This is a genomic window from Aeromonas sp. S8(2024) (assembly GCF_041403085.1).
Classification (GTDB): domain Bacteria; phylum Pseudomonadota; class Gammaproteobacteria; order Enterobacterales; family Aeromonadaceae; genus Aeromonas; species Aeromonas dhakensis.
Window position 1 is genome coordinate 55664 of sequence record NZ_JBGLRF010000012.1, and the last position, 54893, is coordinate 110556.

The window sequence follows — 54893 nt, forward strand, 5'->3', positions numbered from 1 at the left end:
ATCGAGGTGCTGGGCTCGGTGGGTTTTCTGCTCTGGACCGGCATCGCCGCGCTGGAGGTGGGCCTGCTGCTGCTGGTCTGGCCCTTCGGCTGGCAGGCCCAGCTGCTGCTGTTCGCCCTGCAATCCCTGCTCACCACCTGGGCCTGGTGGCGCTGGCAGCACCGCCGGGATCGCTCCGATCAAGATGCCGCCGCCCCCATCAACGAGCGGATGCAGGGGTATCTGGGGCGCGAGCTGGTGCTGCTGGATGACGTGACTCAGGGGATGAGCCGGGTACACCTGGACGACACCGCCTGGACGGTGCGCTGCAGCCAGCCACTGCTCGCCGGCAGCAAGGTGCGGGTGATGGGGCATGACTCCCATATCCTGCTGGTAGAGCCGCTGTCCTGACACGAGGGCAGGCGCCAGTGTCCAACAACAAAGGGCTCCGCGGAGCCCTTTTTCATTCTCTTGCAAGCCGTGCCGGCGGACTAGAAGGCGTCGCTGTCGAGGGCGGCGCGCAGCAGATCCTTCCAGCTGATGATGCCGACCAGGGCGCCGTTTTCCAGCACCGGCAGGCAGGAGACGTTCTTCTCCAGCATCAGCTTGACCCCTTCCCGCACCGTAAGCTGGGGGGCGATGGTGATGGGGTGGCGGCTCATGATCTGGTGGGCGCGCCGGTTGAGGGTCTCGGTGTCGCGGCTCATCTCGGCCTCGGAGTCGAGATAGGGGCTGATGGCACGAAAAAGGTCCCGATCGGAGATGACTCCTACCAGCTCCTCCTCTTCCAGCACCAGCAGGTGGCGAAAGTGGGCCTGCTCGAAGATCTCCTTGATGACGCTCAACCTGTCGTCCATGGATACGGTGGCGACCCGGGTCGTCATGATGTCCCTGATATGCAGCATGCTAGCCTCCACCGTCATACTGATTGATAGTTCTGTTATGACATGTTTTTGTGGTGCCAGCCAGTAGCAGGCCCGTACCTAAAGTGCAAACCGGCGCCATTTCACGTAAGATCCGCGCCAGTTTTTCTCCTTCATTTGAGCCAAGCAGACCAATCCATGATAGTTGCCAGTCAAATCGAACTGATCCGCGGCGGCCGCAAGCTGCTGGACAACGCATCCGCCACCATTCACCCCGGCCACAAAGTGGGTCTGGTGGGCAAGAACGGCTGTGGCAAGTCCACCTTTTTTGCACTGGTACGGGGCGAGCTGGCCATCGACAGCGGCAGCTTCAGCCTGCCCGCCGGCTGGCAGATTGCCGGAGTGGCACAGGAGACCCCGGCGCTGGACTGCTCCGCCCTCGACTACGTGATCGACGGCGACAAGGAGTTCCGCGCGCTGGAGGCCGAGCTCGCCCAGGCCGAGCGGGATGACAACGGTCTGCTGGTGGCCGAGCTGCACGGCAAGCTCGACACCATAGGCGCCTACAGCATCCGCGCCCGCGCAGCCGAGCTGTTGCACGGCCTCGGCTTTGGCGACGAGCAGCTCGGCTCGCCGGTACGCAGCTTCTCCGGTGGCTGGCGCATGCGCCTGAACCTGGCCCAGGCGCTGCTCTGCCGCTCCGATCTGCTGCTGCTCGATGAACCGACCAACCACCTGGATCTCGACGCCGTCATCTGGCTGGAGAAGTGGCTCAAGGGCTATCAGGGCACGCTGGTGCTCATCTCTCACGACCGCGACTTCCTCGACTCTGTGGTGACTCGCATCATCCATATCGAGAACGGCAAGCTCAACGAATACAGCGGCGGCTACTCCGACTTCGAACTGCAGCGCGCCGAACACCTGGCCCAGCAGCAGTCCATGTACGAGAAGCAGCAGCGGGAGATGGCCCACATGCAATCCTATGTGGATCGCTTCCGCTACAAGGCCTCCAAGGCCCGTCAGGCCCAGAGCCGATTGAAGGCCATGGAGCGGATGGAGAAGATCCTGCCCGCCCATGCCGACTCCGAGTTCAGCTTCGAGTTTCGCGAGCCGTCGGCCCTGCCGACCCCGCTGATTGCCATGGAGAACCTCAGCGCCGGTTACGGCGACAAGGTGATCCTGGAGAAGATCAAACTCAACCTGGTACCGGGCTCGCGCATCGGCCTGCTCGGTCGCAACGGCGCCGGCAAATCCACCTTCATCAAGATGCTGGCGGGCTCCAACCCGCCGCTCTCCGGCAAGCTGGAAGTGAGCGCCGGGGTGAGCATCGGCTACTTCGCCCAGCATCAGCTGGAAACCCTGCGCCTGGATGACTCACCCCTCGATCATCTGGTACGCCTCGCGCCGGACAAGACCGAGCAGGAGCTGCGCAACTATCTGGGCAGCTTTGGCTTTCACGGTGACAAGGCGCTCGACAAGGTGGCCCCCTTCTCCGGCGGCGAGAAGGCGCGGCTGGTGCTGGCCCTCATCACCTGGCAAAAGCCCAACCTGCTGCTGCTGGATGAACCGACCAACCACCTGGATCTGGAGATGCGCCACGCCCTGACCATGGCGCTGCAAGGGTTCGAGGGCGCCATGGTGGTGGTCTCCCACGACCGTCACCTGCTGCGTACCACCACAGATGACTTCTATCTGGTGCACGGTGGCCGGGTCGAGGCCTTCGACGGCGATCTGGACGACTACCACAAGTGGCTCGGCGAGCAGGAGAAAGAGGCCAACGCCAAGCAGGAGGACGGCGTCGTCTCCGCCAACTCGGCGGTGGCGCGCAAGGATCAGAAGCGGCGCGAGGCGGAGTTCCGGCAAGCGACCCGACCGCTGCGCCAGAAGCTGGAGAAGCTCGAAACCAGCATGGAGAAGCTGCAGGCCAAGCTGGCCGCGGTGGAAGAGCAGCTGGCCGACCCCGCCATCTATGAAGAGAGCGCCAAGCAGAAGCTCTCCGAACTGCTCAAGTCCCAGGGCCCCATCAAGGAGGAGCTGGAAGGGGTCGAGCTGGAGTGGATGAGCCTCAGTGAGGAGCTGGAAACCATGGAGCAGGCCTTCCTTGCGTGACGAACAGCTGATGACGAGCGAGCGGATCGACGCCCACGAACTGCCGGGCCCGCTCGACTTCTGGCACTGGAGCGGCGAAACCTACGGTGCGCGCAGCCAGGATTGGCTCAGCGTGCAGGCGCTGGGGGGCAACGTCAACCTGGCCCTGTTGCTGCACCGGCTGGATCAGAGCAGCATCCCGGTGGATCTCACCGACCTGCAACCGGCGCTGGTGCAGACCGAGGCGGTGCTCGGCCCCTGGCGCACCCTGCGTTCGAGCGCCAAGGCGCGGCTCGGCGAGCAGGAGTATCAGGCCATGCTGGCCCACGAGCTGGAGCTGGAGCGACTGCAACAAGGGGTGCTGCTGCAGACCCTGCGCAGCCTCACCCTGTTTCGCGGCGACAGCCGCAACCTGTTGAACTATCTATCGTTACTGGGGGCCCAGCAGGGCCCCCTCAGAGACCTAATATGCTGAGTTATCGCCACGCCTTTCACGCCGGCAACCACGCCGACGTGCTGAAACACGCCGTTCAGGCCCTGATCATCGAGTCCCTCAAGAAGAAGGAGAAACCCTTCATCGTGCTGGACACCCATGCCGGTGGCGGTCTCTACGACCTGCGCGGCGACTGGTCGCAGAAGAAGGCGGAATATGCCGACGGCATCGGCCGGCTGTGGAACGAGCGGGCCCAGTGGTCTGCCATGGCCCCCTATCTGGGCGTTATCGAGGAGATGAACAGCGATGGTCAGTTGCGCTACTACCCCGGCTCGCCGGAGCTGTCGCGCCGCCTCGCCCGCGAGCAGGACAAGCTGGCGCTGATGGAGCTGCACAACAACGAGGTGGAGGACCTGCGCGCCAACATGGGTTACGACCCCCGTGTCGCCGTCCACCATCGCGATGGCTTCGAGGGGCTGGTGGCCCTGCTGCCGCCCACTCCGCGCCGCGGCCTGGTGCTGATAGACCCGCCCTATGAGCTCAAAGAAGACTACTTCGCAGTGGTCGATACCCTGAAAAAGGCGCAAAAACGCTGGGCCACCGGCATCTACGCCCTCTGGTATCCCATTCTGGGGGAAGAGGCGGACAAGTCCCGCGACATGCTGCGCGCCATCAAGCGCGAGAACTTCGGCAACGTGCTGGTGGCTGAGCTGGAAGTGGCCGGCCAGACCGCCGACTGGGGAATGAATGGCTCAGGCATGCTGATAGTGAGCCCCCCCTGGATGCTGGACGAACAGATCGACGCCTTCTTGAAACCCCTGTGCGCCAAGCTGGCCCAGGGCGCCGGCGCCCAGTACAAGGTGGAGTGGCTCAACAAGGTTGAAGCGTAACGCCTTGCATCACTCGCACACAGCCAAGGGCCTGCCACTGCAGGCCCTTTTTATTGGCAGGATCGGCGGGCAGCTCGAGTACCCTGGCTGGCAATCAGGGGCCGGAGGATCTGTCCAGGTGCAAGACCAGCAACAGCAGGGCCAACAGACCCAAGGGTGGAAACAGGGAGAGCAAAGCGCAAAGGGTGGCGATCAGGGCGGGGCGCTCGCTTCTGCGACGAGCCAGCCAATAGGCCAGTACCCCTACGATGATCATCAGCAACAGGATGAACTGCCCCATCAGGGTGGCGTTGATATTCATATGCATGAAAGCTCCTTTTTCATGGCAAAGGCTCACTCTAGCGCCGCTGTGGCCCCTGGCAACTCCCAATCCGGTGAGGGCATTCTCACTTGATAGGCCCTCCCTATCCAACCATCAGATGAGAATAGTTTTCATTTAGTGGGGTTTCGGGGGATACTCTGCTCATCACCAGAGGGAGCCGCCATCATGAAAAAGACCATCAGCTTTGCCGTTTTGCACTTCACCGTGGCCTTCACCGTGGCTTACCTGCTGACCGGTGAACTGCTCACCGCCAGCCTGATCGCCCTGATCGAACCCGCCGTCAACACGGTTGCCTTCTACTTCCACGATCTTGGCTGGCACAAGCTCAAGCCCCACCACAGCCTGCAGGCCAAGACCAGCAGCTTCGCCCTGGTGCACTTCTCGGTAGCCTTCGGCGTCGCCTACCTGCTGAGCGGCGAGCTGCTCACCGGCGGCGTGATGGCGATGATCGAGCCTGCCATCAACACAGTGGTGTTCTTCTTCCACGAGCGACTGTGGCGCGCCCGCCAGTCCCTGGCGCTCGCCTGATCTCCCTCCCCTTGTCTGGGGCCGCCCGGCGCAAAAAATGCTCGGCGGCCCAGCGCCATTGTGCTTTAGTAGCCGGGTCCCCCTTGCTGGAGCCCCCTCGATGAACAAGACCTTGCTTGCCACTCTGCTGTTTGCCCCTTTATTGGCCACCGCTGCCACCCCCTCTTTCGATTGCGCCAAGGCGAAAGGCGCCGCCGAAACCCTGATCTGCAAGGATGCCGCGCTGGCGGCGCTGGATAACGAGCTGGCGGCCCTCTACCCCAAGGCAATTGCCGCATTCTCACCCGAGCAGCAGAAAACCGAGCGCGCCATCCAGCGCGGCTGGATCAAGGGGCGCAACGACTGCTGGAAGGCGGGCGATCTGCGCCAGTGCGTGGAAGATAGCTACCAGCTGCGGATCACCGAGTTGCAGATAAAAGGGGGCCAGCTGATGGTGCCAGCACCGGTGAACTACCTGTGTGGCAAGAACATCACTCTTTCCACCTACTTCTACAACGAGGCCAAGCGGCCCGCCGCGGTGATCAACCTGGACGAGGGTACTGACCCGCTGCAGGTGCTCGCCTATGAAACCCCCAGCGCCAGCGGTGCCCGTTATGAAGGGCAAAACCTTACCCTGTTTACCAAGGGGGGCGAAGCCAGGCTAGAGCGTGTCGGCCAGCCAACTCTCACCTGCACGCAGCGCTAATCCAGAAACCGATCACTTGGGGGCGGCGGCATCCACGCCGCCTTCTCCTGCCCACCCCCTCTGCTCTCGCCATATCTATCAATTTATTGATCTTGCTCAGAAATAACTCGCTGCCCCCTTTTCCCCCATCCAAGGGGCGTTACTATGGCCAAATGGCAACATTCGCCTCGTCGGAGTCTCCCCATGAGCCATGCCAACCCTCTCACAGGTAACAAGCAGCACACTGGAAGCTGAAATTCAGGGGCGGTAGCCATGCCATCGGCTTGCCAACCCTGCCGCTCACAGCAAGGGGCCGGCCGGCGACTCCTCCACAACATGCAAAGCAAGGTGGTGTATGGAAACACAAACACTGCATCGCGGTCGGCTGATCGACCATCTCCAGCTGGTGGTGAAAGACCTGGGCGCCAGCCAGCGCTTTTACACGGCCGCACTGGCCGCCCTCGATATTCCCATAGGCGGCACGGGTGAGGGTTACTTCTGGGCAGACGAGCTGTTTGTCACCGCCATCGACAGCCCGGCGGCGCTGGGTGCATTGACCGGCCACCACCACCTCGCCTTTCAGGCACAAGACAGGGCCATGGTGGATCGCTTCTATCAGGCAGCGCTCTCCCATGGCGGCCAGGACAACGGCGCCCCCGGCGAGCGGGTCTATCACCCCGGCTATTACGCCGCCTTTGTCTTCGATCCGGATGGCAATAATATCGAAGCGGTGTATCACGGCGAGGCAAAGCGTAACGCGGAATCAGTGGTCATTACTTACTAACAAATGATTATCCATCTTTAGCAAGGGCCGTAAACAATGAATTAAACAATAAAGAATCAAAGGATGAGTTGAAAAATGATTAATGCATTTGAAATTGATAATAACCAAGCGGAAAACATTATAAATATAGAGGAAGGCTATCTTACTGATGTAAAGGCTAAAGAAATTAAACCAGCAAAATTATCTGAAACTGTATCTGCTTTTGCAAACTCAGGAGGTGGGGATATATATCTTGGCATTGAAGAAGATTCTAGAACAGGTTTAAGACGGTGGAATGGTTATGCTGATCAAGAAGCTGCAAATGACGTTATTCATGTCCTTTTCAATGCACATCCGTTTGGAAACCACCTTACATTTGAGTTTTTAAGCTGTGAGAATAAGACAGGGTATGTTCTACACATTATTGTAAAAAAAATTAAGCACATTGTTAAATCTACAAAAGGAGAAATATTTGTAAGGCAAAACGCAGGAAAAATTAAGATAGAAAAAGATGATGATATTGCCAAATTAAAATTTGACAAAGGCATATTTACCTTTGAAGATGAATGGATCGATGTTAATCATAAAAAATTAAAAGAAAGTAAATCCATCACCAACTTCATGATAAATATAATCCCACACTCAGAGCCTATAAAGTACTTAGAGAATCAAGAGCTTATTCGCGATGAGCAAGCTAAGGTTGTAGGAGTACTTCTTTTCTGTGATGAACCAGCCATATACTTAGCCAAAAGATGCAGTATTAAAATCATGCGATATAAAACTCGCGAAGAGGATATTGGCAGGGAGTTTCTAGATGGAGTACCATTAACAGTTGAAGGAGATGCCTACAACTTAATTTACCAAGCTGTAGATAAGACAAAGAAAATAATTGAAAATATTAAAAGATTAGGCGACAAGAGTCTTATTTCAATCACATACCCACATGAAACAATACACGAAATAATAACTAATGCTGTATTGCATAGAGACTACAGTATTGCAGCTGATGTTCAAATTCGTATTTTTGATAACAGAGTTGAAATTGAAAGCCCAGGGAAATTGCCTGGACATGTTACAACAAAAAACATTTTGGATACTCAAAGCGCAAGAAACCCAACCCTAGTTAGATTAATAAACAAATTTCCGGAGCCGCCAAACAAAGATGTAGGAGAGGGATTAAATACTGCATTTAGAGCAATGAACCTATTAAGATTGAAGGCTCCAGAAATAGTTGAGACAGATGATTCAGTTCTAGTATTCATATATCATCAGTCTCTTGCCTCACCAGAGGAGTTAGTAATAGATTATCTTCGTGAACACGAGGAGATAACTAATAAAATCGGCCGAGAGATTACAGGGATAAAGAGCGAAAACAAAATGAAATCTGTATTTCTCCGCTTGAAAGACCGAGATATCATTGAGCAAATACCAGAAAGAAAAGGTTCTGCCGCAGCATGGAGGAAAACTAGCGGAGTACTTTGGGATGAGCTTAAAGTTATCGATGGAAAGATAGTCAATATAGAAAAGGTAATTCAATCTGTCGTCCCTAAAAACATAAACACTTTGTCATCACTTGGCACTGAATATATACCTTTGATTTTTATGGCACTCGTAATACAAGCTGTGAAGGGAATACCTACATCGACAGGTGCAGATATGACATCATCAATAAATAAATACCTAACACCACCTAATAAACCAAAATTTTCAAACAATGTATCCAGAGCATTAAGAGATGCCAGGCTTCTAAATCAACCATGGCTTTCCAGTAAGGTAATAAATGTAAAAACAAATAAAAGAACTTTTTCTTTAAACGATAATTGGGAGGATGCTTGGGAAAGCATGTTCAGCCAAAAAATGTCTCCTAGTTTAGGAGTTTTCATTAATCAAGTAAGATCCAGATGTCAATTAGATATCGATATTTAACATTCATGAACGATACTGTGACTACCAGATGCCGGCCTAAAGCCGGTGTCTGAATTACACTCCCCCATATTTGCAATAGCGAACTATACTTTATATCATCGCCCCCCTTACCTGCTTTATGTTTACACTTTGATCCGGTATGAAACTCATCGACATCATCACAAGCTGAAACTATAGGTTTCCGCCGATAAATATCTTTATAATGAAATGGCAAGTAACTTAAATAACCGTCCTCCTCACCATTGTTATATATACCCCCACTTCTACGACACGCCGAGGAGACGTTGATATGCAGTCACAGACTCACACCTTATCATCAATGGCAGCCCAATGCCCTGCCTGCAGGCGGGTAGCGGCGAACCGCTGCTGCTGATCCATGGCGCACTGGCCAACCACACCCTCTGGCTCGAACATATCGAGCTGCTCTCGCAGCACTACACCGTCTATGCCCCCACCCTGCGCCACTTTGGCGAGGCGGGCAAAGAGGGGCCTTTCGGACTTGAGACCCATGCCGGCGATCTGCTGGCGCTGCTAGCACAGCTGGCGTGTGGGCCTGTCCACCTGGTCGGCTGGTCTTATGGGGCGGATGTGGCGTTGACGGTCGCCTTGCAAGCTCCGGAGCGCGTCCAAAGCCTCTATCTGGTGGAGCCGGGCTGCCCGGGGGTGCTGGATGAGCAGGGGCTCGCCGCCTTTATGACCGATGCCGGCGCCATGTTCGGCCCCGTGTTTGGTCAGGTTGAAGCGGGGCAGTTGCAAGAGGCGGTGGCCACCCTGATCGATGGCTCGGGGGGCCGCCCAGGCTACTTTGCCGCGCAACCCCTCAAGTGGCAGCAAGCCCAACTGGCAGAGGCCGCCAGCCTGCCCAAGCAACTGAGCCATAGCGAGCGGCCGGATTGGTCGCCGTCGCGGCTGGCCGGGTTCGGGCTGCCCATCTGCATCGTGCAGGGCGCACAGACCAGAGCATTGTTTGCGCAAGTGTGCGAGGCACTTGGCAACGCCATCCCCGCCTGCCAGCGTCTGCAGGTGGCGGATGTCGGCCATCTCTACCCCATCGAGCAGCCCGCACTGTTTGTGCAGCAGCTTCAGTGCTGGCTCGCAGCGCAAGGGTAGGCAGAGACCCTTGCCGACCGGCTTGTGTGCTCTACACCAGTCGCACCGCAGGCTTTGCCCACCTGAGCGCCATAAAAAAGCCCCGCATCGCGGGGCTTTTTATTATCGCAGTAGCCAACTCAGTTGACGGTTGCCGGTTGACCCAGCGCATCCGGCGGGGTCTGGAACTCGCGCTCGGCGTCGTCGAAGCGCTCCAGCATGGCCTTGGAGGGGGCCTTGTCCAGCAGGCTGAACACCAGGATGGCGAGTCCGGAGAAGAGGAAGCCGGGGATGATTTCATAGAGTCCCAGCCAGCCGAACTGCTTCCAGACGATGACGGTCAGAGCGCCCACCAACATGCCCGCCAAGGCGCCGTTGCGGGTCATCCGTGACCAGAGCACGGAGAGCAGCACCACGGGGCCGAAGGCGGCACCAAAGCCGGCCCAGGCGTAGCTCACCAGCCCCAGCACCCGGTTTTCCGGATTCATGGCGACGGCGATGGCGATGAGCGCGATCACCAGCACCATGGCGCGACCGACCCACACCAGCTCCTGCTGGGAGGCGTTCTTGCGCAGGAACGGCTTGTAGAGATCCTCGGTGATGGCGCTGGAGCAGACCAGCAGCTGGCAACTGAGGGTACTCATCACCGCCGCCAGGATGGCGGAGAGCAGCACGCCGGCGATCCAGGGGTTGAACAGGATCTTGGAGAGCTCGATAAAGACCCGCTCCGGGTTCGCAGTCACGCCGCCAGCCTGCTCGGTGAAGGTGGAGAAGTAGGAGAGGCCGAAGAAGCCGATGGCCACGGCGCCGCCGAGGCAAAGCACCATCCAGGTCATGCTGATGCGACGGGCATTGGTCATGGAGTGGTGGGAGTCCGCCGCCATGAAGCGCGCCAGGATGTGGGGCTGGCCGAAGTAGCCCAGGCCCCAGGCCATCAGCGAGATGATGGCGATGAAGTCCAGGTTCTTGAACATGTCGAGGTTGCCGGCGTTCTGCGCCGCCACCTGCACCATGGCGGTGTCGATGCCGCCCACCGCGATGATGACGAACACCGGGGTGAGGATCAGGGCGAAGATCATCAGGGTAGCCTGCACGGTATCGGTCCAGCTCACCGCGAGGAAGCCACCGAAGAAGGTGTAGGTGATGGTGGCCGCGGCACCGACCCAGAGGGCGGTGTCATAACTCATGCCGAAGGTGCTCTCGAACAGGCGGGCACCGGCCACCACGCCGGAGGCGCAGTAGATGGTGAAGAACAGCAGGATCACCAGGGCGGAGAGGATGCGCAGCACCCGGCTCTTGTCTTCGAAGCGGTAGGTGAAGTAGTCCGGCAGGGTCAGGGCGTTGCGGTTCTTCTCGGTATGCACCCGCAGCCGGCCGGCGACCCAGCGCCAGTTGAGGTAGGCGCCCAGGGTGAGGCCGATGGCGATCCAGCTCTCGGAGATGCCGCCGATGAAGACGGCGCCCGGCAAGCCCATCAGGAGCCAGCCGCTCATGTCGGAGGCACCGGCGGAGAGAGCGGTCACCCAGCTCCCCATCCGGCGGCCGCCGAGAATGTAGTCGTCAAAGTTGCGGGTGGCGCGATAGGCGATAAAGCCGATCAGGACCATCCCGAGGATATACACCAGAAAGGTGATGAGCATGGGTGTGCTGGCTGTCATTCAAAACTCCGTTATGTGACGTGTGTGCCCGTTCTGACGACGGACTCTTCCTTAAAAAAACCGCCCTAGCTTAATCAGCAGATCCCATGACCTCAACCTTTTTTAACAAACAGAAAACACAATATAAACGTTTCATCTTTAACCAACAGACCAGCTTTGCCCCGTTCCGCCAGATTTTATCCTGACGCAGCAACTGCTTATCCACCGGGCATGTTCAGGGGCCCGATCCCGCCACGGCGGCAAAAAAAAAGCCCCGACCAGAAGTCGGGGCCATGTCGGCAAGCACCAATCAGCGATTGATCGCGATCGGCATGCCGCTGCGCTGCTCCAGCGCCTGCTTGACCAGCTGGGAGTCGCTGTCGGCGTGGGCGATGAAGCGGGTCACCGCCGGGGTCATCGGCAGCGGCGCAGGCAGGCTGGAGTTGAACTCCTCCTGATTGCGGGAGAGCGGCTGATGTACTTCCAGGTAGCGGCGGCCATCCGGCTCGACACTGGCCTTGATGGGCTGGTTGACGAACTGCACGCGGGTACCGACCGGTACCTTCTTGAACAGGTACTCGATGTCGTCATTGCGCAGGCGCACGCAGCCGTGGCTCACCCGCAGGCCGATGCCGAACTGGGCGTTGGTGCCGTGGATGGCGTACATCTTGCCGATGTAGAGCGCGAACAGCCCCATGGGGTTGTCCGGGCCGGCCGGCCACACGGCCGGCAGGGTCTCGCCACGGGCGGCATATTCGGCATGCATCTTGGCGGTCGGGGTCCAGGTCGGGCCCGCCTTCTTGCGCTGCACGCTGGTCACCCAGTTTTCCGGGGTGTCGGTACCGAGCTGGCCGATCCCGATGGGCAGCACTTCCACCACCTTCTTGCCTTTCGGGTAGTAGTAGAGGCGCATCTCGGCCACGTTCAGCACGATCCCTTCACGGGGTGCATCCGGCAGGATCAGCTGGTGCGGCACGATCAGCTTCTCGCCGGTCTGCAGCAGCAGGGGATCCGCCTTGGGGTTGGCCTCCAGCATGTTGGTCAGCCCCAGCTGGAATTTGGCGGCGGCGGCCTCCAGCGGCTGGCCGTTTTCTTCGGCCGGGACCACGTATTCCAGATTTTCACCCACCAGGCGGCTGTTGGCCGCAGGCAGGGCGTATTCAACAGCGAGCGCAGGCGCGGCGCCCAAGAGGAGGCTGCAGCACAGCGCGGCCGCAGTAGTGTGGAGGAGCTTCATAACTTTCCTGTAATGGATGACGTGGTTCAAGACTCTGGGCTGACCCGGGAGCGGCAGGCGATCCGGGGGCGGAGAGAAGGCCGCCATTTTTCTCCTCTGCCGGGCAAATTTCAACTGACAAGTGGCGGCGGGTCAGCGATTAATATCGCTTTTTTTATCCGCCGCCAGCCCTGGTCTGATGGCCGTTCACCCCTTTTGCCAGGCGCGCATATCGTAACCTGTGGGAGATTGGTGCAACCGCAGATGAAATTGCTCGATGATGGCAAAAATGTGGTCGAAAATGTCGGCCTGGATCCCTTCGTAATCGGCCCAGGCGGTGGTCGCCGTGAAGCAGTAGATCTCCAGCGGCAAGCCGTCCGTGGTCGGCGCCAGCTGGCGCACCATCAGGGTCATGTCCTTGCGAATGCCGGGGTGGGCGCGCAGGTAGGCGTCCAGATAGGCGCGCAGGGTGCCGAGGTTGGTGAGGTGGCGGCCGTTGATGGGGCAGCTGATTGCGTCGCTCAGCTGCTGGTTGTAGGCGCTCAGCTCCTGCTCCTTGCGGCTCAGATAGGGCGCCAGCAGCTGGGCCTGCTTGAGCTGCAACTGTTCGTCCGCCGTCAGGAAGCGCACGCTGGTCATGTCGATGTTGACACTGCGCTTGATGCGCCGCCCGCCCGACTCCGTCATCCCCTGCCAGTTCTTGAAGGAGTCGGAGATGAGGGCATAGGTGGGGATGGTGGTGATGGTCTTGTCCCAGTTCGACACCTTGACCGTGGTGAGGCCGATGTCGGTCACCTCGCCATCCGCGCCGTACTTGTCCATCTGCAGCCAGTCACCGACGCTCAGCATGCGGTTGGCGGAGAGCTGGATGCCGGCTACCAGGCCAAGGATGGGGTCCTTGAACACCAGCATCAACACCGCGGTCATGGCCCCCAGGCCGCTGAACAGGAACAGCGGCGACTTGCCTAGCAGCAGGGCGATCATCAGGATGCCCACCAGGATGCTGCCCACCAGCTTCACCCCCTGGAAGATGCCGCGCAGGGGCAGATCCCGCCCGAGCCGGGTATAGCGGCTCACCGACAGCAGGCAGTCGAGCAGGGCGAACAGCGCCAGCAGCAGGAACAGCAGGATCCAGAGCTGGGCCACCGTCTCTATGAGCTGCAGGCTTTCGGAGTCGCGCGGCAGCCAGATCTCGGCCTGCCCCAGCAACACGGCCCCCTGCAACACGAAGGCGAGCCGGTAGAACAGCCGCTGCTGCAGTTGGGGCGGCAGCCACACCTGCATGGTCTTGCCGAGCACGCCCACCAGCCGTACCAGCAGCACCCGGTGCAGCAGCATGTGCAGCACCAGCGAGGTGAGCACGATGAAGCCGAGGGCGATCACCAGCCCCGTCATGCCGGTCACCTCCAGTCCGAGCCCGGCCAGCCAGCGAAAAATCGTCTCCTTCATCCCATCCTCCTGTGCGTGAAACTGCGGTCAGGGTACGTATCTGCCACCCCATGTCAAATGGGCACCGGCCCACAAACGACAACGCCCGGCAGGGGCCGGGCGTTGTCTGGGAGCGAGGGGCGTTAGCCGACCAGGCTCAGGGCATCGCGGGCGATGACCAGCTCTTCGTTGGTGGGCATCACCAGCGCCAGGCGGCTGCCTTCGGCGGTGATGGGGCCCTCGCCGCCCAGCACGGCGGCGTTGTTGGCTTCCTTGTCGACCTTGAAGCCGAACAGGGCCAGACGATCCAGCACCATCTCGCGCACCATGGCGGCGTTCTCACCGATACCACCGGTGAACACCAGGGCGTCCAGACGACCATCCATGGCGGCGGCATAGGCACCGACATACTTGGCCACCCGGTAGGTGAACACGTCCAGCGCACGCTTGGCACCGGCATCGGTGGCGTAGTTGGAAGTGACATAGCGGCAGTCGCTGCTCGCCTCTGTCATGCCCAGCAGGCCGGACTCACGGGTCAGGGTGTGGTTGATCTGCTCCACGCTGTAACCGAGCTGGTCGTGCATGAAGAAGACTACAGCGGGGTCGATGTCGCCGGAGCGGGTGCCCATCGCCAGCCCTTCCAGCGGGGTCAGCCCCATGGAGGTGTCGACGGATTCGCCGCCACGGATGGCGCAGACGGAAGCGCCGTTACCCAGGTGGCAGTTGATGATGTTGAGCTCTTCGAGCGGCTTGCCCAGCGCCTTGGCGGTCTCTTGTGCGATGAAGCGGTGGGAGGTGCCGTGGGCGCCGTAACGGCGGATGCCGTTCTCTTTGTAGAGCTTGTAGGGCAGTGCGTAGAGGTAGGCTTCCTCTGGCAGGGTCTGGTGGAAGGCGGTGTCGAACACGGCCACGTTCTTCTCTGCCAGCGCCGGGAAGACCTTGAGGGCGGCACGGATGCCGATGAGGTGCGCCGGGTTGTGCAGGGGAGCGAACGGAATGGCGGCTTCGATACCGGCGATCACGCTGTCATCGATGCGAACGGAACGGGAGAACTGCTCGCCGCCGTGCACGATGCGATGGCCGATGGCCACCAGCTGCTCGGCCAGGGTCGGATCCTGCGGCAGGATGTGACCCACGATGTGGTCGAGGGCTTCCTGGTGCGCGGCACCCGCGCCCAGCATGGCCTCGCCCTTGACGCCGTGGAGTTTCCATTTGATACGTGCATCATCCAGATTGAAGCATTCGGCCAGGCCGGACAGCATGTCCTCACCTGTTTCGGCGTCCATTACGGCAAATTTCAGGGAAGAGCTACCGCAGTTAAGGATCAATACCAACTTGCTCATGTTCTACATCTTCCTGTGCTTCGGCTTTATGCCGACAGTGTCGTGTCATCCAACATGGATGGGATTCCCCTGCCGGGGGCTTATGGTCGCAGGAAAGTGCGCCCAATTTTTCAATATGTTAAGTGCAAATCCGGATGATTCCGGGCACTCGTCTCAGTCAGGCTGCGCCAGCGGTTACAGGCCGGCCAGCAGATCCCGATGCACCTTGACCACCAGCTTCTTCACCTTGGCCGGCGGGTTGGGGGTGCAGAGGGGGCGATGCAGTTCTCCCGGCCAGAAGATGGCGAAGTCGCCGGGCTGCAACGCCAGATAACTGGTCTGTTCGTCGTCGACGAACCAGAGATCGGGATGGGGGTGATCCGCCCCTTCGCTCGCGTAGGTGTGCGGGCCGACCCCGATCCACTCCTCGCCGGCGAGCAGCAGCTGGATGTCCAGATACTGCTGATGGAACTCGCCACGGCGATCCGCCGCCGGCTCGGTCAGCTCTTCGCTCACCAGGCAGAACAGCTTGAGGCCGTCGACCTCCTGCTTGCCGAGCGGGGCATGCCGCCACCGGTCGACGCTTTGCACCACCTCGACCAGGATGCGGTCGAGCGGGGCGGGCAGCGGCGTACGCTGCAAGGTATTCAGACTGCCGGTGATCATGGCGCTTCCTTAGGTGTATTCAGGCGACATCTTAGCCGCAAAATGAAAAAGGACCCGTTGAAGGTCCTTGTGTCACACCGTCTGCTATCCGTGCAGACCGGGATGGAGCCATGGCTCTCTCCGGCGTGGTGAGTGCACTGTTACACACTCATCCTCGGCTTGCCAAGCGGGGCAAGCGCGTTCGCCGGGTGATCGTACCAGCTGAAACAATATTATTCACTACTCCATTGCCGGCGACTTTGACCAGACGCAAAAACGGGAGCATCAGCTCCCGTTTTTTTCGCATCACCTGGTCAAAACCGGTGTCATTCAAGCCTTGGCGGCGTTCTCCACCGGCTTGGCGTACATGGCACGCCAGATGGCCTTGTGCTCTTCCGGTACCTCGGACTGACGGCTCAGGAAGGCGGCCTGCTCGATGGTATTGGCGTGGCCTGCCACATCCGCAGCCAGGTAGTTGCCCGGGAAGAGGCGGTAGTTGCCCCAGATCGCCTTGTCGATGAGCGCGGCCAGTTCGTCCGGATCGCTGAAGCCTTCGGTGATGGGGGCGCCGAAGGAGACGTGTACCCGCCCCTTCTGGCCGACGATACCGGCGACTATGCTCTCGATGTCCTCAAACTCGCCCTTCTCGTAGCTGCCGTTGATGGACTTCTCGTACAGCTCGCGCGCCTTGGCCTTGTCGGTGGGATCCAGCTCGTAGCTGATGCTGACCGGCACTATGTTGAGGCTGCGCATGTAGTCGACGAACTCGATCTTCTGCTTCTTGCCGTCCACGTAGAACATCTTGAGGATGGCCGGATCCGTCTTGTCATCGCCGTTCTTGGCGCGCCCTTCCTTCTGGGCGATCCAGATGGAGTGGCCTTCGTGCACCGACTGGCCGATGTAGGCCGACAGCTCGCCAAGCGCCTTCATCATCTCCCGCGGCCCCTTGGCGGAGCGCTTGACGATGAAGCTCTTGTTGAGCTTCATCAGCTCGGTGGCGCAAGGCTTGCGCAGCAGGTTGTCGCCGATGGCAATGCGCACGGTATCGAAACCATGGGTGTGCAGACCCCAGTTGACGAACGCCGGATCCATGGCGATGTCCCTGTGGTTGGAGACGAACAGGTAGCCCTGCTCCTTTTTCAGATGCTCGAGCCCGGAGAAGGTCACCCCCTGGGTGGAGGTGGCGATCATCCGGCTCATGTAGCGGGTCACCCCCATCTGCACCTGATGGATGGTGGTCACCTTGGACCACTTGTAGCGCAGGAACTGGCGGATCAGCGGGCGAATGGCCCAGCCCAGCCAGCTCATCAGGGAGCCGAAGCGATACTTGGCGATGGCGCCGATGAATTCATCATCCCGGATCAGCCGCTCGATGGCTGCCGGTACTTCCTCATCGCGGTAGGGGCGAATGTCCGCGAATCTATCTACTTCTGTCACAATGTCAGCCTTGCGTGTAAGGAGTCGCGGCCGGCGTGCGCCGGCCGGAAAATTCAGGGCGCAATTTTACACGCTTTTATGCCGAGGGGTATGCGGCGCAGCCAGATAGTGAGATCTGACCAGTAAAAAACAATGGCCCCGAACGGGCCATTATTTCACTCTTCCACCGTGAACGAGAGCATCATGCCGGTGTCTTCATGCTCCAGCAGATGGCAGTGAGCCATGTAGGCCCGCTCCTTCGGTGCCGTGTGATCGAAGCGCACAAGCACCTCGCTGCGCCCGCCCTCCACCTTGACGATATCCTTCCAGCCGGCGCGATGGGGGGCCACCGGCCGACCGTTCTCGCTCAGGATCCGGAAACGGGTGCCGTGAATGTGGAAGGGGTGCAGCATCATGTCCCCCTCCCCCGAGATGATCCAGCGCTCGGTGCGGCCGCGCTTGACCGCAAACTGCGGGTCGTTCATGGCGAAGGCCTGGCCGTTGATACGGTTGCCGCCGTGCAAGTCCAGCACGCCGCCCGCTTGCTTCATGTCGGCCATGTCGCCGTGATCCATCCCCGCCATCGACATCCCGGCCATCCCGTCGCCTTGCCCGTCCATCTTCATCCCGGCCATGCTGCCCGCCTCACCGTGGTCCATGCTCATGCCCGCCATGGCGCCGTGGCCGTAGCGGCTCATCAGCGCCTGCATTCCCTGCCGGTCCAGCTCGGGATCCATCGACAGGGTCAGGGTGCGGCTCGGTAACTCTTGAGTGGCGGGCAGCGCAGGCAGCCGCGCCAGGCTGTCCGGCAGGCTCCCCTTGCCCTCGATGAGGGAGGGCCGGATCCGCAGCAGCGGCAGGGCCGCATCGAATGGCGCCAGAGTCATCCCCATCTGGCGCACCGGCAGGGTGAGCAGATCGAACGCCTGGCCGTTGCGGGCATCCACCATCACCTCGAAGCGCTCCCCCGGCAGCAGCGCCAGCTCGCTCAACGCCACCGGCTCCGCCAGCAGGCCGCCATCGCTGCCGATCACATACAAGGGACGGCCGTCGCTGGTCGCCAGCGTGAGGGAGCGGGCATTGCAGCCGTTGAGCAGCCGCAACCGCAGCCAGCCGCGGGGGGCGTCGTGGTTCGGATAGACGGCGCCGTTGGTCAGCATCAGATCGCCGAACCAGCCGACCGCCGCGCTCATCACGTCCAGCTGGTAGTCCACCTGATCCCGCCCATCGAGCCGCTTGTCCTGCAGCACCAGCGGGATGTCGTCCACCCCCCAGCGCTGGGGCAGCGGCAACCGCAGGCTCTCCTCATCGTCGAGGATGAAGAGTCCGGCCAGCCCCATGGCCACCTGATGGCCGGTCTGTCCGTGGGTATGGGGGTGATACCAGCAGGTGGCCGCCGGCTGCTCGATGCGAAACGCCGCCTGCCACTCTTTGCCGGAGGGGATGCTGGCCTGCGGGCCGCCATCGGCGGTGCCCGGCACCTCCAGCCCGTGCCAATGGATCGTGGTGGTCTCCGCCAGCTGGTTGGCGACCCGGACTCGCACCGCCTGCCCCTGGCGGGCACGCAATGTGGGGCCGAGCAGGTTGCCGTTGTAGCCCCAGCTGCGGGTCGGCTGGCGTCGCCACTGCATCTGACCCGGCTGGGCCCTGAGCTGGAACAGACCGCTGGCATCCGCCTCCAGCAACGCAGGAATAGGCAAAGCGGGTCGCTCGGCGGCAACCGCCCGCCCCCACCAGGGCAAGGCACCGGCAACACCGACGGCGGTGGAGAGTTTGAGAAAATCGCGACGCTGCATGAGTCACTCCTCGTTGGCCAAAGCGGACCTTCAGCCTATGCAGCAACCCTGCGGCAAGGTCAAGCCCTGCCGAGCCGGCGGCCGGACAGTTTCTGGCTTATCCGCTTGCCAGCAGGCCCCTGTCTTCAAGCCAGCGCCAGACTTACCGCCGCCTCGGCGTGAATCGAAGTGGTGTCGTAGAGCGGCACCGCGGCATCGGCCTCCCCCACCAGCAGGGCTATCTCGGTGCAACCCAGAATCACCGCCTGGGCGCCCGCGTCGGCCAGCGCGCGGATGATGGCCAGATACTCGGCCCGCGATGCGTCGCGAATGTCGCCAAGGCACAGCTCGTCATAGATGATGCGATGCACCCGCTCCCGCTGCGCCTCGCCCGGCACCAGCACCTCCAGCCCGAATTTGTCCTGCAGGCGCCCCTTGTAGAACTCCTGCTCCATGGTGAAGCGGGTGCCGAGCAGGCCGACCCTCTGGATCCCGTCCGCTTGCAGCTGACGCGCGGTGGCATCGGCGATATGGAGCAGCGGGATGTCGATGGCGGCCTCAATCTCGGGTGCCACCTTGTGCATGGTGTTGGTGCCGATCAGCAGAAAATCGGCGCCGCCAGCCTGGATGGCCCGCGCCTCGGCCGCCAGCAGGCGGGCGGTGGCGGGCCAGTCACCGACATGTTGCAACCGCTCTATCTCGGCGAAGTCGACGCTGCTCAGCAGCACCCGCGCCGAGTGCAGGCCGCCGAGCCGCTCGCGCACGCCCCGGTTGAACGCCTGATAGTAGCTGACGGTGGACTCCCAGCTCATGCCACCCAGCAGACCGATACATTTCATGGGACCTCCTTCTGTGAACCGATCGTGCAAACCAGACAGGGGGCGGCGCGCGTCATCGCACCGCCCAGGAATAAAAAAGGCCCCGCAGGGCCAACAAGACAGCCGGTAAAGGCCCGGGCACAGGCCCGGACTAAATCCAGATCATCAGCACGCAGGCCGCCGTGGCGACCCCCATGCCGAGATTGAAACGACGCCAGCCTCTGGCGGTGCGAATGAGGCGGCGCACCTGAGCACCGAACAGCACCCAGAAGGCCCCGGTATAGAGGCCGGTAATAAAGAAGATGGCGAGCACCCAGATGGCGGAGGGCCAGTAGGCCTCCCCCGCCAGGGTGAAACCGCTGATGGCGGAGAGCGCCATCATCCACGCCTTGGGGTTGAGCAGCTGCAGCATAGCCCCCTGATGGGCCGGGATCAGCGGCCGATTGCCCTCGGCCGGGCCGCTGGCGGTCGCCACCTTCCAGGCCAGCCAGAGCAGGTAGGCCGAGCCGATGAGCTTGAGCCCGTCGTGCAGCAGCGGCACCTGCTCGAACATCACCCCCAGCCCCAGCGCCGTGGCCAGGATCATCAGGTTGATCCCCCCCACCACCCCCACCAGCAGGGGCACACTGCGGCGAAAGCCCTGGGCCGCACCGGCGCTGGTGAGCAGCATGTTGTTGGGGCCCGGCGTGCCACAAGTGATGAGGGCAAAGCCCGCCAGGGGAAGCAACCAGTTCAGATCCATCTCAACCTCTTGATGATGCAGGGCGCCGACTCGGCGACAAGCCTTCTAATATGCAGAGCCGGTGCCCGTCAGACAAGGCCGCAAATGCACTTTCTTCGCATCTTTATGCGGCCTCTGGCAAGGCTCAGTACCAGAGCATCACCACGCAGAGGGCAGTCAGCGCCCCCAGGCTGCCGTTGAGCCGGCGCCAGCCCCGATCCGTGCTGATCCAGTTGCTGAGCTGATGGCCGAACAGCACCCAGACAAAGCAGACCGGCAGCGCCACCAGCACGAACATGGCCATCACCGCGAACTGGCTCGGCCAGTAGCTGGCACCGGGCAGGCTGAACAGACTGATGGCGGAGATCCCCATCATCCAGGCCTTGGGGTTGAGGAACTGAAAGCCCAACCCCTCCAGCAGGGTCAGCGGACGGGCGCGCCGGGCCGGATCACCGGGAGCGCCGGCCACCGCGATGCGCCATGCCAGCCACAGCAGATAAAGGCTGCCGAAGATCTGCAAGCCAAGGCGCAGCAGCGGCCAGCGCTCGAACAGGGGGTAGAGCCCCAGCGCCAGCACCATCTGCAGCACCGGCTGACCCACCGCCACCCCGATCAGATGGGGCAGGGTGCGGCGCACCCCGAAGTTGGCGCCGGAGGCGGTCAGCATGAGGTTGTTGGGGCCCGGTGTGCCACAGGTGAGCACCGCAAAGCCAAACAGGGTGGCATACCATTCGATCGTCATCTTTGTACTCCTGAACTGCGCACATTGTATTGATACAATGTGCTGTTTTTGATTGTTATCGGGTTCAAAATTACGCTATATTGCCGATACATTTCGATCAATGGATTTATTGTCACCATGACAATCTGGACCCCGGACCTCACCCCCTTCGCCGGCCCCCTCTACCTCAAGCTGGTGAAGGCCATCGAGCAAGCCATTCAGGACGGCTCTCTGCCGCCCCAGACCCGGCTGCCCACCCACAGGGCGCTGGCGGACAGACTGGGGGTCACCGTCGGCACCGTCACCCGCGCCTATGGCGAGGCGGAGCGGCGCGGGCTGCTGGCCGCCCGGGTCGGCCATGGCACCTGGGTCAAGGGGGAGCATGAGGATCCGGCCAACGCCTGGGTGATCCGCAAGGAGGAGGGGCACCGCATCGAGTTGTGGCAGAACCTGCCAGTGCAGCTGGATCGGGCCGCCATCATCCGGCCCATGCTGGCGGAAGTCGCGGACGGGGATCTCAACGCCCTGCTCGGTTACGACAAGGAGGCGGGCCAGCCCGGCCAGCGCCAGCTCTTTATCGACTGGCTGACCGAGCAGGGGGTGGCGGGCAGCGAGGAGTACCTGCTGTTCAGCCACGGCGCCCAGCACGGCATCATGCTCTCCCTGCTGGCCACCGGCTGCGTGGGGGAGACCCTGCTGTGCGAAGGGCTCAGCTACCCCGGCATGCTGGGCAACGCCCGCCAGCTGAAGAATCAGGTGGTGGGGCTGGCGATGGACGAGGAGGGGCTGCTGCCCGACGCGCTGGAGGCGGCCTGCCGCACCCGCCGCGCCAAGCTGCTCTACCTCACCCCCACCCTGCAGAATCCCACCACAGCCACCATGAACCTGGCGCGGCGCGAGGCCATCATCGCCATCGCCCGCCGTCACGATCTGCTGATCATCGAGGACGACGTCAACGGCCTGCTGCCCCAGCAGCCGGTGACGCCGCTGGTCAACCTGGCGCCGGAGCGGGTCATCTACCTCGGCAGTCTGGCCAAGATCGCCTGCGGCGGCCTGCGGGTCGGCTTCGTGCTGACTCCGCCCCACTTGCGCGGTGCCTTCGCCCAGGCGATGCGACTGTCGAGCTGGATGGTGAGCCCGCTGCTCATCGAGCTGGCCTGCAAGCTGGTGAGCCAGCGCCAGATCATGCCTCTTGTAGAGCAGCAACGGCAGATCCTGGCACGTCGCGGCGAGCTGCTGCGCCACCTGTTGCCGGAGGCCTGCTGGCAGGCGGGCTCCATGCACGCCTGGCTGCCGCTGCCGGAGCCCTGGCGCAGCCAGGAGTTTGCCGAGGCTGCCAACGCCCTTGACGTCGGCGTGGCGAGCGGGGAACACTTCGCCGCCGGCCAGTTCGCCGCGCCGCAAGGGGTGCGGCTGAGCCTGAGCCAGCCGGCCACCGACGCCCGCGTCGCCGAGGCGCTGGAGCGGCTCGCCGGCCTGCTGCGCACCGCGCCGCCCACCAATACCCTGCTATAGTCAGCCCCGGCCCAGCCCATCCGTGCGCTCAAAGGAGAGCCCATGCACCCGACCCGCGCCCCGCTTTTGCTCCTCACCCTGCTGCTGGGGGGCTGCGCCGCCCCCGCCCATCAACAGCTGGGGGCGGCGCTGAACGGGCTGGAGGGGGAGTTGCAGCGGCTGGAAGAGGAGCTGGCGGCCATGAACGGCCTCCATTACCAGAAGGCGATCGACGCTCCCCTCAGCCTGCGCCGCCAGCTGAGCGCCCCCGTCCCCACGGCACAAGGGCTGCTACCCAGCCGCAGCACGCTGACAGACGGCCCCCTGCTGCGCTACGACTACCGGCTGCCGGCCGGCATGGCCAGCCTGCCCCTCACCGAGCCCTGCCTGCGCTACGAGTTCGAGCTGCGCCACCTGGGCCGCCTCGGCCAGCTCGACCTGCACTGGCAGGGGGCGGCGGGCTCGGGAGAACAACTGATCCAGCAGCGCGACTGCCCCTTTTCGGCCAAGGGGCCCGGCCTGCAGTAGGCCCGCCGCCGGCCGACCTGCCCCTATGGTCAGTTGAAAGGGGCGAAGGCATCTTGTAGCGTGCCAGCATCCCGACTCCTGCTGGAAGCGCCCATGAAACTGACTCCCCTGTGGCTGACCCTCTGCAGCCTGCCCGCCCTGGCCTGCGGCCCGGATGGCTGCGAGACGCCGCTCACCCTGCAACTGACCGCCGCCCAGTGCCACCTGAACGGGTTGCCGTTCCTCTCCCCCGACAACGATACCCGCACCAACCTGGCGCTGCTGCTGGCCGATGAGCAGGCCTTCTCGCTACCCAAGGCGCCGCTGCCGCTGCCCTTCGCCATCGAGGATCTGCTCAACCCGGCCCGGCTCAACCCGACCCAGGCCGAGCCGGCCCCCGCCGGGCCGGATCCCCTGCTGGTGCTGGCCGCCGGTCTTGGCATCGAGCAGAGCATCACCCAGGCCGCCCTGGAGCGGGCCGCCGGCTGGAGCGAGGGGCGCTGCATCAGCAACAACCCGGTCGCGGCCGAAGCCTTCCTGCAAGCGCTGGTCGACACCCCGGCGTTGGGTGCCGACGAGCGTAGCCAGCTGGCCCGCCAGCGGCTGGCCATGCTGGGCCAGTGCGCCCAGCAGGTCGAAACGGCGCCAGAAGCCAAGGCCGCACCGCTGTCGGCCGCCGGCCAGGGCTTTGCCGACTACCTGGCCGCCAGCCGACTCTTCTATCAGGGGGAGTTCGCGCAGGCCGATGCGCTGTTTGCCGCCCTCGCCGGGCAGGCTCAGCCCTGGCTGAAAGAGACGGCGGACTACATGCGGATCCGGGTCGCCCTCAACCAGTCCCAACAAAGCGCCTTCGATGACTGGGGCACCCTGGATCGCAACCTGATTGACCAGGCTGCCGTGCAGCGCGCCGAGCAGTTCATCGCCGACTATCGCAGCCGCTACCCAGAGGGGCGCTATCTCGACTCCGCCAACGGGCTGCTGCGCCGGCTCGCCTGGTTCAAGGGGGACGAGGCGGCGCTGGCCGGCCTGTTCCAGCAGGCCAGCCGCCAGCCGGGCAACCCGGAGCTGCTCAACGAAATAGACCTCAAGCTGCTGATGCAACCCGGCTTCACCGGCTCAGCCGCCATGCCGCAGCTGACCCTGGTGCAGGATCTGCGCCGGCTGCGGCTGCACGAGAGCTGGGACGAGTGGCAGCCGCTGCAAAACGGCGAGCTGGCCCAGCAAAGCGCCCAGTTTGCCGGCAACCCGGCCTGGCTCGCCTATTTGCAACAGACCGAGCGCTACTATCTGGCCAAGGATTATGCTGCCGTCATCGCCGCTGCTCCCGCCCTCGGCAAGGGGCCGCTCGACAGCCTGGCATTCAGCCAGCAGGTGCTCAAGGGCATGGCGCTGGCGGCCAGTCAGGCACTGCCCGAGGCGGAGCAACAGTGGCGCGCCCTGCTCGCCAGCCAGCCCACCCCCTTGCAGGATCAGCTGCTGCAACTGGCGCTGGCCATGACCCTGGAGCGGGCCGGCCAGCTGGAGCAGGTGTTTGCCAAGGAGAGCCCCATCCAGAGCGATCACTACCGCATTCCGCTGCTGGAGTACGTGGCGCCGGCCCCGCTGCTGCGCCGCATGGTGCAGGATGAGCAGGCCTCCGACACCCTGCGCCAGCGTGCCGGCCACACCCTGCGCTACAAGCAGCTGACCCACGGCGACTACCGGGGCTTCCTGCAGGATCTGGCGCTGGCCCCGCTGGCCGCCCCGTTCGACTGGCAAGGGAGCCAGGAGTATCAATGCCCGGCGCTCACCGCGGTGGTCACCACCCTGGCGGACAACCCCAAATCCCCCAAGGCGCTCAACTGCCTCGGCGAGTTCTTCCTGAGCCAGGGGCTGGACTGGGATCCGCTCCTGCAGCGGCCGGGGGCCGACACTCTGGCGGGCAGCCGGGATCTGTTTGCCGGTCAGCAGCGCAGCCGGCTCGACTGGTATCAACAGGTGATCGCCAACCCCAAGGCCGCCAAGGAGGAGAAGGCCTACGCCCTCTATCGCGCCATCAACTGTTACGCCCCGAGCGGCAACAACAGCTGCGGCAGCCAGGAGATCCCCCTCAGCCAGCGCAAGGGCTGGTTCAACACCCTCAAACGCCAGTACGGAACGAGCCAGTGGGCCAAACAGCTCAAATATTACTGGTGATGCTTGCGCTATTGAGCGCCGAGGCCAGCGCCGCCGTCGAGGCGAGCCACTACCGCCAGTTCTGGCTGTGGGCCGGGGTCAGGCCCCAGCCGGTGCTGCAGCAGGCCGAGCGCCTCTATCTGCATCAGGGGGAGATAGGCCCCCTCGATGCGCGCCAGCCCGTGCGTTTTCAGGGGCAGGGCATAGCGCCGAGCAAGCTGCCGGTAAAGGAGCTCTGGCTCGCCTATCGGGTGGAGCGGCTCGACTGGGATGAGGCCCTTATCAAGAGCCTGACCAACCAGCTGGCGGCCTGGCAGCGCAAGGGCAATGAGGTGCGCGGCGTCCAGATTGATTTTGATGCCCGCACCCACCGGCTGGCGGACTATGGCGACTTCCTACGCAAACTGCGCCGCCAGCTGCCCGCTGGCTGCGCCATCAGCATCACCGGCCTGCTGGACTGGACCCGCACCGGCGATGTGGCCACCCTCAACGCCCTCGCCGGCACGGTCGACGAGCTGGTGGTACAGACCTACCGTGGCCGTCGCACCGAGCTCGGCTACGCGCGCTACCTGCAAACGCTGACGCGGCTGACCCTCCCCTTCAAGGTGGGGCTGGTGCAGGGAGGTGAGTGGGATAAAGAGTGGGAGCGCCGTCTGACCAGCTCCCCCGCCTATGGCGGCATGGTGGTGTTTCTTGTCAATCCGGCGCCCTCTCGCCCCCCCTCTGGTGAGCCCGGACGAGGGGTTGACCGGCACGGCACCTCTGTAACAGAGTAATAGCTCTTTTTGACTCCATCACATGCCATACTTGTTCCGATCCTGAACCGGCCAAGGAGTGCCAAGGATGCAGATCCTCCTGATCGAAGACGACACCATGCTCAGCACGGCGCTCTCCCAGGGGCTGAGCCAGCAGGGCATAGCATCAACCCAGCTGACCCACTGCAAGGAGCTGGCAACCCTGCCAACCCTGCTGCGCCAGCAGTCGTTCGACGCCATCATCTGCCACCAGAGCCATCACCAGGACCTGGAGGGAGTACGCATGCTGCAGGAGGCTCACTATCTGGGGCTACTGGAGCCGGGCTGCGTACTGTTGTTGCTCAATGCAGACCCGGAGCCACTCCACTATCCCCCCTCGGATCTCTACTTTTCCCTGCAGCTGACCATCCCCTTTACCCAGGAGCAACTGACCACCCGCCTGCACGAGCTGGTACAGCTGACCGGGCTGACCCGGGCCCTGCCGGCCCCGATGCGGCTCAGGGAGTGGCAACTGAGCTGTGCCCTGTGCGAGGACCTGCTCTATGAGCAGCAGAAGTATCGGGAGCTGGGACAACAGCTGGACCGGAGCAAGGGCTACATGCTGCTGCAATGGCAGGATCACTTCCATGCCTCCCAGCACTACGCAGTCTGTACCACGGAATATGACGCCTGGTGGCCGCGCAAGGGATTGATCTACGCCCTGCTGGGACTCGGCAGGCTGGAGAGCGCGCGCAAGGATCTGGCCCGCAACCGGGAGCGGCTGCCGCCGGCCCTGCAGCTGGAGCTGGCGCTGGCCTGTTTGCTGCACGAGGGGCAGTGGGAGGCAGCCTGGGACGTGATCGGCCATCTGCTGCAAAAAAACGCCTGGCAACCGGAGTGGCGCCAGGCGGCCATCCTGCTGGCACTGCTGATCAAGGATGAGGGCAAGGCGCTGGAGCAGGCAAATGCCCTCTGCCTGCGCTTCTTTGCCGATCACAAGCTGCGGGTATCCATCGAGAACTTCATCCTCAATGCCAGCCTGGCGGTGCTCTGGCACTACCCGAGCGCCGCCAGGATCAGCTCACTGCAGCAGGAGTATCGCTACCTCAACCAGGCCGTCACCCTGCGGGCTCATGAGGATGCCCTGCTCAAGGCGCTGATGCTGAGCCTGGACTACCGCTTCGACGAGGCCCTGCTGCTGCTGGCCAAGCACCCGCCGGAGAGCGCGCGGGACAACCACCTCAACCAGCTGCTCGGCTTCGCCGTCAGCCAGTTCTGCGGCCTGCCCCACCACGCCAAACGCTACCTGACCCAGCTAGGCCAGTATCAGGCCAGGGTCGCCCCGGCCCCGCTGCTGCAACAGTTGTTCAAGCAGGTCGTCATCGACTTGACGAAACAACTGGAGCGGCGCGAGCTGCGGCTGACCTATCTGCGCCAGGAGCGGCAGCGGGCCAGCGCGGCGGGCCAGCACCAACTGGCCGTGCAGTATGCGCTGACGCTGCAGGAGGAGTTCCCGGCCCTGCCTGGCGATGCCTGGCAGTTGCTGGAGCTGCTGCAACTGTGCTGGCCGGCCGGCATGGCAGCTCCCAGGGTGGCGCTGCTGGTAGACCGGCTGGAGCGGCGTCTCAACCACAGCGCCTCCTTCATGGAGCATCATGCCAAGGAGTACCAGAAGACGCTGCTGCAGATCCGCTCACACCTCAATACCCGCCTGCCCACCACGCCCCCCAACTAGGCCCTCAGGCCCGGCCAGCGCCGGGCCGCTCTTACAGCAATCCCCGCACCAGGATCCCGCCGATCAGCAGCGGGGCCACCAGGCGCCAGCACCAGAGCAGGCAGAACCGCAACACTGGCGAGAGATCCGCCGGCACCATGCGATCCCCCAGTCGCCAGCCCAGCAGCAGGGTCAGCACCAGGCCGAACAGCGGCATCATCAGGTTGGAGGTGAGGTAGTCCAGCACATCGAAGATGGTCTTGCCGAACAGGGTGTACTCGGCCCAAGGGCCGAACGACAGGCTGACCGGAATGCCGCAGGCCATGATCAGCAGGGTCAGCACCCGGCAAGCGCCACGGCGCGACCAACCCCACTCTTCGGTGGTGAAGCGCACCAGGTGCTCCAGCATGGAGATGGAGGAGGAGAGCGCCGCCACCAAGAGCAGCAGGAAGAAGACCACTGCCAGCCCCTGGCCGAACGGCAGGTGGTTGAACACCGCCGGCATGGTCATGAAGGTGAGGCCGGGGCCGGCGGTCGGATCGATGCCGGTGGAGGCGAGCACCGGGAAGATCATCAGCCCCGCCAGCACCGAGATGAGGCTTGCCAGCGTCACCACCCAGACGCCGGAGCGCAGCACGCCCTCGCTGCTGGGCAGATAGGCGCCGTAGGTGGTGTGTACCCCCAGGCCAATGGAGAGGGAGAAGAAGGCGAGCCCCAGGGCATCCAGCACTCCCTGGCCGGTAAGCTGGCTGAAGTCGGGCAGCAGGAACTGGCGCACCCCGGTCATGGCGCCCGGCATGGAGAGGCCGGTCACCACCAGCAGCAGCATCATCACGAACAGGGCCGGCATCATCCAGCGCAGCGCCCGCTCCACCCCCTTCTGCAGCCCCCCCTGCACGAACCACCAGGTGAGCCCGGCAAAGATGAGGTGGGTGATGGCCGGCCAGAGAGGATCGCTCACGTAACCGGTGAAGAGGGCGGTGAGGGCGCTCGCCTCACTCAGGTTGAGCTCGCCACCGATGGCCAGGGCCGCGTATCCCACGGTCCAGCCCCCCACCACGCTGTAGAAGCTGTAGATGAAGAAGCCGCACAGGATCCCCATGTAACCCATCCAGCGCCAGTTCGGCCCCACCAGCTTGCGGAAGGCGCCGAGCACCCCGCGCTGGCTGTGGCTGCCGAGCAGGGTCTCCCCCACCTGCACCGCTACCCCCAGGGTGAAGCTGAACAGCAGAAACACCAGCAGGAAGGCGCCGCCGCCATTGGTGGCGGTCACATAGGGAAACTTCCAGATGGCACCAAGACCGATCGCCGAACCGGCGGCTGCCAGCACATGACCGAGACGGGAAGACCACTGAACCTGGCTCATACAACCTCCGGGCAAGACAACATCACATCGATACTCCATGGATAACCGCACGGTGCGGGCAACAAAAAAGGCCGCCTGGTGGCGACCTTTGCAATGAACATTCAGACAAGCTGTGCGTGCAAGGTCACCTCTCTTGCGAGCCAAAAAATCGACCGAACAGTGCGCAGCGGGGTGACATGAATAAGCGGGCCTGAATGCCAAACGGGATCACAGCCTAAACCATGGAAAGAAAAATTGACACAACGCGATCAACTTTTTTTCATCCCCCTCTTCAAAAAGGGATTCTCTGCCGCGGCCGGCAAAGATCATCAGGCAGCCCAATCCCTTGAGCAATAATAGAGTTAGCCTCGGCAGGCCGGTCAGCGACCGCCCGTGGCGACCCCCTTGCGCAACATGGATGCACCGACGTGACGCACCTGACCGGATACTGGATGAACTGGCTGCTGCCCTGGCTACTGCTGCCCACCCTGGCGCTGGCCACGCCGCAACCCCCGCTGACCCTCATCAGCCACGAGCTGCCCCCCTTTACCCACACCAGTAACGGCAAGCTCGGCGGGCTGGCGGTGCAGCTGGTGCAGGAAGTCCAGCAGGAGATGGGGGTTCACTACCCCATCAAGATCTACCCCCTCAAGCGGGCGCTCGCCCTGACCCGGGTCGAACCCGGCTTCGCCCTGTTCGTCATCCTGCGCACGCCCCATCGGGAGTCCCAGTTCAAGTGGGTGGGGCCGCTGTTTCCGAACCGGGTGGTGATCTACCAGACCAGAGGCAGCAAGCCTCTGACCGACCTGGCCCAGCTGCGCAAGTTGCCGCGGGTCGGCGTGCTGCTCGGCAACGCCGATGACGAACTGCTCACTCGGGAGGGTTACACCAACCTGGTGCGCTGCCAGACCATCGAAGATGCCATCGAGCTCCTGGTGCTCGGCAAGATAGACGCCTTCCCCATGGGGGATCAGATCATGCCGGCCATCCTGGCCAAGATGAAGTTCTCCCCCCGCAGCGTGGTGAACTCCGGGTTGCTGCTGCAGGAGAACTGGCTCTACATCGTCTTCTCGAAGAGCGAGGATGACGCCGTGATCGCCCGCTGGCAGGCCTCCGTCGACAAGGTGCGGGCCCGCCACACGCAGGCGACGCCGGCCCCCCTTCATCCCTGAACCGGTTATACCAGCCCGCGTACCAGGATGCCGCCGATGAGCAGCGGTGCCAGCCAGCGCCAGCAGCCCATCAGCAGGGTGTGCCAATGCAGGGCCAGGCCGGCGGGCAGCGCCTGGCGACCGAGCCGCCAGCCCAGCAGCAGGGTGAGCGCCAGCCCGAACATCGGCATCATCAGGTTGGAGGTGACGAAGTCGAGCAGCTCGAAGATGTTCTTGCCAAACAGGGTCACGTCCGCCCAGGGGCCGAACGACAGGCTGACCGGAATGCCGTTCGCCATCACCAGCACAGTGATCAGGCTGCAGGCGGCCCGTCGTGACCAGCCCAGACTCTCGCTGACGAAGCACTGCAGGTGCTCCAGCAGCGAGATGGCAGACGAGAGTGCCGCCACCACCAGCAGGGCGAAGAACACCACCGCCAGCCCCTGGCCGAACGGCAACTGCTGGAACACCGCCGGCATGGTCATGAAGGTGAGACCCGGGCCGGAGGCGGGATCGATACCGGTGGCAGCCAGCACAGGGAAGATCATCAAGCCCGCCAGCACGGCGATGAGGCTTGCCAGCAATACCACCCAGAGGCTGGAGCGGCCGACCCCCTCGCTGGAGGGCAGGTAGGCGCCATAGGTGGTGTGGATGCCGAGGCCAATGGAGAGGGAGAAGAACGCCAGCCCCATGGCATCGAGCACGCCGGACATGCCGAGCTTGCTGAAGTCCGGCATCAGGAAGTGGCGTACCCCGGCCATGGCATTGGGCAGGGTGAGGCCAAAGGCCACCAGCATCAGGATCATGATGAAGAGGGCCGGCATCATCCAGCGCAGGGTGCGCTCCACTCCCTTCTGCACGCCCCCCTGCACGAACCACCAGGTGAGCCCGGCAAACAGCAGGTGGGTAAGCACCGGCCAGAGCGGATCCCCCACATAGTCGTTGAAGCGGGCGGTCAGGGCCGCGCCATCACCGTGCTGCAGGCTGCCCGCCAGCGCCATACCGGTGTAGCCCAGGGTCCAGCCGCCCACCACGCTGTAGAAGCTGTAGATGAGCAGGCTGCTGAGCAGCCCCATGGCGCCGACCCAGCGCCAGCGCTTGCCCATCAGCTCACCGAAGGCTCCCACCACCCCGCGCCGGCTCAGGCTGCCGAGCAGCGTCTCCCCCATCAGCACCGCCACCCCCAGGGTGAAGCTGAACAGCAAAAACACCAGCAGGAAGGCGCCGCCGCCGTTGGCGGCCGTCACATAGGGGAACTTCCAGATAGCGCCGAGACCGACTGCTGAACCGGCGGCGGCCAGGATATAACCGAGCCGGGATGACCATTGGGACTGCTTCATAAGAACTCCAACCGTGGGGCCCGCTACAAGGGGCCCAAAATGACGCTCAGAGTACGGGGGGGGCTGCGCAATCACAACGCCGCTTATCTGGATAAAACACGTATTATTGGCAGCAATGACTAATTAAATTCTATTTAGCGCGCAATCCTGCCAACAAATAAAAACCGGAGCAATTTTGCTCCGGTTTGGCACTGTGGTGAGCCCGGTTCGGGGACTAGATCACCCCCAGCTCCCGCAGCCGTTCCATCAGGTAGCTGTGGGCGGTATGACGCTCGGAGAGCACCACGTCCGGCCGCGGATGGAGGAACAGCGGCAGGGAGATGCGCGACTTGGCGGCGCTGCCGCCGGTCGGGTTGATGACGCGGTGGGTGGTGGAGGGGTAGTAGCCGCGGGAGGCCTCCTGCAGCATGTCGCCGATGTTGATGATGAGAGTGCCGAAATCGCACGGCACGTCCATCCACTCGCCATCGGACCCCTTCACCTGCAGGCCAGGTTCGTTGGCGGCGGGCAGTATGGTCAGCAGGTTGATGTCTTCATGGGCGGCGGCGCGGATGGCGCCCGGCTCCTCGGTGCCGTCGAACGGCGGGTAGTGCAGCACCCGCAGCAGGGTTTTCTGGCTCTCTTCAATCATGGAGGAGAGCGGGCAGCTGTAGTGGGCGGCGATGTCGCTCGGGGTATACTGCTCGACCCAGCCCAACAGCTCGGCCGCCAGGTCGTTGGCGAGACGGTAGTACTCCATCGCCTGCTCTTTCAGCTCGGCAGGCATCTGGCCCCAGGGGTAGATGTGGAAGTACTCCTTGATGTCCTTCTGGCTGTGGCCCTTGGCCACTTCGGACACCGACGGCGGGAAGTAACCGTCCTGAGTCTCGCGATTGAACAGGAAATCCTGCTTCTGCTCGCTCATGAAGAAGCGATACCAGTTGTCATAGATGGACTGCACCAGCTCTTTCGGGATGGGGTGATTGGTCAGCACCCCGAAGCCGGTGGTCCGCAGGGATTCGGTGAAGCGCTGCGCCGCGTCGGGCGAGCGGTAATCGACGGTCAGGACTTTCATTGTTTTTGTTACGCGCCAGTTAAAAGATGGCGCAGTTTACCCCGTGACCGGCGACAAGGAAAGGGCGCGGGCCGCCACGTCGCCAGCCTGTGCAAATAGTGACAAACCGCTCAAAAAACGGTGTCGGCCGACGCCGCTTTTCATCCCTTGTCCTGCCCCGGCATCCTCTCTAGAATGCCCCCCATCATCTCTCTCGGAGCCCGTCGTCCATGTCCCCCAAGATCCTGTTGCTGACCCTGCCCTTCCTGCTCGCCGGTTGCAGCTCGCTGTCGGAAGAAGAGTGCCGTACCATGAGCTGGTACAACCTGGGTTATCAGGATGGTGAGCAGGGCAAGACCCCGAGCGCCACCCGCGACTACGTCTCGACCTGCGGTGAATACGGTCTCAAGGTCGATGAGGCGGAGTGGAAACGGGGCTATGCCAAGGGGCTGGAGCTCTACTGCATTCCCGAGCTCGCCTACAGCAAGGGCAAGTCCGGCGCCGAGTACCTGGGGGTCTGCCCCAACGACGCCAGCTTCCTGACCCAGTACGATCGCGGCCGCAAGGAGTACCTGGTGGAGAAGCAGCTGAGCGATCTCAAGAGCGAGATGGAGCGGACCGAGCGCGACATCGAGACGCTGGAGCGCCAGATCCGCAACGAGAACGACAGCAAGCAGCGCGACTACTACCGCGCCCAGCGCGAGCGCGCCATCCGTCACTACGAGGGGCTGCGCCGCGACTACAACCGGATCCGCTTCCCGGATCGGGTGATCCAGTTCACCTTCGGGAACTGACAAACCAAAAGGGGCCGACAGGGCCCCTTTTTGCTTCTGTCCCTCTCTGTTTCTGCCCCCCTAGGCGGGCAGAACCCAGCGCTGCAGCGCCAGCGCGATACCGTCCTCGTTGTGATCGGCGGTCACCCGATCCGCCAGCGCCTGGATCTGTGACGCCGCGTTGCCCATGGCCACCGCCAGCCCAACCTGTTCGAACATGCTGATGTCGTTGTTGTTGTCGCCAAACGCCACCACGTTCTCCATCGCGATCCCTTCGCTCGCGGCCCACTGGGCCAGCCGGTTACCCTTGCTGCAGCCGGGCTGCACCAGCTCCACCGCATAGGGCGCCGCCCAGTCGCAGGTGAAGGGCAGCTGCGCGACCACCTCTGCCATGAAGTGATGAAGCAGGGCGGGATCCTGGTTGAACAGCTCCAGCTTCCAGACCGGCCGGCTGAGCCAGCTCGCCAGATCCTCCGCCGGCAGCAGGGAGATCTTGAGATGATCCGGCTGGGCCGCCGACCAGTGGCGCATCCGGGTCACATGCTCCTCGCAGCCGAGGTAGCCGATCCCCTCGTCGAGGTGGAACAGGGCCCCCATCTGGTGCGCCTGCACCTCGGCCAGCAGCCGGCCGAGGGGGGATACCGCCAGCGGATCCCCGCTCAGGATCTTCTCCTGCACCGGATCATAGAGGTAGGCGCCGTTGCTGCAGATGATGGGGGTGTCGAGGGCCAGCTCGTGATGGAAGGGGCGGGCTGTCATGAAGTGGCGCCCGGTCACCAGCAGCACCTTGATGCCGTGGGCGCGGGCCTGGGCCAGCGCGGCCCGGGTGGCGGACGAGATCTTGTGATCCCGGGTCAGCAGAGTGCCATCCATATCCAACGCAATGGCCTGAAAACGACTCATATCACCTCCAAAATGTCGAAACGAATGCGGTGCCATACCTACCCGCTTCCAACGCCAGGGCCTGATAACAACTCATATCACCGCCAAGCGTGTCGAAACGAATGAGGCGCCATACCTACCCGCTTCCAACGCCAGGGCCTGATAACAACTCATGCCACCGCCAGGCGTGTCGAAACGAATGCGGCGCCATACCTACCCGCTTCCAACGCCAGGGCCTGATAACGATTCATGCCACCGCCAAGGGCTGAGCATCGCAAGGTACAGATGAAGCAAGGGAGCACCGGGCGATCGGGCAAGCGAAGCAAAGAGCCATACCGTCCCAGAGTCGGCGCCACGATGCAAGCGCCGGCAGCCCCCTCCGTCTCGTTCTGTGATCCCGTCAGCCGGCTTCCACCTGGGCGTCGAACCGCTGCCGCCGATCCGCCGCCCGGCGCAGGCCATAGAAGCCGGCTGCGCAGAGCAGACCGCACAGCGCCGCCAGATAGAAGGGCCACTCGGTGCCCGCCAGCAGCACCAGACTGCCGACCGCCACCGCCAGGATCTCGCTGCCCACAGCCAGCCCGCGATAGAGCCCCATCGCCTGCCCCTGTTGCTCGGCATGGCTGCGGTTGGAGACGGCCACCGAGGTGGCCAGCTCCCCCAGGCTCATGCCGATGCCGACCGGGATGAAGGTGAGCGCCAGCCCCCACCAGTGGCTGGGCAGGATGAAGAGCAACATGCCAGCCGCCATCACCAGATGACCGACGATCCCGAGGGAACTGCCGCGCCAATAGCGAGCCAGACGGGAGCCCAGCCAGGATCCCGCGATCATGGGCACGCTCACCAGCACGGCGGCCTGTGCCAACTGCACCGGATCCCAGGCCAGCCGCTCCACCAGCCAGACGTTGAAGTAGGTGAAATAGAGCTGCACCGCGCCGTAGCTGAGCAGGGTCAGCACGAAGTAGGGCAGCAGCACCGGCTGCAGTAACAGTTGACGGGAAGAGAGGGCCGGTGCCGGCTGCTCACTGCGGACCTCTGCCGGTCGATTGGGCAGCAGCCAGAGCACCAGCAGCAGGTTGACCAGGGTCATGGCCACCGCCAGCCAGGCCGCCAGGCTGTAATCACCGGACACCACGGCGGCATAGCCGCCGATCATGGGGCCCACCACCCAGCCCAGGTTCATGCCGATGTTGATCCAGGCGAAGCTGCGTGCCTTGGTTTTGGCGGTGCTCATGTCGGCCGCCATGGCCTGCACGATGGCGATGTCGCCGTTGAAGAAGCCCTCCACCACCCGGCTCAGCAACAGCAGTGGCAAGGAACGCCAGGCGATCCCCAGCGCCATCAGGGCATAGCCCACCAGCACGCCCACCAGACAGAGGGTCAGCACCGGCTTGCGGCCATGGCGATCGGAGAGCTTGCCCAGCCAGGGTGAACCCACCAGCTGGAACAACGGATAGAGCCCCATGATGACCCCCAGCCACACCTTGCGGCTCCAGTCCGACGCTTCCGGCGTCAGCATGCCCTGGGCCGGATCCAGCAACAGCGGCGCCAGCACCGGAGATGGCAGGCTGAAGCCCGCCACCGCCAGCGTCACCGTCATCACCAATACCCACAGGCTGGCCTGTCCCTTGATCCTCTCCATGTTCGCCTCATTAAATAAAGTTATTGGTTTATTTATGTTGACCAGTGAACGGGATTAAGTAAAGTGAATTGTTGATTTAAAAAATCCCTCTCCCCATAATGGATACCTGAGCGCCACCCCTCTGGCGTCCCAGCCGATCACGAGAGCCGCCCCATGAATGCCAGCACCGACAAGATACTGCACCTGTTGAAGACCCAAGGCCCCCAGAGTGCCGCCGAGCTGGGGGAGCAGCTGCAGATGACCTCCATGGGCGCCCGCCAGCACCTGATGACGATGGAAGCCGACGGCTGGGTGAGTTTCAACGACGAGGCCCGCGGGCGCGGCAGACCGGTGCGGCTGTGGCACCTGACCGAGCAGGCCTGGCAGCGCTTCCCCGACAGCCACAGCGAGCTGACCCTGCAGCTTATCGACAACATCCAGCAGCTGTTTGGCGCGGTGGGCATGGAGCGGCTGATCGATCAGCGGGAACAGCAGCAGCTCGCCCGCTATCAGGCCGAGCTGAACCAGCCGGCGTTGGCCGACCGGCTGGCCAGGCTCAAGGAGCTGCGCTGCCGGGAGGGCTATATGGCTGACTTGCGTCAGGAGGAGGATGGCAGCTGGCTGCTGTGGGAGAGTCACTGCCCCATCTGCGCGGCGGCGAGCGCCTGCCGGGGCTTTTGTCGCAGCGAGCTGGTGCTGTTTCGCCGCTTGCTGGCGCCGGCCGAGGTGGAACGGGAACAGTATCTGCTGGAAGGGGATCACCGCTGCCTCTACCGCATCAAGTCGCAGCAGGGCTGAACGCCGCGCACAAAAACAACAAAGCAGGCGCCGGGATGCCTGCTTTGTTGCCTTCGGGGAGGGGATGTCCTCGTTCCAGCCCGTCGTAGCCCGATAAGGTGAGACGGCTGATGGGGCTCTTGACCCGGTAAAGTCATTTGCCACAGAGACCGGGTTGGGTTTCTGTCTTGCCACCGGAAGATGTAACCATGGTACCCCTGCCGGCCCGGTGAGTGGTTGCGAAGTAGCATGTATTTTCAGTTGTTTTTGCAATAGTTCACCCTTAATCTAGAAAAAGTGAATTAGTAATTGCAACGAGGAACGGAGAATGCTGAAACTTGATCGCATTGACAGGCATATTCTGGAGTTGATGCAGGAGAATGGCCGCATCAGCAACCTGGAGCTGGCCGAGCTGGTCGGACTCTCCCCCTCCCCCTGCTCCCGCCGGGTCAAGGCGTTGGAAGATGCCGGTCTCATCGACACCCACGTCACCCTGCTCAACGCCCGCCAGCTGGGGCTGACCCTCACCGCCTACATTCATATCTCCATGGATCGGCACACCCCGGAGCGGTTCGAGAATTTCGATCGGGCCATCAGCGAACTGCCGGAGGTGCTGGAGTGCGACCTCATCACCGGCAACGACGCCGACTACCAGCTCAAGGTGGTGGTGCGGGACATGGAGCACTATCAGCACTTCCTGCTGGACAAGCTGACCCACATTCCGGGGGTGACCGGAGTGCGATCCAGCTTCGTGCTGCGCCGGATCAAGCACAAGACGGCGCTGCCGCTCAACCACCTGGGTTGATTGCCGGCCGCTCAGATCAGCGCGAGATCAACGAGATCACAAAGAGGAGGCCCAAGGGCCTCCTCTTTTTACATGTTCAAACTGCTGGAGCAGGCAGGGTACTCAGACCGCCACCTGGCTCACGTCCTGCACCTGCAGGAGCCAGCCGGCCTGCTCCTGCTGCGGCTCACCACTGACCCGCAGCCGCTCGCCGGTCGGCACCCACTGCCCCTGGGGCAGGGAGACCAGCAGACTCTCGCTGCCGTTGTCGAACAGCCAGCGATCCTCCCCCAGCGACTCGATCAGATAACCTTCCATCTCCACTCTGGACTCGGCTTGCCAGGATGGCGCAACGGAATCACGGCTCTCGATGAAATCCCCCTGAACACCAAAACTGGCCAGCCCCCACAGAATGGAGAGCCCAACCAACGATGATTGCATCTCGTCTCTCCTCTTTTGGAACTGTAGGGCCAGTATGGGAAGAGAAAACTGAGCGCACCATGAACAAGGTGGCAAAGTGCCGGCGGGATCGCGAAAAAAACCGGCCAGTCGGCCGGTCGTGTCATTTTATGGCGTCTGGATCACACTATTTGGCGGCTTCCTCTGCCATCCGTGCGGCCCTTGGCTTATTCGTCCACATGGCAACACCGCGATGATCCGCGCAGATCCCCTCCTCCACCACGGCCCTCACCCGGGTGCCATCCTTGCAGATCGCCTGCCAGGCATCGGCATCGTCGATGGCCATCGACGGGGAGTGGGAACTGGTGCTGCAGGCACCCAGCAACAGGGCAAACAGGGGCAACAAGATTCTCATGGAGGGCTCCTCAGACGGATGGTCGGTCGAACTCAACGCCCCAGCTGGGCCGAGATGCGATCGCAGAGCTGCTTGAGCTGGGCCAGTTCAGCATCGGCCAGATCCACCTGATTGCGCAAGCTGTCTGCCAGACAGCAGCCCTGCACCTCCTGCTGCAACTGGCGGCCCGCCTCGGTCAAACGAATGCATTTTTGCCGCTCATCCTCGCGGGAGACGGTGCGAGTCAGCCAGCCCTTGCTCTCCAGCCGCTTGACGATGGGGGTCAGGGTACCCGCATCCAGCCCGGTCTCCTGGCCTATCTCCTTGAGGCTCACCTCGTCCCGCGCCCACAGCGACAGCATCACCAGATACTGGGTGTAGGTGAGATCCAGCTTGTCCAGCAGCGGTCGGTAGGCCCGCATCACGGCATTGGAGGCGCTGTAGAGGGCAAAACAGACCTGCTTTTTCAATTCACTCATGGGGCACCTCGCTGACGACTGGGGCCAGTATACCCCAGGAGCATTAGGGGCTGAATAATTTGCACACAAAACAGTTGTCAGCCCTCCGTTTCAGGATTAACCTGATTTTAGTTTGCACGCAAACAAAATCATCCAGCGCCGCCGACACACAGGGCCCGGCCCGTCGCCGGCGAGGCTTGCACCAGATTCAACGGGAGAACCGCCATGAATGCCACCAGCCATCAAATCCAACTGCTGCGCCGCCCGGTCGGCCTGCCCGCCGCCGCCGACTTCGCCCTGGTCGAGGTGCCGCTGCCCCCCTTGCAGGAGGGCGAGGTGCAGGTCGCCAACCAGTGGCTGTCGGTGGATCCCTACATGCGCGGTCGCATGAGCGAGGCCAAGAGCTATGTGCCCCCCTTCCCCCTCAACGGCCCCCTCGATGGCGGCGCCATCGGCGTGGTGGAGGCCTCGCGCCACCCGGATTTCGCGGTGGGTGACCGGGTGAGCAGCATGCTGGGCTGGCGCGATCGCTTCGTCGCCAACGGCGCCCAGCTGACCAGACTGCCCGACACCCGCCTGCCGCCCCAGCGCTTTCTCGGCGCCCTCGGCATGCCGGGCATGACCGCCTGGACCGGGCTCAACCGCATCGCCAGACTGCAGGCCGGTGAAACCGTGCTGGTGTCGGCCGCCTCCGGCGCCGTCGGCTCCATGGTGGTGCAGCTTGCCAAACGGGCGGGGGCCCGCGTCATCGGCTCCACCGGGTCGGCCGACAAGGTGGCCTACCTCAAGAGCCTGGGGGCCGACGAGGTGATCAACTACCGTGAGACTCCGGATCTCGATACCGAGCTGGCCCGGCTGGCACCGGAGGGGATCCACGTCTACTTCGAGAACGTGGGGGGCGCCATGCTGGACGCCGCCCTCAACCACATGGTGGTGCACGGTCGCATCGTGATGTGCGGGCTCATCGAGCAGTACAACGGCCAGAGCGAGGCGAGCGGGCCGCGCAACCTCTCCCAGGTGATCCGCAAGCGCCTCACCATGCAGGGGCTGATCGTGTTCGATCACTGGCAGCACTACGGCGAGTTTCTGGCCGAAGTGACCCCGGCCTTCGACGCCGGCACCCTGCAGGCCGAGGAGACCGTCTATCAGGGGCTCGCCAGCATGCCGCAGGCCTTCATCGGACTGTTCGAGGGGCGCAACACCGGCAAGATGCTGGTCAAGCTGGGGTGATCCTCCGCACTGGCGCCTGACGCCGCAGACTGCTTGCATGACGGGCCCATCCGACCTAAGGTGGGCCCGTTTTTTATGGTGCAATTCGCCGTTTGTGCAAGGAGCCGCTCATGGGTTCCCTGCTTGTCCCGCGTCATCCCTGCAAGGAGCCCTTCTTATGTCAACTCCCTATCCCCGCGTCGGTGTCGGCGTGATACTGACCAACCGCCAGGGCCAGGTGCTGCTTGGCAAGCGCAAGGGGAGCCACGCCCCTTACTGGTCCATCGCCGGCGGTCATCTGGAGCTGGGAGAGACGTTCGAATCGGCAGCGATCCGGGAAGTGGCCGAGGAGACGGGTTTTCGGATCAGCAACCCCAGCGTCATCGCCGTCACCAACAACCTGGAGACCTGGCGTGAGAGCGGCCTGCACTATGTCTCGGTCACCCTGCTGGCCGAGGTAGAGGGAGAGCCCCAGCTGCTGGAGCCTGAGAAGTGCGAAGGCTGGATCTGGTGCGACCCGCGCAATCTGCCAGAGCCTCACTTCGATGCCAGCCGCCAGTCCATCGCCTGCTGGCTTGCTGGCCGTTGCTATCTGCCACAACTAGACCAACCGACGGAGTGATCATTGCCTGCCGGCTGACAAGGCGCGGCTACCTGCAAGTAGCCCCCTGATTTGTCATAAAAAAGTCACCACTTTGTCATATCATCTCCACCGTCTGATGGGATGTGCGAGGAGAGCGACGAGGTGGGACAGGTATTCATGCAATTTCTGTGGTTGGGCTGCATCAGCTTTGGTGGGCCGGCCGCCCATATCGGCTACTTCCAGCGCACCTTCGTCGAGCGGCTGGGCTGGCTGACCCAGGCCGAATTCGCCCAGTTGCTGGCCCTCTGCCAGCTGCTGCCGGGCCCCGCCTCCAGCCAGCTCGGCTTTGCCATCGGCCGCCAGCGGGCCGGGCTTGGCGGAGCGCTGGCCGCCTTCGCCGGCTTCACCCTCCCCTCCTTCCTGTTGTTGCTGGCCGCCGCCATTGGTCTCGGCCAGCTCGGCAACAACGTCTGGCTCGATGCCGCCCTGCACGGCCTCAAGCTGCTGGCGCTGGTGGTGGTCGCCGATGCGGTGCTCACCATGAGCCGCCAGTTCTGCAAGACAACGCAGAGCCAGGGGATCATGGTCGCCACCGCGGCCGCCCTCTGGTGGCAACCCGGCCTGCTCACCCAGCTCGTCATGCTGGCGGGCGCCGCCCTGTTCTGTGCCCGCCAGGCAGACCACAGCGGCACTCCCTTGTCGTCTGCCGGCACTGTGAGCCGACCCCACTGGCCCACCCTGCTGCTGTTCGCCCTGCTGTTTGTCGGCCTGCCGCTGCTGGGGGGCCCCGTCGGCCAGCTGGTCGCCGACTTCTACCGGGCCGGCAGCCTGGTGTTTGGCGGCGGCCACGTGGTGCTGCCCCTGCTGGCGGAGAGCGCGGGGCACAGTCTCAGCCAGCAGCAGCTCCTGACCGGCTACAGCCTGGCCCAGCTGGTGCCCGGCCCCATGTTCACCCTGGCGACCTACCTCGGCGCCCAGTTGCTGCCGGCCACCCCGTTGGGCGGCGCTCTGCTGGCGACCCTGGCGCTGTTTCTGCCCGGTTTTCTGCTGCTGTGGGCCATGGGCCCCTGCTGGCAGAGCTGGCTGGCCCACCCTCGCCTCGCCGGCGCCGTCGCCGGCATCAACGCCGCCGTGGTGGGTCTGCTGCTGGCGGCGCTCTATCAGCCAGTCTGGCAGAGCGCCGTGCTGGCCCCCACCGATCTGGCGCTGGCCGCCGTCGGCTTCTACCTGCTGCGGTCACTCAGGCTGCCCATCCTGGCGCTGGCGACCCTGTTGATGGGAGCCACCCTGCTGCTGGCCTGAGCGCCCCAGGCGGCGACCACAAAGAAACGGCCCCCTGCCAAGGCAGGGGGCCGTTTTTGCATGCATGTCGATCGCCAGGCTCAGGGCTCGGGATCGAAGTCCAGGCTCAGGCTGTTGACGCAGTAGCGCTGGCCAGTCTCGGTCGGCCCGTCCGGGAAGACGTGACCGAGGTGGGAGCCGCACTGGCTGCAGGTGATCTCCACCCGTTTCATGCCGTGGCTGTTGTCCTCTGTGTAGGTCACGGTCCCCTCGATGGCCCGATCGAACGAGGGCCAGCCGCAGCCCGAATCAAACTTGGCATCCGAGTGAAACAGCACGCTCTTGCAGCAGACGCACAGGTAGTCGCCGCTCTTGCGGTTGTGGAGCAGGGCGCCGCTGTAGGGACGCTCCGTGCCCTTCTCCCAGCAGACATGATACTGCTCGGCGCTCAACTGTTGGCGCCACTGCTCGGGGTTGGGGGTGTTACCGCTCATACTGACTCCTTGCCGTGAATAACGGTGCCCAGCATACCCAGTCAGGGCGCCGCACTCTACCCCGCCAGCGGGAACTGTGATCCCGTTGGCAACACGGCGACAACATCCGCAGTGGCCAGCGCCTCTTCCTCCGCCAGCGCCACCGCACTCAGGGCTACCCGCTCCAGCAGCTTGAGGGAATGGGCCCGGCCCACCGCCACCTGGCGCTTGATGTCGTCGGGCAGGAACGGCAAGCCGTCATTGGTGGCGGTGTCGATGGTCTGGATCCACTCCATGCCATCCCCCGGCGGCGGCAGGCGGAACTGGATGTCGTAGTCGCTGGCGTTGAACAGCACGAACCAGCGCTCCCCGCCGCAGCCGATCATGCCAATGTCCATCGCGAAGGCCTGCCCCATGGGGGCGTGCCAGTCCTGATCGGTGAGCTGATGGCCATCCGGGTGATACCAGTTGACCTGGTGGCAGCTGCTGGGGGCGCCATTCCAGCTGTCGTCGCTCAACTGCAGGTTGGAGAAGACGGTGGACTCCGCCCGCAGCGCCATCATCTGCTGGGTGAAGGCGAGCAGCCGCTCGTCCTCCGGTCGCCACTGCCAGTTGACCCAGCTGATCTGGTTGTCCTGGCAGTAGGCGTTGTTGTTGCCAAGCTGGCTGCGGCCCATCTCGTCGCCGGCGAGGAAGTGCGGTGTCCCTTGCGACAGCAGCAGGGTGGCGATCAGATTACGCTTCTGCTGCTGGCGCAGGTTGTTCACCCTGGGGTCGAGCGTCGGCCCCTCGACGCCGTGGTTGCAGGAGAGGTTGTTGCCGTGGCCGTCCCGGTTGTCCTCGCCGTTGGCCTGGTTGTGGCGCTGGTTGTAAGAGACCAGATCCTCCAGGGTGAAGCCATCGTGATAGCAGAGGTAGTTGACGCTGGTATGGGGGGAACGCCAGTTCTTCGGGAACAGATCCCTTGAACCCACCAGCCGGGTGGCAAAGTCCCCCATCTTGCCCGCATCGCCGCGCCAGAAGGCACGCACCGTGTCGCGGTAGCGGTCGTTGATCTCCAGCCACTGGCTCGGAAACTGGCCGAGCCGATAGCCGAAGGGGCCGATATCCCAGGGTTCGGCGATGAGCTTGACCCGCGCCAGCACGGGATCCGCCATCATGGCCTTGAAGAAGGCCCCCATGGGGTCGAACTCCCCCGCCTCGCGCGCCAGGGTGACCGCCAGATCGAAGCGAAAGCCGTCCACCTGCATCTCGGTGACCCAGTAGCGCAGGGCGTCGAGCACCAGCCGCAGGCTGTTGGGGTGATCCAGATTGACGCTGTTGCCGCAACCGGTGACGTTGGCGTGGCGAGTGTAATCGGGGCCGTGGGCCCCCGCCTCGAAGGCGTAGTAACCAGCGTTGTCAAAACCCTTGAAGGAGAGCACTGGGCCGTCGAAGCCCGCCTCTGCGGTGTGGTTGTAGACCACGTCCAGGATCACCTCGAGCCCGGCCCTGTGCAGCTCGCGCACCATGGTCTTGAACTCGGTCACCGCCTCCTGAGCCGCATAGCGCGGCTCGGGGGCGAAGAAGGCGATGGGGTTGTAACCCCAGTAGTTGGTGAGCCCCAACTGCTCGAGCCTGGGCTCGGACATGAAGGCCGCCACCGGCATCAGCTGCACCGCGCTAACGCCGAGGGACTTGAGATGTTCGATGATGAGCGGGTGGCAGATCCCCAGATAGGTGCCGCGCAACTCGCTCGGCACCCCCTGATGCTGGCGGGTGAGGCCCTTGACGTGGGCCTCGTAGATGACGGTGCGCGCCGGCTCGATGGCGGGCTTGCCCACCCCCTGCCAGTCGAATGCGTCATCCACCACCACCGATTTGGCCACCATGGCCGCGCTGTCCCCCTGATAGAGGGCATCGTCCCAATAGGTGGGGCGGCTGAGTGCCTTGGCATAGGGGTCGATCAGCAGCTTGTCCGGGTCGAACAGCATCCCCTCCTGGGAGATGCCGTGCACCCGGTAGCCGTAACGCTGGCCGGCCCGAACCCCGCGCACATAGCCGAAGCGATACTGGCCGCGTCGGCCGGGCAGCTCGAGACGGGCCAGCTCCCGCTCCTGCTCATCGAACAGGCAGAGTTCCACCTTGTCCGATTGCGGTGCCCAGACGCAGAAGTGACAACCCGTCTTGTCGAGCAGCACTCCCAGCGGGTAGTCCTGCCCCTTTTCCATTGCAAACATCAAGGCTCCTGTTTGATGAACAAGGTCGCGAGCGGCGGCAAGTCCAGCACTATGCTGTGCGCCATCCCCTGCCAGGGGGTCGGCTCGGCGACGAACACCAGACCCACATCATAGTTGCTGCCCCAGTAATGCTCGCTGTCGGTGTTGAGCACCACCCGGTAGTGACCGGCCGCAGGCACCCCGAGACGATAACCGATACGCGGCACCGGGGTGAAGTTGCAGGCCACCACCAGCGGGTTGGCTCCCTGCTTGTCGGCCCGCAGCCAGGCGAAGATGCTGTTGTCGGCGTCGTTGTGATCCAGCCAGCGGAAGCCGTTCTGCTCATAGTCCGCCTGATACAAGGCAGCTTCATGACGGTAGAGGTGGTTGAGGTCGTGGATCAGTCGCTGCTGGCCGCCATGCTTGGGATACTGCAGCAGGTGCCAGGGCAGCTGGGCATCGTGATTCCACTCGTTGCTCTGGGCGATCTCGGTGCCCATGAAGTTGAGCTTCTTGCCGGGATGAGCATACATGAAGCCCATGTAGGCGCGCAGGTTGGCCGCCTGCTGCCACTCGTCCCCCGGCATCTTGTAGAGCATGGAGTGCTTGCCGTGCACCACCTCGTCGTGAGAGAGCGACAGAATGAAGTTCTCGTCATAGTGGTACACCATGGAGAAGGTCATGTCGTTGTGATGGTAGCGACGGTGAATGGGCTCCTTCTGCATGTAGGTGAGGGTATCGTGCATCCAGCCCATATTCCACTTGAAGCCAAAACCCAGACCGCCCAGGAAGGTGGGACGGGAGACCCCGGCAAAAGCGGTGGACTCCTCGGCGATGGTCATGGCGTGGGGGTACTTGCCGTACACCTCCTCGTTGGTCCACTTGAGCAGGCTGATCGCCTCGTAGTTGTGGTTGCCGCCATCGACATTGGGTACCCACTCCCCCTCGTTGCGGGAATAGTCCAGATAGAGCATGGAGGCCACCGCATCCACCCGCAGGCCGTCAACATGGAACTTGTCGAGCCAGAACAGGGCGCTGGCCACCAGGAACTGGCGCACCGTGTTGCGACCGAAGTCATAGATGTAGGAGTTCCAGTCCGGATGCCAGCCGCGGCGCGGATCCTCGTACTCGTAGAGCGGAGTGCCGTCGAAGCGAGCCAGACCGTGGGCATCGGACGGGAAGTGGGCGGGCACCCAATCCAGAATCACGCCGATCCCGGCCTGGTGGCACTGATCCACGAAGTATTTGAAATCATCAGCCGTGCCGTAGCGGCTGGTGGGGGAGAACATGCCCACCGGCTGGTAGCCCCAGGAGCCGCTGAACGGGTGCTCGGAGACCGGCAGCAACTCGATGTGGGTGTACTCCATCTCTTTGACGTAATCGACCAGCTCCACCGCCAGCTCGCGCCAGCTCAGGCTGTCACCGTTGGGGTGGCGCTTCCAGGAGCCGACGTGCAACTCGTAGATGGAGAGCGGCTGCTCACGCTTGTCGTTCAGCTGGCTCTCGCGCCAGGCAGCATCCTGCCACTGGTACTGGTCGTGGTCATAGACCACGGAGGCGAACGAGGGGTACTGCTCGCAGTAGAAACCCACCGGGTCGCTCTTGTGCGGCAGCCGGTTGCCCATGGGGTCTTTCAGTTCGAACTTGTAGCGATCCCCGGCCTTTAGGCCCGGCACGAACAGCACCCAGTGACCGCACTGGCTGCGCTGCATCGGGTGACGACGGCCATCCCAGAAGTTGAAATCGCCGATGAGGCTCACCGCGGTGGCGCTCGGCGCATAGACCGCAAAGCGCACCCCTTCCACTCGCTGGTCCAGATGCTCCACTGTGCGCAGTTGGGCACCGAGCGTGTGGTAGAGGTTTTCCGGCTGGTAGGTGAGCTCTGCCAACCCGGCCCAGCCCGCATCCTGGAACTGATAGGGGTCGATGACCTCGACGGTGGCATCTGGATAGTCGGCAAGCAACTGATAGGGGAAGGGATTTTTACGGCGGGTGAAAACAGTTTCAAAGAGGCCCGAATCATCGGTGGGCGCCAGGGTGGCAACAATCTTGCCCGACTTGAGATCCCTGACCCTCACGGCCTGGGCATCGGGTAACCAGACGGTCAGCTTGAGGCCGGGCCCATCCGGATTGGCCTGCAGGCCTAAGTGGGAGAAGGGATCGGAACAGCGGGCTGCAACCAAACGTTCAACGAGCATCGAGATTTCCTTTCATAGCTGAGCATCCGCTCCGGCCTGGGCCGAAGCGGATGTAAGTGAGTCACGTTTTGTCGGCAGTGGCTCAACGACTGGCCTCGTCACGGGCCTGGCTCATCTTGCCTGCCAGCGCCTTGAGCGCCTCATTGGCAAAAATATCCTCCAGATCGGTGGAGAGCTTGCGGCGCCAGTTCGGGTACTCGTAACTGGTGCCCGGCACGTTGACTGGCTTGTCCATCTCCAGCCAATCCTCCAGCTGGGTGCTGAACAGGGCGCAGCTGCCGCGAGACATGTGCAGTTGCAGACCGTGGTTGAGCTCGGTGTTCATGCCGACCCAGTTCACGTCGTGGCTGATGTTGCCGGAGATCACCCCGTGGCCGTGCAGGCTGTCGAGAATGCGCTGCTTGGCCTGGTGGCGATCAGCATACAGGGTCTTGAGCACGTCTTCATCCGGATACAAGCCCAGCTCGCGCCCCAGCGCCAGATCGTCACAATGCCAGAAGCCCTTGAGGGTCGGCATGTCGTGGGTAGTCAGCGCCGACATCGCCTGCTCGGCATAGTGGGCCGGGGAGATGAAGCCGCCATCGGCCTTGGAACGTTCGAAGAAGAACACCTTGTAGGAGTGGACGCCGTTCTCTTTGAGGGTCACATCGATCCCCTCCGGCACGGTACCGAGATCCTCGCCGATCAGCAGACACTGGTTGCGGTGGGACTCGAGGGCCAGGATGCCGAGCAGATCGTTGACCGGGTAATAGATGTAGGCGCCTTTGGCGGCAGACTCTCCGGGCGGCACCCACCACAGGCGCAGCAAGGCCATCACGTGGTCGATGCGCAGGGCGCCGCAGGAGCGCATGTTGGCGCGGAACAGATCCACCATGGGCTGGTAGGCTGCCTCGAACAGCTGGTTCGGGTTCATGGGGGGCAGACCCCAGTTCTGGCCGAGCGGACCCAGGATATCGGGCGGCGCACCGACCGAGGCTTTCGGGCAGTAGAGATCCCGGTTGGCCCAGATCTCGGTGGAGCCTTCGGAGACGCCCACCGCCAGATCGCGGTAGATCCCCATCACCATGCCGGCCGCCTTGGCACGGGCGTCGGCCCGGGCCAGCTGCTCGTCGGCCAGGAACTGCAGATAGAGGTAGAAATTCACGTCCTGGCGGTGCTCGGCCATCCAGGCCGCCACTTCAGGATTGTGGTAGTCGCGGAACGGCTCCGGCCACACCGGCCAGCCCCAGGCATTCTCGCCCTTGGCATAGAAGTGGGCTTGCAGGGCATCGAAGGCGGCCTGTTGTTGCAGGCTGTCGCCGCCGGCGGCGACGAACGCATCGAAGGCAGCCTGACGCTCGGCGCCGAGGCTCGCCTGATCGAACACCTGACGCAGCATGCCGAGTTTGGTCTCGATGACGCCGGTGTAATCCACGTTGCCCTTGGCACGCAGCTCGCTCAGATGCTGCTGGAAGGCGGCGCTTGCCACTTCCGCCTTGAGACCTGCGTTCCCTTGGAATTCGGGCACGGCCTCCACATCGATATAGGCCACGTTGAGCCAGCGCCGGGACGAGGGGCTGTAGGGGCTGGCGCTCTCCGGGTTGGCCGGATAGAGGGCATGGATCGGGTTGAGGCCGACGAAGTGGGCGCCCCAGGCGGCCATCTTCTCGACCAGCTGACCCAGATCGCTGAAATCGCCGATGCCCCAGTTGTGGCGGCTGCGCAGGCAGTAGAGCTGCACGCTCGGGCCCCACACCTTGCGGCCATTGGCAATGGGAGGCTGCTTGTAGCACGCCTTGGGCGCGACGATGAGGCGCATGCTGGCGAGCGGCTCGTCGTTGCCCTCCTCCAGCAGGATCAGATCGTGATAACCCAGCTCGGGCTGCACATCCAGGGCCACGCGATAGGCCTGGCACTCCATCTCTTCGAATTCGGCCACGCCGACCAGCTCACCGTCGATGGGGGTGAACTGACCGGACAACAGGCCGCCCTGCTCCAGCTTGAGCTGCCAGGTGAGGGCGTCGTTGACGAATTCGATGGGCAGACGGACTTCGAGGGTAATGGGCTCGCCGCTGCGGACCACCATCACGGGATCCAGCGCACGCAGCCAGTGCTGGCGGTGCTCCTGCTCAAGCTGCTCGGTCAGGGCAGCCTCGTCGTCGACGCGATAACCCATGGCGCCCAGCATGGCGGCCTTGCTCTCTTCGGATACCTGAGCCGGGTAGCCCCAGGCATCAACATACTCGCTGGCGATACCTTTAGCGGCAGCCAGCTGTTCAATCAGGGTGGTCATAGTTTGAGAATTCCCGCTGTGGATTCTATCTATACTATTTTGATTAATTTTTATGGGTGGTACTTGAACAGTGGCTCTATGGGCCATGCTAAACCGCGCACATTTTTACACATCTGTCTGGCTGGTTGTGTGACCGAGTAGGCACTATTGTTGATAACTGCCACGCCGGTTCAATCGATAGTTATTTCGCCAAAAGCTGGTAGTCAGTTACATAAACAGAAAATAAATTTCACAGTTTTTCATGATATAGCGCAATTTCAGACAGATTGTTGGTTGACTCGCGGGGGAGTTCTAGTAAATTTACAAGCGGAATTTTCTTTGACTACTGAACAGTTAGGTAACCAATTATGACTATCAAAGTAGGTATTAACGGTTTTGGCCGCATCGGTCGCTTCGTCTTCCGTCTGGCTTGCGAGCGCAACGACATCGAAGTTGTTGGTATCAACGATCTGATCGACGTTGACTACATGGCTTACATGCTGAAGTACGACTCCACTCACGGCCGCTTCAAGGGCACCGTTGAAGTCAAAGACGGCAACCTGGTTGTCAACGGCAAAACCGTACGTGTTACCGCTGAACGTGACCCGGCCAACCTGAAATGGGATGCCATCGGTGTTGACGTTGTTGCCGAAGCTACCGGTCTGTTCCTGACCGACGAGACCGCTCGCAAGCACATCGCTGCCGGCGCCAAGAAAGTCGTACTGACCGGTCCGTCCAAAGACGCTACCCCGATGTTCGTAATGGGCGTTAACCACGCTACCTACGCTGGCCAGGACATCGTATCCAACGCTTCCTGCACCACCAACTGCCTGGCTCCGATCGCCAAAGTACTGAACGACACCTTCGGTATCGAATCCGGTCTGATGACCACCGTTCACGCTACCACTGCTACCCAGAAGACCGTTGATGGTCCGTCTGCCAAAGACTGGCGCGGTGGCCGCGGCGCGGCTCAGAACATCATCCCGTCCTCTACCGGTGCTGCCAAGGCTGTTGGCGTCGTTATCCCGGAACTGAAAGGCCTGCTGACCGGTATGGCTTTCCGTGTTCCGACTCCGGACGTATCCGTTGTTGACCTGACCGTCAACCTGAAGAAAGCGGCCACCTACGCAGAAATCTGCGAAGCGATGAAAGCTGCTTCCGAAGGCGCCATGAAGGGCGTTCTGGGCTACACCGAAGACGAAGTGGTTTCCACCGACTTCCTGGGCGAGCGTCAGACCTCCGTGTTCGACGCCAAGGCTGGTATCCAGCTGACCGACAAGTTCGTTAAAGTTGTATCCTGGTACGACAACGAAATGGGCTACTCCAGCAAGGTTCTGGACCTGATCGCTCACATCTCCAAGTAATTTGGGATAAGCAATCAAGTAGCTTGAAAAAGGCGGCCATGGGCCGCCTTTTTGTATTCTGGACCGGGATTATTCCACCCTTCTCTTCTGAATGTGCGCGAGCACAGGAGTCCTCATGCAACCGACACGCACTCTGACTGCCCACTGTACCCTCAGCCACCACCCGGCTGGCCAGCCGCTGCTGACTGTCGACAACGGCTACGCCAAGGCAGAAATCAGCCTGTTTGGCGCCCACGTACTGAGCTATCAGCGCCATGATGAACCCGCCTCCATCTGGCTCAGCGACAAGGCTGTGCTGGATGGCAGCAAGCCCATTCGCGGCGGCATTCCTCTCTGCTGGCCCTGGTTTGGCCCGGCGCCGGCCCGCGTCGGCAGCGGCAAGCCCTCCCACGGCTTTGCCCGCACCAGCCTGTGGACGCTGGACGGCGTCTCCGATCACGGCGACGGTACGCTCGTCCATCTGTCTCTGCGTGACAACGAGGCCACTCGTCAGCTCTGGCCTCATGCTTTTGAGCTGGAGCTGGACGTACTGGTGGGCAAGGAGCTGGCCCTGGTACTGACTACCCGCAATACCGGTAAAGAGCCCCTTGTCTACGGCGGTGCCCTGCACACCTACCTGCAGATAAGCGCGCCGGAGGCAGTGAGCGTCAGCGGCCTTGGCGAGCCTTATGCCGACAAGCTGACCGGCCAGAATGGCCAGCAGCAGGGCGCCCTGACCCTGAACGGGCCGCTGGATCGGGTCTACTGGCAGCCAGACGCCCAGGTCTGCATCCAGGATGGCGAGCGTCAGACCCGGGTAGTCAGCGGCAACCACGACAGCGTAGTGGTCTGGACCCCCTGGCTGGAAGGGGCGAGTGCCATGGCCGACATGAGCGATGACGGCTATCGCACCATGCTGTGCGTCGAAGCGGCCATCGCCAGCGAGACAGGCGTGACCGTTGCACCGGATGAAGAGCACAGCTTCTCCACCGTGATCATCTGAGCCGAATGAGGTTCAGATAAATAAAGAGGGCTCCCGCGGGAGCCCTCTTTGCATCTGTTTGTCTTGGTGATCAGGCATTGCCCTGGGTCTTGAGCTTGAGCTCGGCGGCGAAGTTAAGCATGCGGTCGAGCGGGATCAGAGCCTTCACCCGCAGTGCCTCATCCACATGGATCTCGTGGCGCTCGACGCCATCGGTCAGGGCTTCCTTGATGGCCACCAGACCGTTCATCGCCATCCAGGGGCAGTGGGCACAGCTGCGGCAGGTGGCACCGTCGCCACCGGTCGGCGCTTCCACCATCTCCTTCTCCGGGCAGGCCTGCTGCATCTTGTAGAAGATGCCGCGATCGGTCGCCACGATGAGCTTCTGCTGGGGCAGCTCCCTGGCCGCCTTGATCAGCTGGCTGGTGGAGCCCACCGCATCGGCCAGTTCGATCACCGAGGCGGGCGATTCCGGGTGCACCAGCACGGCGGCATCCGGATTCTGCTCCTTCAGCTCGCGCAGGGCGCGGGCCTTGAACTCGTCGTGGACGATGCAGTGGCCCTGCCAGCGCAGCATCTCGGCGCCCGTCTTCTTCTCGATATAGGCCCCCAGGTGACGGTCCGGGCCCCAGATGATCTTGTGACCCTGGCTGTCCAGGTGCTCGACGATCTCCAGCGCGATGCTGGAAGTGACCACCCAGTCCGCCCGCGCCTTGACCGCCGCCGAAGTGTTGGCATAAACCACCACGATGTGATCGGGATGGGCGTCACAGAAGGCGGAGAACTGCTCGATGGGGCAGCCCAGATCGAGGGAACACTCGGCCTCCAGGGTCGGCATCAGCACCCGCTTGTGGGGGCTCAGGATCTTGGAGGTCTCCCCCATGAAGCGCACCCCGGCGACGATCAGGGTCTGCGCCTCATGATCGCGGCCAAAGCGGGCCATCTCGAGGGAGTCACCGACGAAACCGCCGGTCTCCTCCGCCAACGCCTGGATCTCGGGATCCGTGTAGTAGTGGGCGACCAGCACCGCCTTGCGCTCCTTGAGCAGTGCCTTGATGTCTGCGATCAGGGTCGTCTTCTGCTCGGCGCTCAGGGGAAGGGGCTTGGCCGGAAACGGATAGTCCATCTCGACTACCGGCGGGACATTGTTCAGTGCATTGCTCATTGCGACTGTTCCATCAACGCTTGGAAAGGCAAAAATTATAACCAGAAGCCGTGCACAAACCCATCAACAAATCAGGTGCCGTGCAAGCGTCCGAATATACTCATGTCATTCGTTGTCATTCTTGCCAAAGGAGTTGTCGGATGAAACAACGTTCACTCAAGACCAAGCTGCTGCTGCTCACCATGGGTCTGTTTATCGCCAGCGGCCTCGCCATGACCCTGATGCAATCCTCCTCGCTGAACTCCCTGCGCAACGACATAGTGAGCCAGACCCGCCAGGCGCTGGAGCAGGAGGTATCCCGAACCCTGCAATTTCAAGCCGAGCGCTATGCGGTGCAGATAGCCACCCTGCTGCAACAGTCCTATCAGGTGCCGCTGGGCATGGCAGCCCAGCTGGAGGGCGGCATGGCACAACCTGACGGGCTGCTGAGCCGCCCCCAGGTCGAAATGCTGCTTCGCAGCCGTCTGCAGCAGGCCGGCGGTATCAGCTCCATCTACGCCCAGTTTGAGCCCGACGGGTATGACGGTCAGGATGCCAGCTGGATGGCTGGCGCCTCCCACTCCGTCGCCAGCAAGGGCAGCCTGGAGATTTACTTTACCCGGGATCAGGGGGGCCAGATCACCCAGCAGCCGGTGGATGCCGCCAGCAGTGCCGCCAAATACGACACCTCGGTCAACGAGTTCGGCATTCGCAACAGCGAGTGGTACCTGTGCGGCCGCGACACCCTGCGCCCCTGCCTGATGGAGCCCTATCTCTACGAAATCAGCCCAGGCAACCAGATGCTGATGACCAGCCTGACGGTGCCCATCCTGAAGGCGGGCAAATTTGCCGGCATCACCGGCGTCGACATGAACCTCCCCATCTTCCAGCAACTGGCCGAGAGCCTCGGCAAGAGCCTTTACGACAACCAGGCCGAGGTCACCCTGGTCAGCAAGATGGGGCTCATCGTCGGCAGCAACCGCCACGCCGACAAGCTGGGACGGCCGTTGACGGAAGCCGGCCTCACGGCCCCTACCGGCCAGGCACAGAGCACGGAGAGCGACTTCATCCTGCAGCAACCGGTCAGGATCGATGCCGCCGACAGCCAGTGGTGGCTGATGATCAAGGTGCCCAAGGCGCTGGCCCTCAGCCAGGCCAACACAATCAGCAACCAGCTGGGCGACCTGCTGCAGGCCACCCAGCAGCAGCAGTTGATCGCCATCGTCGTCGTCACCCTGCTGGCGCTGGCGTTGCTCATCTGGTTCATCCAGAGCATCACGGCCCCCCTCTCCCTCATCAGTCGCCATGTGTCTCACCTCGCCAGTCACGAGGGAGACCTGACCCAGCAGATGAAGATAGACACCCACCAGGAGCTGATCGAACTGGGCAGCCACCTCAACGCCTTCCTCGGCAAGCTGCGCGGCATGGTGCAGGGCAGCAAGCAGATCGGCCAGCAGGTGCACCAGCAGGCCAGCGGCATGAAGCAGACGGCCGATACCATGCGCAGCAGCTTGGATGAACAGAGCCTGGAGCTGGAGAGCGTGGTCAGCGCCATGCATCAGATGAGCACCACGGCAGTCAGCGTGGCGGGTTATGCGGAGCAGGCGGCCCAGGAGTCTGAGACGGCGACCCACCACATAAGCACGGCCCAGCAGACCCTGAGCCGGGCCCGCAACGAGATCCACACCCTGGTCGAGGACATGCATCAGGCCGACAAGGCGGTCGCCCAGGTCGCCCAGCGCAGCACCAATATCAGCCGCATTCTCGACGTGATCAGGGCCATCGCCGAGCAGACCAACCTGCTGGCGCTCAATGCGGCCATCGAGGCGGCGCGGGCCGGCGACATGGGGCGCGGTTTTGCCGTGGTGGCAGATGAAGTACGGGCCCTGGCCAACAAGACCCGGGAGTCCACCGACGAGATAGGTCAGCTCATCGGCAGCCTGCAGACCGAAGTCAGCAGCAGCCAGCAGTTGATGAGTACCGGCATCGCCCGTTCGGCCAGCACGGTAGAAGGGACGGAGCAGGCGTTTGAAGCCCTCAACCAGGTGGTCACCCAGATCCAGCAGATCCACGACCACATCAGCCAGGTGGCCACGGCGGCCGAGCAGCAGAGCGCCGTCAGCGACACCATCAACCAGAACCTGATGCGGATCGGCGATGCCGCCACTACTCTGGGGCAGGAGGCCAATGCCAGCCACCGCCTGAGCGAGCAGCTGGAACAGGCCGCGACGGCGCTGGCCAACCAGCTCGAGCGGCTGAGAACCTGACGCCAAACAGCCATAAAAAAAGCCCGCATTGCTGCGGGCTTTTTCAATCTGGTGGTCGTTACTGGGATCGAACCAGTGACCCCCTCCTTGTAAGGGAGGTGCTCTCCCAGCTGAGCTAAACGACCTGGGATTCTGAAATGATGGTGGGTCGTGCTGGATT

General features: G+C 62.7%; 49 protein-coding genes and 1 tRNA gene (1 of these 50 cut by a window edge). 24 read left to right on the forward strand and 26 right to left on the reverse strand.

Going from position 1 to position 54893, the window contains the following annotated elements:
• A protein-coding gene (locus tag ACB031_RS20840; protein ID WP_042007075.1) for an NfeD family protein crosses the window boundary here: on the forward strand, window positions 1-390 show its 3' portion. The gene continues 66 nt to the left of window position 1, outside the view; only the last 390 of its 456 coding nucleotides appear in the window; its start codon lies off the left edge, out of view; its stop codon occupies window positions 388-390.
• Window positions 391-470: 80 nt separating this feature from the next.
• On the opposite strand, the gene ACB031_RS20845 is transcribed toward ACB031_RS20840, so the two are convergent.
• Window positions 471-884, reverse strand: a complete 414-nt coding sequence (locus ACB031_RS20845) for a CBS domain-containing protein (protein ID WP_005304756.1) — start codon at window positions 882-884, stop codon at window positions 471-473.
• Between the two features lie 156 nt (window positions 885-1040).
• Between ACB031_RS20845 and ACB031_RS20850 the strand changes: the two genes are divergently transcribed.
• From ACB031_RS20850 to ACB031_RS20860, 3 genes are read left to right on the forward strand one after another with little or no spacing between them, the layout of a single operon-like run.
• Window positions 1041-2951 (forward strand): ABC transporter ATP-binding protein, encoded by a 1911-nt coding sequence (locus tag ACB031_RS20850; protein WP_139751959.1) that lies wholly within the window; start codon window positions 1041-1043, stop codon window positions 2949-2951.
• The gene (locus ACB031_RS20855; RefSeq protein ID WP_054543460.1) at window positions 2944-3405 is read left to right on the forward strand and encodes a DUF2390 domain-containing protein; all 462 of its coding nucleotides are present in this window, start codon (window positions 2944-2946) and stop codon (window positions 3403-3405) included. The genes ACB031_RS20850 and ACB031_RS20855 overlap by 8 nt, the downstream gene beginning before the upstream one ends.
• Window positions 3399-4253: a 23S rRNA (adenine(2030)-N(6))-methyltransferase RlmJ gene (locus ACB031_RS20860; protein ID WP_371140174.1), complete on the forward strand. Its 855-nt coding sequence runs from the start codon at window positions 3399-3401 to the stop codon at window positions 4251-4253. The genes ACB031_RS20855 and ACB031_RS20860 overlap by 7 nt, the downstream gene beginning before the upstream one ends.
• A 94-nt stretch (window positions 4254-4347) precedes the next feature.
• On the opposite strand, the gene ACB031_RS20865 is transcribed toward ACB031_RS20860, so the two are convergent.
• On the reverse strand, window positions 4348-4554 hold the full coding sequence (locus ACB031_RS20865; RefSeq protein WP_026139273.1) for a hypothetical protein: 207 nt from the start codon (window positions 4552-4554) through the stop codon (window positions 4348-4350).
• Between the two features lie 186 nt (window positions 4555-4740).
• On the opposite strand from ACB031_RS20865, the gene ACB031_RS20870 reads away from it, so the two are divergent.
• The 5 genes from ACB031_RS20870 to ACB031_RS20890 all read left to right on the forward strand — a co-directional run bounded on the left by ACB031_RS20870 (window position 4741) and on the right by ACB031_RS20890 (window position 9566).
• Window positions 4741-5103, forward strand: a complete 363-nt coding sequence (locus ACB031_RS20870; RefSeq protein ID WP_005304770.1) for a DUF2061 domain-containing protein — start codon at window positions 4741-4743, stop codon at window positions 5101-5103.
• Between the two features lie 100 nt (window positions 5104-5203).
• Complete coding sequence (locus ACB031_RS20875; protein WP_274438188.1) at window positions 5204-5788, forward strand: MliC family protein; 585 nt, start codon at window positions 5204-5206, stop codon at window positions 5786-5788.
• Window positions 5789-6122: 334 nt separating this feature from the next.
• On the forward strand, window positions 6123-6551 hold the full coding sequence (locus ACB031_RS20880) for a VOC family protein (protein WP_371140175.1): 429 nt from the start codon (window positions 6123-6125) through the stop codon (window positions 6549-6551).
• Window positions 6552-6626: 75 nt separating this feature from the next.
• Window positions 6627-8456, forward strand: a complete 1830-nt coding sequence (locus ACB031_RS20885) for an ATP-binding protein (protein ID WP_371140176.1) — start codon at window positions 6627-6629, stop codon at window positions 8454-8456.
• A 330-nt stretch (window positions 8457-8786) separates the two neighbouring features.
• Entirely contained in the window at window positions 8787-9566 is a 780-nt protein-coding gene (locus ACB031_RS20890; RefSeq protein WP_371140177.1) for an alpha/beta fold hydrolase, read from the forward strand.
• A gap of 119 nt (window positions 9567-9685) precedes the next feature.
• On the opposite strand, the gene putP is transcribed toward ACB031_RS20890, so the two are convergent.
• From putP to ACB031_RS20940, 10 genes are all read right to left on the reverse strand, one after another.
• A complete protein-coding gene (putP, locus tag ACB031_RS20895; protein ID WP_017766278.1) occupies window positions 9686-11203 on the reverse strand; it encodes a sodium/proline symporter PutP in 1518 nt (505 codons plus the stop codon).
• 289 nt (window positions 11204-11492) lie between these two features.
• The gene (locus ACB031_RS20900; protein ID WP_005304791.1) at window positions 11493-12419 is read right to left on the reverse strand and encodes a L,D-transpeptidase family protein; all 927 of its coding nucleotides are present in this window, start codon (window positions 12417-12419) and stop codon (window positions 11493-11495) included.
• A gap of 186 nt (window positions 12420-12605) precedes the next feature.
• Window positions 12606-13847: a mechanosensitive ion channel family protein gene (locus tag ACB031_RS20905; protein ID WP_005304793.1), complete on the reverse strand. Its 1242-nt coding sequence runs from the start codon at window positions 13845-13847 to the stop codon at window positions 12606-12608.
• 122 nt (window positions 13848-13969) lie between these two features.
• Entirely contained in the window at window positions 13970-15169 is a 1200-nt protein-coding gene (locus ACB031_RS20910; RefSeq protein WP_201892698.1) for an acetate kinase, read from the reverse strand.
• A gap of 174 nt (window positions 15170-15343) precedes the next feature.
• Window positions 15344-15814 carry a YhcH/YjgK/YiaL family protein gene (locus tag ACB031_RS20915; protein WP_005304798.1) on the reverse strand — a complete coding sequence of 157 codons (471 nt, stop codon included), beginning with the start codon at window positions 15812-15814 and terminating at the stop codon, window positions 15344-15346.
• Between the two features lie 309 nt (window positions 15815-16123).
• Window positions 16124-17230, reverse strand: coding sequence for a 1-acyl-sn-glycerol-3-phosphate acyltransferase (locus ACB031_RS20920; RefSeq protein ID WP_010636222.1), 1107 nt, complete (start codon window positions 17228-17230; stop codon window positions 16124-16126).
• A gap of 155 nt (window positions 17231-17385) precedes the next feature.
• Window positions 17386-19005, reverse strand: a complete 1620-nt coding sequence (gene cueO, locus ACB031_RS20925; RefSeq protein ID WP_017787605.1) for a multicopper oxidase CueO — start codon at window positions 19003-19005, stop codon at window positions 17386-17388.
• A 125-nt stretch (window positions 19006-19130) separates the two neighbouring features.
• Complete coding sequence (locus ACB031_RS20930) at window positions 19131-19823, reverse strand: aspartate/glutamate racemase family protein (RefSeq protein ID WP_371140178.1); 693 nt, start codon at window positions 19821-19823, stop codon at window positions 19131-19133.
• Window positions 19824-19953: 130 nt separating this feature from the next.
• A complete protein-coding gene (locus tag ACB031_RS20935) occupies window positions 19954-20544 on the reverse strand; it encodes a LysE family translocator (RefSeq protein WP_010636219.1) in 591 nt (196 codons plus the stop codon).
• A 124-nt stretch (window positions 20545-20668) separates the two neighbouring features.
• Window positions 20669-21265 (reverse strand): LysE family translocator, encoded by a 597-nt coding sequence (locus ACB031_RS20940; RefSeq protein WP_005304811.1) that lies wholly within the window; start codon window positions 21263-21265, stop codon window positions 20669-20671.
• A 117-nt stretch (window positions 21266-21382) separates the two neighbouring features.
• On the opposite strand from ACB031_RS20940, the gene ACB031_RS20945 reads away from it, so the two are divergent.
• From ACB031_RS20945 to ACB031_RS20965, 5 genes are all read left to right on the forward strand, one after another.
• Entirely contained in the window at window positions 21383-22759 is a 1377-nt protein-coding gene (locus ACB031_RS20945; RefSeq protein WP_162512965.1) for a PLP-dependent aminotransferase family protein, read from the forward strand.
• Between the two features lie 42 nt (window positions 22760-22801).
• Entirely contained in the window at window positions 22802-23266 is a 465-nt protein-coding gene (locus ACB031_RS20950) for a hypothetical protein (RefSeq protein ID WP_371140179.1), read from the forward strand.
• A gap of 93 nt (window positions 23267-23359) precedes the next feature.
• Window positions 23360-25420, forward strand: coding sequence for a hypothetical protein (locus ACB031_RS20955; protein WP_371140180.1), 2061 nt, complete (start codon window positions 23360-23362; stop codon window positions 25418-25420).
• Window positions 25390-26175, forward strand: a complete 786-nt coding sequence (locus ACB031_RS20960; protein ID WP_371140181.1) for a DUF3142 domain-containing protein — start codon at window positions 25390-25392, stop codon at window positions 26173-26175. The genes ACB031_RS20955 and ACB031_RS20960 overlap by 31 nt, the downstream gene beginning before the upstream one ends.
• A 67-nt stretch (window positions 26176-26242) precedes the next feature.
• A complete protein-coding gene (locus ACB031_RS20965; protein ID WP_206865826.1) occupies window positions 26243-27868 on the forward strand; it encodes a hypothetical protein in 1626 nt (541 codons plus the stop codon).
• Between the two features lie 31 nt (window positions 27869-27899).
• Here ACB031_RS20965 and ACB031_RS20970 read toward each other — a convergent pair whose 3' ends face one another.
• On the reverse strand, window positions 27900-29213 hold the full coding sequence (locus ACB031_RS20970; protein ID WP_024941676.1) for a sodium-dependent transporter: 1314 nt from the start codon (window positions 29211-29213) through the stop codon (window positions 27900-27902).
• Window positions 29214-29644: 431 nt separating this feature from the next.
• Here ACB031_RS20970 and ACB031_RS20975 point away from each other — a divergent pair, with 431 nt between their 5' ends.
• Window positions 29645-30364 (forward strand): substrate-binding periplasmic protein, encoded by a 720-nt coding sequence (locus ACB031_RS20975; RefSeq protein ID WP_371140187.1) that lies wholly within the window; start codon window positions 29645-29647, stop codon window positions 30362-30364.
• Between the two features lie 5 nt (window positions 30365-30369).
• Here ACB031_RS20975 and ACB031_RS20980 read toward each other — a convergent pair whose 3' ends face one another.
• Both ACB031_RS20980 and ACB031_RS20985 read right to left on the reverse strand, forming a co-directional pair.
• Window positions 30370-31683, reverse strand: a complete 1314-nt coding sequence (locus tag ACB031_RS20980; RefSeq protein ID WP_005304835.1) for a sodium-dependent transporter — start codon at window positions 31681-31683, stop codon at window positions 30370-30372.
• A 214-nt stretch (window positions 31684-31897) separates the two neighbouring features.
• Window positions 31898-32737: an isopenicillin N synthase family oxygenase gene (locus ACB031_RS20985; RefSeq protein ID WP_010636209.1), complete on the reverse strand. Its 840-nt coding sequence runs from the start codon at window positions 32735-32737 to the stop codon at window positions 31898-31900.
• A 209-nt stretch (window positions 32738-32946) separates the two neighbouring features.
• Here ACB031_RS20985 and ACB031_RS20990 point away from each other — a divergent pair, with 209 nt between their 5' ends.
• Window positions 32947-33510 (forward strand): DUF2799 domain-containing protein, encoded by a 564-nt coding sequence (locus ACB031_RS20990; RefSeq protein ID WP_010636208.1) that lies wholly within the window; start codon window positions 32947-32949, stop codon window positions 33508-33510.
• A 60-nt stretch (window positions 33511-33570) separates the two neighbouring features.
• On the opposite strand, the gene ACB031_RS20995 is transcribed toward ACB031_RS20990, so the two are convergent.
• Together ACB031_RS20995 and ACB031_RS21000 are read right to left on the reverse strand one after the other, a co-directional pair.
• Complete coding sequence (locus tag ACB031_RS20995) at window positions 33571-34392, reverse strand: Cof-type HAD-IIB family hydrolase (protein ID WP_010636207.1); 822 nt, start codon at window positions 34390-34392, stop codon at window positions 33571-33573.
• A gap of 379 nt (window positions 34393-34771) precedes the next feature.
• On the reverse strand, window positions 34772-36013 hold the full coding sequence (locus tag ACB031_RS21000) for an MFS transporter (protein ID WP_211048400.1): 1242 nt from the start codon (window positions 36011-36013) through the stop codon (window positions 34772-34774).
• Window positions 36014-36166: 153 nt separating this feature from the next.
• Between ACB031_RS21000 and ACB031_RS21005 the strand changes: the two genes are divergently transcribed.
• Together ACB031_RS21005 and ACB031_RS21010 are read left to right on the forward strand one after the other, a co-directional pair.
• Window positions 36167-36790, forward strand: coding sequence for a metalloregulator ArsR/SmtB family transcription factor (locus ACB031_RS21005; RefSeq protein WP_211048402.1), 624 nt, complete (start codon window positions 36167-36169; stop codon window positions 36788-36790).
• Window positions 36791-37097: 307 nt separating this feature from the next.
• Window positions 37098-37574, forward strand: coding sequence for an Lrp/AsnC family transcriptional regulator (locus ACB031_RS21010; RefSeq protein ID WP_005304871.1), 477 nt, complete (start codon window positions 37098-37100; stop codon window positions 37572-37574).
• A 102-nt stretch (window positions 37575-37676) separates the two neighbouring features.
• On the opposite strand, the gene ACB031_RS21015 is transcribed toward ACB031_RS21010, so the two are convergent.
• The 3 genes from ACB031_RS21015 to ACB031_RS21025 form a co-directional block, all read right to left on the reverse strand.
• Complete coding sequence (locus tag ACB031_RS21015) at window positions 37677-37994, reverse strand: hypothetical protein (RefSeq protein WP_005304873.1); 318 nt, start codon at window positions 37992-37994, stop codon at window positions 37677-37679.
• Window positions 37995-38139: 145 nt separating this feature from the next.
• On the reverse strand, window positions 38140-38367 hold the full coding sequence (locus tag ACB031_RS21020; RefSeq protein WP_005304875.1) for a hypothetical protein: 228 nt from the start codon (window positions 38365-38367) through the stop codon (window positions 38140-38142).
• A gap of 32 nt (window positions 38368-38399) precedes the next feature.
• Window positions 38400-38825 (reverse strand): MarR family winged helix-turn-helix transcriptional regulator, encoded by a 426-nt coding sequence (locus tag ACB031_RS21025; RefSeq protein ID WP_005304877.1) that lies wholly within the window; start codon window positions 38823-38825, stop codon window positions 38400-38402.
• 204 nt (window positions 38826-39029) lie between these two features.
• Between ACB031_RS21025 and ACB031_RS21030 the strand changes: the two genes are divergently transcribed.
• The 3 genes from ACB031_RS21030 (at window position 39030) to chrA (ending at window position 41898) form a co-directional block, all read left to right on the forward strand.
• Window positions 39030-40034 carry an NADP-dependent oxidoreductase gene (locus ACB031_RS21030; RefSeq protein WP_017787593.1) on the forward strand — a complete coding sequence of 335 codons (1005 nt, stop codon included), beginning with the start codon at window positions 39030-39032 and terminating at the stop codon, window positions 40032-40034.
• A gap of 157 nt (window positions 40035-40191) precedes the next feature.
• On the forward strand, window positions 40192-40635 hold the full coding sequence (locus ACB031_RS21035; RefSeq protein WP_017787592.1) for an NUDIX hydrolase: 444 nt from the start codon (window positions 40192-40194) through the stop codon (window positions 40633-40635).
• A 102-nt stretch (window positions 40636-40737) separates the two neighbouring features.
• Window positions 40738-41898 (forward strand): chromate efflux transporter, encoded by a 1161-nt coding sequence (gene chrA / locus ACB031_RS21040; protein ID WP_371140182.1) that lies wholly within the window; start codon window positions 40738-40740, stop codon window positions 41896-41898.
• Between the two features lie 80 nt (window positions 41899-41978).
• On the opposite strand, the gene msrB is transcribed toward chrA, so the two are convergent.
• The 4 genes from msrB to malQ all read right to left on the reverse strand — a co-directional run bounded on the left by msrB (window position 41979) and on the right by malQ (window position 49018).
• Window positions 41979-42371 carry a peptide-methionine (R)-S-oxide reductase MsrB gene (gene msrB / locus ACB031_RS21045; RefSeq protein WP_371140183.1) on the reverse strand — a complete coding sequence of 131 codons (393 nt, stop codon included), beginning with the start codon at window positions 42369-42371 and terminating at the stop codon, window positions 41979-41981.
• 56 nt (window positions 42372-42427) lie between these two features.
• The gene (gene glgX / locus ACB031_RS21050; protein ID WP_371140184.1) at window positions 42428-44569 is read right to left on the reverse strand and encodes a glycogen debranching protein GlgX; all 2142 of its coding nucleotides are present in this window, start codon (window positions 44567-44569) and stop codon (window positions 42428-42430) included.
• A complete protein-coding gene (glgB, locus tag ACB031_RS21055) occupies window positions 44569-46746 on the reverse strand; it encodes a 1,4-alpha-glucan branching protein GlgB (protein ID WP_258118759.1) in 2178 nt (725 codons plus the stop codon). The genes glgX and glgB overlap by 1 nt, the downstream gene beginning before the upstream one ends.
• Before the next feature lie 82 nt (window positions 46747-46828).
• Window positions 46829-49018, reverse strand: coding sequence for a 4-alpha-glucanotransferase (malQ, locus tag ACB031_RS21060; RefSeq protein ID WP_371140185.1), 2190 nt, complete (start codon window positions 49016-49018; stop codon window positions 46829-46831).
• A gap of 347 nt (window positions 49019-49365) precedes the next feature.
• Here malQ and gap point away from each other — a divergent pair, with 347 nt between their 5' ends.
• Both gap and ACB031_RS21070 read left to right on the forward strand, forming a co-directional pair.
• Window positions 49366-50361: a type I glyceraldehyde-3-phosphate dehydrogenase gene (gene gap / locus ACB031_RS21065; protein WP_005304894.1), complete on the forward strand. Its 996-nt coding sequence runs from the start codon at window positions 49366-49368 to the stop codon at window positions 50359-50361.
• Between the two features lie 115 nt (window positions 50362-50476).
• Window positions 50477-51343: a D-hexose-6-phosphate mutarotase gene (locus tag ACB031_RS21070; protein ID WP_017781568.1), complete on the forward strand. Its 867-nt coding sequence runs from the start codon at window positions 50477-50479 to the stop codon at window positions 51341-51343.
• Between the two features lie 70 nt (window positions 51344-51413).
• Here ACB031_RS21070 and nadA read toward each other — a convergent pair whose 3' ends face one another.
• Complete coding sequence (gene nadA / locus ACB031_RS21075; protein WP_010636195.1) at window positions 51414-52487, reverse strand: quinolinate synthase NadA; 1074 nt, start codon at window positions 52485-52487, stop codon at window positions 51414-51416.
• A 140-nt stretch (window positions 52488-52627) separates the two neighbouring features.
• Here nadA and ACB031_RS21080 point away from each other — a divergent pair, with 140 nt between their 5' ends.
• Window positions 52628-54733, forward strand: coding sequence for a methyl-accepting chemotaxis protein (locus ACB031_RS21080; protein ID WP_371140186.1), 2106 nt, complete (start codon window positions 52628-52630; stop codon window positions 54731-54733).
• A gap of 49 nt (window positions 54734-54782) precedes the next feature.
• Here the strand turns inward: ACB031_RS21080 and ACB031_RS21085 are convergent.
• Window positions 54783-54858, reverse strand: a tRNA-Val gene (locus ACB031_RS21085).
• Window positions 54859-54893: the final 35 nt, after the last annotated feature.

Coding starts and splice junctions, on each gene's coding strand:
- ACB031_RS20875 (WP_274438188.1), top strand. CDS start 5,204: ATGAACAAGACCTTGCTTGCCACTCTGCTGTTTGCCCCTTTATTGGCC.
- ACB031_RS21080 (WP_371140186.1), top strand. CDS start 52,628: ATGAAACAACGTTCACTCAAGACCAAGCTGCTGCTGCTCACCATGGGT.
- ACB031_RS21000 (WP_211048400.1), bottom strand. CDS start 36,013: ATGGAGAGGATCAAGGGACAGGCCAGCCTGTGGGTATTGGTGATGACG.
- ACB031_RS20865 (WP_026139273.1), bottom strand. CDS start 4,554: ATGAATATCAACGCCACCCTGATGGGGCAGTTCATCCTGTTGCTGATG.
- ACB031_RS20905 (WP_005304793.1), bottom strand. CDS start 13,847: ATGAAGGAGACGATTTTTCGCTGGCTGGCCGGGCTCGGACTGGAGGTG.
- cueO (WP_017787605.1), bottom strand. CDS start 19,005: ATGCAGCGTCGCGATTTTCTCAAACTCTCCACCGCCGTCGGTGTTGCC.
- chrA (WP_371140182.1), top strand. CDS start 40,738: ATGTGCGAGGAGAGCGACGAGGTGGGACAGGTATTCATGCAATTTCTG.
- ACB031_RS20915 (WP_005304798.1), bottom strand. CDS start 15,814: ATGATCACCGGCAGTCTGAATACCTTGCAGCGTACGCCGCTGCCCGCC.
- ACB031_RS20900 (WP_005304791.1), bottom strand. CDS start 12,419: ATGAAGCTCCTCCACACTACTGCGGCCGCGCTGTGCTGCAGCCTCCTC.
- ACB031_RS20910 (WP_201892698.1), bottom strand. CDS start 15,169: ATGAGCAAGTTGGTATTGATCCTTAACTGCGGTAGCTCTTCCCTGAAA.
- ACB031_RS20980 (WP_005304835.1), bottom strand. CDS start 31,683: ATGAAGCAGTCCCAATGGTCATCCCGGCTCGGTTATATCCTGGCCGCC.
- ACB031_RS20995 (WP_010636207.1), bottom strand. CDS start 34,392: ATGAGTCGTTTTCAGGCCATTGCGTTGGATATGGATGGCACTCTGCTG.
- ACB031_RS21010 (WP_005304871.1), top strand. CDS start 37,098: ATGCTGAAACTTGATCGCATTGACAGGCATATTCTGGAGTTGATGCAG.
- ACB031_RS21015 (WP_005304873.1), bottom strand. CDS start 37,994: ATGCAATCATCGTTGGTTGGGCTCTCCATTCTGTGGGGGCTGGCCAGT.
- ACB031_RS20930 (WP_371140178.1), bottom strand. CDS start 19,823: ATGAAATGTATCGGTCTGCTGGGTGGCATGAGCTGGGAGTCCACCGTC.
- ACB031_RS21025 (WP_005304877.1), bottom strand. CDS start 38,825: ATGAGTGAATTGAAAAAGCAGGTCTGTTTTGCCCTCTACAGCGCCTCC.
- msrB (WP_371140183.1), bottom strand. CDS start 42,371: ATGAGCGGTAACACCCCCAACCCCGAGCAGTGGCGCCAACAGTTGAGC.
- ACB031_RS20990 (WP_010636208.1), top strand. CDS start 32,947: ATGTCCCCCAAGATCCTGTTGCTGACCCTGCCCTTCCTGCTCGCCGGT.
- ACB031_RS20975 (WP_371140187.1), top strand. CDS start 29,645: ATGAACTGGCTGCTGCCCTGGCTACTGCTGCCCACCCTGGCGCTGGCC.
- ACB031_RS20860 (WP_371140174.1), top strand. CDS start 3,399: ATGCTGAGTTATCGCCACGCCTTTCACGCCGGCAACCACGCCGACGTG.
- ACB031_RS20970 (WP_024941676.1), bottom strand. CDS start 29,213: ATGAGCCAGGTTCAGTGGTCTTCCCGTCTCGGTCATGTGCTGGCAGCC.
- ACB031_RS21070 (WP_017781568.1), top strand. CDS start 50,477: ATGCAACCGACACGCACTCTGACTGCCCACTGTACCCTCAGCCACCAC.
- ACB031_RS20845 (WP_005304756.1), bottom strand. CDS start 884: ATGCTGCATATCAGGGACATCATGACGACCCGGGTCGCCACCGTATCC.
- ACB031_RS20890 (WP_371140177.1), top strand. CDS start 8,787: ATGCCCTGCCTGCAGGCGGGTAGCGGCGAACCGCTGCTGCTGATCCAT.
- ACB031_RS20870 (WP_005304770.1), top strand. CDS start 4,741: ATGAAAAAGACCATCAGCTTTGCCGTTTTGCACTTCACCGTGGCCTTC.
- ACB031_RS21035 (WP_017787592.1), top strand. CDS start 40,192: ATGTCAACTCCCTATCCCCGCGTCGGTGTCGGCGTGATACTGACCAAC.
- ACB031_RS20965 (WP_206865826.1), top strand. CDS start 26,243: ATGCAGATCCTCCTGATCGAAGACGACACCATGCTCAGCACGGCGCTC.
- malQ (WP_371140185.1), bottom strand. CDS start 49,018: ATGACCACCCTGATTGAACAGCTGGCTGCCGCTAAAGGTATCGCCAGC.
- gap (WP_005304894.1), top strand. CDS start 49,366: ATGACTATCAAAGTAGGTATTAACGGTTTTGGCCGCATCGGTCGCTTC.
- glgB (WP_258118759.1), bottom strand. CDS start 46,746: ATGCTCGTTGAACGTTTGGTTGCAGCCCGCTGTTCCGATCCCTTCTCC.
- ACB031_RS21005 (WP_211048402.1), top strand. CDS start 36,167: ATGAATGCCAGCACCGACAAGATACTGCACCTGTTGAAGACCCAAGGC.
- ACB031_RS20955 (WP_371140180.1), top strand. CDS start 23,360: ATGAAACTGACTCCCCTGTGGCTGACCCTCTGCAGCCTGCCCGCCCTG.
- ACB031_RS20885 (WP_371140176.1), top strand. CDS start 6,627: ATGATTAATGCATTTGAAATTGATAATAACCAAGCGGAAAACATTATA.
- ACB031_RS20985 (WP_010636209.1), bottom strand. CDS start 32,737: ATGAAAGTCCTGACCGTCGATTACCGCTCGCCCGACGCGGCGCAGCGC.
- ACB031_RS21020 (WP_005304875.1), bottom strand. CDS start 38,367: ATGAGAATCTTGTTGCCCCTGTTTGCCCTGTTGCTGGGTGCCTGCAGC.
- ACB031_RS20935 (WP_010636219.1), bottom strand. CDS start 20,544: ATGGATCTGAACTGGTTGCTTCCCCTGGCGGGCTTTGCCCTCATCACT.
- nadA (WP_010636195.1), bottom strand. CDS start 52,487: ATGAGCAATGCACTGAACAATGTCCCGCCGGTAGTCGAGATGGACTAT.
- putP (WP_017766278.1), bottom strand. CDS start 11,203: ATGACAGCCAGCACACCCATGCTCATCACCTTTCTGGTGTATATCCTC.
- ACB031_RS20950 (WP_371140179.1), top strand. CDS start 22,802: ATGCACCCGACCCGCGCCCCGCTTTTGCTCCTCACCCTGCTGCTGGGG.
- ACB031_RS21030 (WP_017787593.1), top strand. CDS start 39,030: ATGAATGCCACCAGCCATCAAATCCAACTGCTGCGCCGCCCGGTCGGC.
- ACB031_RS20940 (WP_005304811.1), bottom strand. CDS start 21,265: ATGACGATCGAATGGTATGCCACCCTGTTTGGCTTTGCGGTGCTCACC.
- ACB031_RS20945 (WP_162512965.1), top strand. CDS start 21,383: ATGACAATCTGGACCCCGGACCTCACCCCCTTCGCCGGCCCCCTCTAC.
- ACB031_RS20850 (WP_139751959.1), top strand. CDS start 1,041: ATGATAGTTGCCAGTCAAATCGAACTGATCCGCGGCGGCCGCAAGCTG.
- glgX (WP_371140184.1), bottom strand. CDS start 44,569: ATGTTTGCAATGGAAAAGGGGCAGGACTACCCGCTGGGAGTGCTGCTC.
- ACB031_RS20880 (WP_371140175.1), top strand. CDS start 6,123: ATGGAAACACAAACACTGCATCGCGGTCGGCTGATCGACCATCTCCAG.